Raw genomic sequence first — 55,671 nt, forward strand, 5'->3', positions numbered from 1 at the left:
AGGAAATGTTCCTCACCCTCCAGGGTGAGGGCGGCCAGGCTGGCCGTGTGGCGGTTTTTTGCCGTTTTGCAGGCTGCAACCTCTGGTCTGGCCGTGAGGAAGACCGGCAATCCGCAACCTGCCGCTTTTGTGACACTGACTTTGTCGGCACAAATGGGATAGATGGCGGACGCTTTGAAACCGCAGACGCCCTAGCTGACGCCGTAAGCCGTTTTTGGCCCAACAGCCCTCCCCAGCCCCATGAAGAACCTCTGGTTGTTTTTACAGGCGGGGAGCCCCTGCTTCAGCTTGATCCGCCCCTCATCGAGGCGATGCATGACCGAGGCTTCAGCATTGCGGTTGAAAGCAATGGTACACTCCCTGCCCCGCCCGGCATCGACTGGCTTTGTATCAGCCCTAAAGCCGGTGCTTCGCTACAGCAGACTCAAGGCATGGAGCTCAAGCTGGTGTTCCCCCAGCCTGATCTGGACCCAGCCGACCTGACGGGGCTGGATTTCCACCATTTCTGGCTACAGCCCATGGATGGCCCCGACCAGCAGGCCAACGTACAGGCTGCTATTGCCTATTGCCTGTCGCACCCGCAATGGGGCCTGTCCTTACAGACACATAAACTCACGGGTATTCCCTAACCATGGTTACTGCCCCCAAGCAGAGTGATGAAGCCGCCCTTGTCCTCTTTTCCGGCGGGCAGGATTCCGCAACCTGTCTGGCCTGGGCTCTTGCCCGCTTTGGCCGCGTGGAAACACTGGGCTTTGACTATGGCCAGCGCCATGCCGTGGAACTGGACTGTCGGGCAGCCCTGCGCAGCGGCCTTGCAGTCCTTGATCCGCTCTGGGACTCGCGCCTGGGGCCGGACCACACCCTGCCCCTGCAAGCCCTACATGCCATTTCCGACACTGCGTTGACGCGCGACGCCGAAATCATGATGAATGAGAACGGCCTGCCCAATACCTTTGTACCCGGCCGTAACCTCCTGTTTTTGACCTTTGCTGGGGCTCTGGCCGCCCGGCGCGGTATCCGCCATATTGTAACCGGCGTGTGTGAAACCGACTACTCCGGCTACCCGGACTGCCGGGACGACACGATCAAGGCCCTGCAGGTTGCCCTGAACCTGGGCATGGAAAGCCGATACGTCCTGCACACCCCCCTGATGTGGCGTGACAAGGCTGAAACATGGGCGCTGGCTGAAAAACTGGGCGGACTGCCTGCGGTTGAACTGATCAACCGTGAAAGCCATACATGCTACCTGGGTGACCGCGGTACTTTGCATGATTGGGGGTATGGGTGCGGCACCTGCCCGGCCTGCCAACTGCGCAAAACTGGCTGGGAAACCTACATGGCAAAGAAAGCCCCCAATGCCTGATCTTATTTTTACACGCCGCTTTTCCATGGGGCATCGCCTGATCCACGGTGCGAGTGAAAGCTGTGCCCTGCCCCATGGCCATAACGAATTCATCACCGTCAGGCTTAAACCTTCTGCTCTGACCCGGCTGGATGGCGCAGGCAACATGCCCGTCTCATTCCAGAAAGCTAAAAGCACCTGGCACCGTTTTGTCGATGAACGACTGGACCACGCCCTGCAACTTGCGGCAGATGACCCGCTTCTGGGATGGTTTCAGACGCACGAACCTGCCAGAGCAGCCCGGATTGTCGTCACCCCTGGGGATCCGACAACGGAACTCATGGTCTGCCTGCTGATGTCAAAGCTGAACGCTTTTCTGAGTGCAGAAGGCGGTGTGCTTTACTGTTCCGAACTCAGCATAGAAGAAACGCCGACCAACACGGTCAGCTTTCAGGGTGACCCAACCATGATCATCCCGGTGCAGGCCGAACCCGGCAGTCGCTGGTGGACCAGACCGGACATGAGCATCTCAGACCCAGCCTGACTCACCACAGGGGGCTATGACACACCCCCTGCCGTTGCTGGCCCTTAAAAAATCAGGCGGGCAGGCCCAGAACACTGGCGGTTCTATCCGTAACTTTTTCACACAGTTCCAGATTGGAAGACAGCCGCTGTCCGTAGGACGGCACGATTTCACGCAGCTTGCTCTCCCACTCCGGCAACATATCACCAAAGCATTTGCGCAGGACTGTCAGCATGATCGGCGCCGCCGTGGATGCCCCAGGAGATGCCCCGAGCAGAGCAGCAACAGAACCATCGGCACTGCTAATGACTTCTGTCCCGAACTGCAAAACGCCACCCTTGTCAGGATCAGCCTTGATGATCTGAACCCTCTGGCCAGCCACCACCAGTTCCCAGTCCTTGGACTCTGCATCGGGGATAAAGTCCTGCAGGGCTTTGATCCTGTCTTTTTCAGACTGCAACACCTGCTGAACCAGATATTTGGTCAACGGCCAGTTGTCGCGGGCCACGGCCAGCATAGCCCCAAGATTGCTCTTGCGGACTGAGCGTGGCAGATCCATCAGTGAGCCGTGCTTGAGGAAGCGTGTTGAAAAACCAGCATACGGCCCAAAAAGCAGGGCTGGCTTGCCGTCGATCACGCGGGTGTCCAGATGCGGCACCGACATGGGGGGCGCACCGACAGAGGCCTTGCCATAAACCTTGGCCAGATGGCGGGCCACAATGTCCTTATTGGTGCAGCGTAGGAACTGCCCACTGACCGGGAAACCACCTACCCCTGCGGCTTCAGGAATACCGGTTTTCTGCAACAGGGACAGCGCGGCCCCACCTGCCCCGATAAAGACAAAACGCGCGTTGACAGTACGGACCTCGTTCTGTCGCAGGTCACGCACGGTCAACTGCCAGCCGTCATCCACTTTCTTGATGTCGGTCACATCATGCTTGGTGTGCAGCGTGCAGGCCGGTGTGTTGGCCAGATAGGTGAACAGAAGGCGGGTCAGCACGCCAAAATTGACATCCGTACCCCGAAGGCTACGGGTAATCGCCAGTTTCTGCCCTTCTGGGCGGCCCTGCATGATCAACGGAACCCACTGGTTGATCTGGCCCTGATCCTCTGTGTATTCCATGCCCGAAAACAGCGGGTGGGCAGACAGAGCCTCATAGCGCTTCCGCAGGAAGGACACATTGTCCTCCCCCCACACAAAGCTCATATGCGGTACAGGGGTCAGAAAATCCCGTGCGGAAGCCAGAACACCTTTTTCCACCAGATAAGACCAGAACTGGCGCGAAATCTGGAACTGCTCGTTCACCACCACGGCCTTGGAAATATCCACCCGGCCATCAGCTGCCTGCGGCGTATAGTTCAGTTCGCAAAGCGCGGAATGCCCGGTACCTGCGTTGTTCCAGGCGTTGGAGCTTTCTTCCGCGACATTATCCAGCCGTTCAAAAATGCCGATACTCCACCCCGGCTGCAACTGGCGCAACAGCGTACCAAGGGTTGCGCTCATCACGCCGCCGCCAATCAAGGCGACATCAACAGTGGATGCAGTATCGTTTGAGGTGGAACTCATCATGGTCTCCGCATTATCAGACCCGGCAGAGCACTGCCGGGCTGGATCACAGTGGCGCAACAACAGGGTGTTACCAACCGCACAAGTGGGCCGAGTATAAGCCCATCTTGCCCGTCCGCCTTCTCACCTCTGCGAGATGACCCTCAGCCCGCCCTTCCCGCTTCTGTCATGCTGGCGGCACGATGTCCGCCAGACAACATCATTCAGCGGGTTTCAGCCCCCAACCTGCCCACGATGGCGCAGCAGGTGGTCTGCCAGAACACAGGCCAGCATGGCCTCGCCCACAGGTACGGCGCGAATACCAACACAGGGGTCATGCCGCCCTTTGGTCACAACGTCGATAGCTGTACCGTCCCGCGTAATGGAGGCAACGGGGGTCAGCATGGAACTGGTCGGCTTGACCGCAAAGCGCGCCACGACAGGCTGCCCGCTGGAAATGCCTCCCAGAATGCCGCCTGCATGGTTGGAGCCAAACACGACCTTACCGTCCTGCATGGCCAGCGTATCGGCGTTTTCCGGGCCGGTCAGGGCGGCGGAGGCAAATCCGTCACCAATCTCCACACCCTTCACGGCGTTAATGCTCATCAAAGCGGCTGCAAGGTCTGCATCCAGCTTGCCATAAATAGGCGCCCCCAGACCTGCGGGAACCCCTTCGGCCTGCACCTCGATAACAGCCCCGACAGACGACCCTGCCTTGCGGATACCGGCCAGGTAGCTCTCCCACTCGGCCACAACCGCAGCATCGGGGGAAAAGAAGGGGTTACGGTCCACCTCGTTCCAATCCCACCGGGTGCGGTCTATGTCATGTGGGCCAAGCTGTACCAGAGCACCACGGATCGTCACGTCAGGCCCGAGGATCTTGCGGGCAACGGCACCCGCAGCCACCCGGCAGGCCGTCTCCCGCGCGGAGGAACGACCACCGCCCCGATAGTCACGGATACCGTATTTGAGATCATACGTCAGATCAGCGTGACCGGGACGGTAGGTGCTGGCAATGTCACCATAATCCCGCGAGCGCTGGTCCGTGTTCTCAATCATGAGGGAAATGGGGGTGCCGGTTGTCTTGCCCTCAAACACGCCCGACAGAATACGCACCCGGTCGGCTTCCTGCCGCTGGGTGGTAAAGGCAGACTGGCCCGGCCGACGACGGTCAAGGCAAGGCTGGATATCCTCTTCCGTCAGGGAAAGCAGCGGGGGGCAGCCGTCGATCACACACCCAATGGCCGGGCCGTGGCTTTCCCCCCATGTGGTAACACGAAACAGATGGCCAAAGGTGTTGTAGGACACGGCGCCTTAGTCTCCGGCAACGGCAATATCGGGGGCAGTCGGGTTTTTCATGCCAACGACATGGTACCCGCTGTCCACATGGTGCACTTCGCCCGTCACGCCACCGGACAGGTCGGAGAGCATATACAGCCCTGCCCCGCCCACTTCCTCCAGCGAGACATTGCGTTCCAGCGGAGCATTATACTGGTTCCATTTAAGGATGTAACGGAAATCACCGATCCCGCTGGCTGCCAGTGTCTTGATCGGCCCGGCAGAAATGGCATTGACCCGGATACCATCGTGCCCGAGGTCTGCCGCCATATAACGCACCGAGGCCTCAAGCGCTGCCTTGGCAACACCCATGACATTGTAATGCGGCATGACACGCTCGGCCCCAAGGTAGCTGAGGGTCAACAGCGAGCCACCCGGCTTCATCAACCGTGCGGCGCGCTGTGCGACGGCCGAAAAGGAATAGCAGGAAATATTCATGGCGGTGAGAAAGGCATCACGCGGCGTATCAAGGTACCGGCCACGCAGATACTGTTTATCGGCCCAGCCAATGGCGTGAACTACAAAATCCAGCTCGCCCCATTCTTTTTCCAAGGCAGCAAAGGTTTCATCAATCGCAGCGTCGTCCGACACATCGCACGGCAGCACCAGGTTGGACCCTATGCTCTGGGCCAGCGGCGTTACCCGCTTGCCAAGGGCTTCCCCCTGATAGGTGAAGGCGACTTCCCCACCCTGCGCGGCAACGGCTGATGCAATAGCCCAGGCAATCGAGCGTTCATTGGCGACGCCCATCACCAGGCCTTTTTTGCCCTTCATCAAGGTTCCCTGTGCGGGCAATGTGGAGCTGGGTGCGGACATGCAAAAACCTCAACCTGTTCTGTTACGCGACCACTCAAGGCCTGTCGAAGCGGTTTGGTCGCATACCCGCCACAGTGAAACAAGCCTGAAAGCAGTTCATATACTTCAAACCGTCAGGCAGCAGGAGTATGAAAGTCATGCAAAGAGTGGAAGGTTCACTTTCCTTCCCATAGCTTGACGAGTCAGGAGCATGATGGACACGCCCCCCTCCACACCGGCCCTTCCGCTGGCTGACCTTCCCCTGATCGACGTGACGGCCGATCCGTTCGTGCTCTTCGACACCTGGTTTCAGGATGCTGAAAAAACCGAGCTGAACGACCCCAACGCCATGGTGCTGGCCACGGCAACTCCGGATGGCCGTCCTTCAGCCCGCATCGTTCTGCTCAAGGGGGCGGACCGTCGCGGGTTTGTTTTTTACACCAACCTGCATAGCCGCAAGGGGCAGGAACTGGCCGTAAACCGCCATGTCGCCCTGCTGTTCCACTGGAAGAGCCTGCGCCGCCAGATCCGAATCGAGGGCAGCATTACCCCTGTCAGCACGGAAGAGGCCGACGCCTACTTTGCCAGCCGCAGCCGTATCTCTCGCCTGGGGGCTATCGCGTCTGACCAGTCCCGCCCCCTGTCCGAGCGCTCGGTTTTTGAAGAACGCCTGCATGCGGTTGAAGAGCAATATGCCACCGGCCCCATCCCGCGGCCCGAAAACTGGTCAGGCTACCGGGTCGCTCCGGATCATTTTGAGTTCTGGCAGGAACGCCCCTACCGCCTGCACGACCGTGCCGTATGGGACAGGCAGGGCGACACACCATGGAACGTCACGCGTCTCTATCCGTAAAGTACGTGGCACCTTTGCAACACATGCTCCCTGTGGGCCATCAGAAAGATAATCAGCCATGAAGGACGTTCGTAAGATTCTGCTGCCGCTCCCCAGCACCCTGAATGGGGAGGCCGCCCTGGCCCAGGGATGCAATTTTGCCCGCCGCTTTGGGGCGCATCTGGCTGTCCTGCATGTCCGCTCAGACGGGCGGGATATTGCACCACTTGCGGGTGAAGGTCTTTCCGGCGCCATGGTAGAGGACCTCATGCGCTCGGCCGACCATGAAAGCTCCCGCCATGCCCATGACGTGCATGTGCTGTTTGAGCGCTTTGTGGCCAGCCAGCCTGATATTGAAGTTGTCTCTCCCAACACCCTGCCCCCCATGGACCGGCCGAGCATCAGCTTCCATATCCTGCGCGGGGCCGAGAATGAGATTGTCCCGGCACATGCCCGGCTGTCCGACTTTACCTTGGTCCCTCACCCCGATGCCGGAACTGAATTTTCAGCCTCGGAAACCCTGCACGCCGTTCTGTTTGATAGCGGTCGTCCCGTTGTCATGGCCCCCCGCATGGCTCCCGGCGGGTTTATCAAGCAGGTCTGCATTGGCTGGAACGGTACAGCAGAATCGGCCGCAGCCCTGCGTGGCGCCCTGCCCTGGGCCAGCACGGCAGACGCCGTACGCATTCTGCACTGCGAGGACTACCAGCGCCGCGGCCCTGCCGCGCAGGACGTTGTGACCTATCTGGCAATCCACGGCATCAAGGCTGATATTGTCGAGTTCCCCCCCATTGAGCGCGATGTCGGCAAGGGGCTTCTTGCTGCCTGTAACGAATTTGGGGCTGATCTTCTGGCCATGGGGGCATACTCCCACTCCCGCCTGCGGCAGTTGATCCTGGGTGGTGTCACCCGGCATGTTCTGGAAGCTGCGGAACTGACCGTATTGATGAGCCGATGAACTCTGCTTTCAGCCCCCGTTCAACATAGCGACTGGGGCTAACAATGCTCGGCAATGGCGTTGCAGGACACCGTTGTGAGTTTTTTGCTTGATAAGTCGTTTTTTCAGGGCTCCGCCCTGAAACCCGGAAGGGGCCTCTCGGCCCCTTCACCCCATTCTACAGAAACAACCTCTAGTTAGTTTTTAGGCGCTCGGCTGTGCAGGCTCAGGTATTTCCAGCACCATGCCATCGTAGGCGGCTTCCACACCCTGCGGCAGGTTCTCCTGCAACCAGCGCCAGTCCATATCTGCCCCCATATGGGTCAAAATCATGCGGCGTGGCCGAATATACTCACGCCATTCCAGCACTTTTTCCAGCCAAGCATGAGCACTGTGCGGGGCACGCTGGAAGCAATCCACCATCCAAGTATCCACCCCCTGCAACAACGCCATGGAGCTGTCAGAAAAGGCGACAACATCCGTGCTGTAGGCAAATGCACCGCACCGTATGCCAGTCGACAGAATACGCCCGTGCTCCTGCTCAAACAGGTGGAAGGGATACCCCCCGATACTAACCTGCTGCCCCATGCTGACAGGCACGGCCTCCAGCACAGCCCTGAAAAACTCCGGGGGTGTCCATGGCTTGAACACATACGCAAAACGCTGCTGGATTTCCGCCAGAACATCATGCGCACCATAGGCCTGTATGGGTTGACCGATCAGCCGGTTGATACCCCGGACATCATCTATCCCCCCAATATGGTCAGCATGAGCGTGGGTATAGATGATCGACTGGAAAGCCGACACACCATTGGCCAGAAGCTGGCTACGCAGGTCAGGCGTTGTATCCACGAGAATGGAATGACCATTGTCCATCTGAAAAATGATGGAGGCCCGGCTACGGATATTGCGCTTTTCAGCCGGGTCACACAAGCCCCACTGTCCGCGACCATCTGCACCACCCAGCATAGGCACACCTGCGGAGCCCCCACAGCCAAGAACCGTAATTTTCATAATGTCGCCACCCGTATCAGACTGCCTTGCGGAACAGACGGAAGAAGTTTTCCGTACTCAGTCCAGCAAATGCTGCCTCGTCCATGCCCAGTTCCTGCGCCAGTCTGGCGGCTGTAAAGGCGACAAAAGCAGGCTGGTTCTTTTTACCCCGCCGGGGTACTGGCGCCAGATAGGGTGAATCGGTTTCCACCACCAGCCGGTCAGAGGGAATAGCCCGCGCGACACTGCGGATTTCCTCACATTTCGGGAAAGTCGCTATCCCCGAAAAGCTGACATACCCCCCCATGTCCACAACCCGCCGCGCCAGATCCGGGCCGGAGGCAAAGCAGTGCAGCAACATAGCAAAGGGAGCCTGTGCGTATTCTGCTTCCAGCAGGTCAGCCACATCCTCATCCGCCTCACGGGCATGGATAATCACGGGCATATCCAGTTGACGGGCCGCGCGGATATGACGGCGGAAACTTTCCTGCTGTAAGGGCCGCACATGCTCCGCCCCGTGGAAGTAATCCAGCCCCGTCTCCCCAATCCCGATCACTCCCGGAGCATCAGCCGTGGCGATAATCTGCTCCACTTCCGGCAAGGGCTCTTCTTCCACATGGTCCGGGTGTGTGCCGACAGTGCACCACACACGTAGGTTTAGCTGGTCATGCCGTGTCAGGGCTTTCTGTTCCGCTGCACGGGCAAGCCGGGTGCCAATGGTCACCAGCCCGCCCAACCCGGCCTGGCTGGCATTGGCCAGCAGGTCGGGCAGTTCTTCCTGCGAAAAATGATCGAGGTGACAGTGGGAATCAATCAGCACCGGCATAAGCGCCTCCCTCAAACCGGTTCCGGATCAGCATAACGCGGGAAGATACCCTGCGGCGCGGGAAGCTGGCGCCCGGCTGGCAAGGGCTGCGACAGGGCTGCAAAAACGCGCTCCCCCTCCGTCACACCGAGCTGATCGAGCATCTGTGCCATGCTACGCGGCATAAAGGGCTGCAACAGTGTGGCAATACCCCGCAGGGCATCCAGCAGTACCCTCAGAACATCGGCCATACGGTCTGGATCTGTCTTGCGCAGCGCCCAGGGGGCCTGGTGGTCGATATAGGCATTGCAGGCGCGGATAACCTTCCACACCTCCTCCAACGCATCTGTCAGAGCGCAGCGATCAAGCTGGAGGGCAAGCAGGTCGGGCAGCAGGCTGACCTGACCAAGCAGCTTGGCATCTTCCTCCGTCCGTGCACCCTGCTCTGGCACAATGCCACCACAGTTCCGTGCCACCAGAGACAGTGTGCGCTGGGCCAAGTTGCCCAGGTCATTCGCCAGTTCAACATTGTTGCGTGTCATCAGCGCCTTGCGGGAAAGGTCGCTGTCCCCTCCGAAGGGCACTTCACGCAGCAGGAAGAAGCGCACCGTATCCAGACTGAACTCCTGCACCAGGTCACGCGGGTCCACCACATTGCCCAGAGACTTGCTCATCTTCTGGCCTTCGATAGTCCACCAGCCATTGGCAAAGACCTTGCGCGGCAGCTCGATACCCGCTGCCATCAGGAAGGCAGGCCAGTACACCGCATGAAAGCGCGCAATATCCTTGCCAACCAGATGGAGGCTGGCAGGCCAGTACGCCATACGGGGGCTTGAGGCATCGGGGTAGCCAAGCGCGCTGAGGTAATTGGCCAGCGCGTCGAACCACACATACATAACGTGCTGCTCATCCCCCGGAACGGGGATACCCCAGCGGAAACTGGTCCGGCTGATGGACAGGTCACGCAGGCCCTGTTTGACAAAGCTGATAATCTCATTCCGCGCGCCATGTGGCCCCAGGAAATCAGGGTTCTGCTCATAAAGCTCAAGCAGCCTGTCCTGAAAGGCGGAAAGACGGAAGAAGTAGGATGGTTCCTTAACCCATTCCACCGGTGCCCCTGTAGGCGCCAGCTTTTGGCCGTCAGGCCCCGCGATCAGCTCGTCCTCACCATAAAAACATTCATCACGCAGGGCGTACCAGCCCTCGTACGCACCCAGGTAGATGGCGTCATTCTCAGCCACTTTTTTCCACAACGCCTGAGCGCTGGCGATGTGGTGTGGCTCCGTGGTGCGGATAAAGGCATCGTACGAAATGTCCATGGCATCAGCCATGTTGCGAAAATCCGCGGCAACCTTGTCGGCAAATGCCTTGGGTTCCACACCGGCGTTCTGTGCCGCTTGCTCAACCTTCTGCCCGTGTTCGTCCGTTCCGGTCAGGAAAAAGACATCATGCCCGCTCAGACGATGAAACCGCGCCATGACATCTGCGGCGATCGAGGTGTAGGCATGGCCAATATGCGGCGCTCCATTCACGTAGTAGATCGGGGTGGTGACATAAAAACGACGGGTCATACTCGGCTCGCAATTGTCAGGGCTTCAAGGAGGGCTTCCTGCTTATCCAGGTTGAAACGCTCGGTTTCGGCCTGCAGGCGCAAGATATCTTCCCAAGCGCGCGCAAGACCGGAACAGGCGGCATCCCCCTTCAGGGCCGCCTGTCGGGCGTTATCCTGAAGATGACCTGATAACAGGGTAAAAAACAGCGTAAAACCATAGTCACGCCGTAAAATGGTTTCAACAAGCTCATATCCACGGAGCGCGCTGACACCAGCCATGGCGGCGTCAACACACTGCGCGATCTCTCCACCGGTATCTGCCAGCAGAGCAAGCGCACGACCAGGGGCTCCCTGCGCTCCGGGCAGGATACGCGCCAGTTCAAACGCCGACACACCCGGGCACTGCGCGCGCACCACCGCCTGCATGGCCTCTGGGCCAAGTGGTGCCAGTTCCAGCTTGCGGCAACGACTGCGGATGGTTGGCAACAACCGCCCGGGAGCAGAGCTTGTCAGCAAGAGCACGGCAGCCGGAGGGGGTTCTTCCAGTATCTTCAAGAGCGCATTGGCGGCGCTGCGGTTCATCCACTCCGCACCGTCCACCAGCACAACCCGCCAGCCCCCCTCCGCCGCTGTACGGCGCAGGAACGCGTTAACCGGACGGATGTCATCGGCAACAATTTCACTTCTATAACGCTGCCGTTTTTCATCGTAGCCACGCTCGACAACCAGCAGGTCAGCATGCGTGGCGGCGGATATCCGTCGGCCAGCGGGACTGCCTTCTGCCTCCCCTCCGAGCAGGATACGTGCCAGAGCAAACGCAAACGTGGCCTTACCTATGCCTGCAGGGCCGGTAATCAGCCACGCATGGGGTAAACGCCCGCTGGCAAGTGCCGTGCGGAACAGGGCTACCGCGCCCTCATGCCCCTGCAATGCCACGGAGGCCAGACGGGGCTCCGTGGCCTGCTGGTCAGACATGAGCCCGAATGGCCAGAATATCCCGCACGATCAGGCTATTCACATCCTCAACAGACAGGCTGGAGGTATCAACCCGCCTGATCCGCCCTGCGTTCTGCCCGGCAATGGTTTGAAACCCGGCAATCACACGGGCATGAAACGCCTCATCCGCCTGTTCATACCTGTCAGTAGGGGCCTTACGGGCCACCAACCGCTGACGAGCAATCTCTCTGGGGGTTTCCAGCAGGAATGTTCTGTCGGGCTGGAGACCAAGGTTACCATCCAGCATACGGATCAACGAGAGAATGCTCTCATCCCCCATGCTGCGACCATAACCTTGGTAGGCCAGGGTCGAATCTGTAAAGCGGTCACACAGCACAATCTGTCCGGCCGCCAGTGCGGGTTTGATGACTTGATCAACATGGTCAAAGCGGGCGGCAAAATGCGCCAGTATCTCCGCCCGGGTGGACAAGGGAGCCTCCCCGAACAGCATCAGGTTCCGCAGAGCCTCCGCTGCGGGCGAGCCACCGGGTTCACGCGTGGCATGAACGTCATACCCATGCGAGCGCAAGGCATCGACCAGCAGGCGGGCCTGGGTTGATTTACCCACGCCCTCCCCGCCTTCAAGCGTTATGAACAGTCCTGATGCCATGACTTAGAGGTGCAACCTGCGGGCTGCACGCCCAAGAAAGCCCAGTTCCTGCACACTCTGCCCGGCAACAACCGGCACGCGGGCCGAACGCCCACCCGGCAGGGTGATGGTCAGTTGACCGACTTCCTGCCCTTCCTGCACCGGAGCCCGCAACGGGGCATCGTAATCGAGCGCAATATGGGTGCCGTTACGCCAGCCATGTGGCAGCAGCAGTTTGAAATCCTGCCCGGCAACCAGCGGGACGGAGGGCGCAGTCCCCATCCACACAGGCACCTGGTCGAGCACCTCACCCTTGCGGACAATCTGTGCTGTTTCAAAATTGGCAAAGGCCCAGCCCATCAACCGCTCACCCTCGCGGCCACGCGCAGCGGCTGTGGGCAGGCCATTGATACCAAGGATAACACGTCGGCCATCCCGCGCGGAGGATGCGCACAGCCCGAAACCACCTGCGTCCGTGTGGCCAGTCTTAAGCCCGTCAGCCAGACCTTTGACAACCAGAGAGTTCCGGTTTTCCTGACGGATCTTGTTGAACACAAACTCTTTCTCGGAGAAAAAGTGATAGTATTCCGGGAAATCATGGATAAGGCGCAAAGCCAGATAGGCGACATCGCGCGCGGACATGTAGTGGTCTTCCGCAGGCCAGCCGGTCGCATTCATGAAATGCGATGACTTAAGCCCCAGCTTGGCGGCCGTATCGTTCATCAAAGCCACAAACTGTTCTTCAGACCCGGCAATGCCTTCGGCCAGAACAATACAGGCATCATTCCCCGACTGAATGACCATGCCCTGGATGAGGTCCTGCACAGGCACGCTCTGCCCCAGCGGCACAAACATCTTGGAGCCCTGCATACGCCAGGCGCGCTCGCTGACAGGCAAGGCCTGATCCAGCTTGAGCCGCCCTGCCCGCAGCATGCCAAAGGTGACATAGGCCGTCATCATCTTGGTCAGGGATGACGGCGGCATGCGCTCATCAGCCCTTTTATCCAGCAGGACAGCGCCACTATCGTAATCAAGCACACAGGCCCAGCGGGCGACCGTATCCAGCGGGCCAAGCGGAGTCATGCCCGGTGTTTCGGCTACACCCCCTGCCTGTGCAGCATCCGCCACAGGTGTTTTTGCGGATGCCGCATGCGCGTGTGAACGGGCCTGAGCGCCCGTTACCAAACCACCAGAGAAAAGGGCTGCGCCCCCAGCGAGTAAGAACCGTCGAGTCTGCAACTTTTTTCCCTATTCGACGACAAGGTGAGATCCGTTAAAGCCACTGGCCAGCGCCCTATGCAGGGCTGCGTCGGCCTCCTGTATTGTCACAAATGGTCCGTATCGGACAGCCCACATCATGCCATGGCCAGCCAGAACAGGCCGAATACCCGCCCCCTGACGGGCCGCCTGGGTCATGGCGGCGGTGCGGCTGGTGAAATCCATGGTTTCAACCCACAGCATGCCGGGGGCTGGCTGCCCCTGCCTGACTTCGACCGGCAGGTCGGCAACCAGCGCGCGCCTGTCAATCTGGGTCACTGGCGTTGAGCCAGCCACGGCTGCACCGACATGCCCGGCCTGTCCACCGGCCAGGTCAGCCTGCTGCACGGCCTCCAGCGGAGCCATGCTGATCTGGAGCATCGGCCCACCGGGCAGGTTTTCCGCCAGTTTACGGCTGGCCATTTCATCCTCGACAATACGCACCTGCACGGGGGCATCCCCAACACCAAGTAGCGTGGCCGCCTGCCGGGAAAGACCGATCAGACGCCCCGCCTGCCCCGGTCCTCTGTCGTTCAGGCGGATTGTAATTTCCCGCCCGTTTTCCAGGTTTGTTACCCGCACAATGGCTGGCAGTTGGAGGGTCGGGTGGCTACCGGTCATGGTGATGTCGCTCGACACCTCACCATCGGCAGTCAGTTCCCCTTTCTTCGCTTCCTGCCTGATCGCAACGCCTGTGCCTTGCCAGGAAAAATCCTCACGGGGGTAAAACCACTGCCCTCCGGCCTGCCATGCCTGCCCGACAACATAATGGGGGTCAGGCTGAACCTGCGGGGCCGGGGTGCAGGCCGCCACAGTCAGGCACCCCCATAAAACGGTCTTCTTCACGTTATTGCATCACCCAGCAGGCCGACGGCCAGCGCATAAAAATCCGATGGATTGTAGCGCCGTATCACATTGAAATTATGGTAAACAAGAAAAGCCTCGCCACCCGGACCATCTGGCCGGATTACGGCACCGTCCTGCTGCATGCTGGCAAAATGACCAGCCCGCGGCCGCACCCCCAACTGAGCCCACCACGACACGGGCTTTACTCGGCTCCGGCCAAGCTGATCCTGCGTCACACTGGCAGGCAGCACGACTTCCTCCCCCCAAGGTTGCCCCTGCTGCCAGCCACAGCGCGCCAGATAATTGGCGATGGAGGCAAAAACATCACCTTCATTATGCCAGATATCACTACGCCCACCCGCCGGGTAACTGGCTGCATAACGCAGGTAAGCACTGGGCATAAACTGGGGTTGGCCCATGGCCCCTGCATAGCTACCCAGCATCTGCACCGGCGCTATTGCCCCCTGATCAAGAATAACCAGCGATTTAAGCAGTTCCGAACGGAAAAAAGAGGATCGGCGACCATCATACGCCAGTGTCGCCAAGGCATCGATGACATGGAACGTACCCATATGCACGCCATACGCCGATTCCAGCCCCCATATCCCTGCTATCGCCCCTTTGCTGACACCATAGGTCGCGCTGATCGGGTCTAGCAGTTGGGTTCTGCCCGCCACGGCATCCAGACCATTGGCAATTTTTGTCTCGGTCAGGACCCTATCTTTGTATTGCGCCCAGGTCAGGGTAAATTCCGGCTGGTGCCTATCAGCTTTAAGCACCTTCGGGTTTGGCTCCACTGCCAGCGCAAGAGCGCTGCTCAGGGTTGCAGCCGACACACCCTGCGCCAGGGCTTCGCGCCGCACCCCGGCCAGAAACGCAGCATAGCTGCTGCCTCCCGCTCCGGGGCTACGGGCTGCAAGAGCCGGGGTTACAAAGGCGGCCAACCCGCCAGCAAGCAGTGTTCTTCGCAGCATGGGAATACGCCTGTCAGTCCGCCTGAATGAAGGCGACAGAATAGCGCGGAATATGTGTTCCGTCAGGCTACCGGGCATTTTATTTCCCGCAGCGTGTTCCCTTGACACACCCCGGACAAAAGAGCCTGCTTGCAGCCACACCCGCGCCACGGCCCGGGCCTGACGCGAAAGTACAGACCACGCCTTGCCTGACCTTTTTCTTGCACTGACCACCGCCAGCCCCGCGCTGCAGATGCTGCTGGTGATTGCCGCCACCTTTATACTCGAAGATGCCGCCACCATCATGACCGCCATACAGGTCAAGCTGCATGTTCTGGCCCCCATGACGGCTCTGGCCGCCCTGTATATTGGCATTGTCGTGGGGGATGTCGGGCTGTACGGCCTGGGCTATCTGGCCTCCCGCTGGCCCCCGGCACGCCGCTGGGTCAACATGCCAGCCGTGCATGAACAGCAGCAATGGCTATCACACAACCTGTTCCGTGTTGTTTTCATCAGCAGGTTCATTCCGGGCACCCGCCTGCCCCTTTATACGGCCTGCGGCTTTTTTAATGCCGGGCTGACGGCATTCACACTCGCGACCATTGCGGCCACACTCTTGTGGACAACCGCACTGTTTGCGCTGTCCCTCCATATTGGCATGTTCCTGCTCAACCACCTCGGCCCCTGGCGCTGGGTTGGCATCGGGGGCTTTATTCTGGCTATTTTCCTTATCGGGCGCGTACTGGCCCGCACCATGAAGCGTTGATAATGACACCCAGCAACACTCCCACAGCCCCTACCGATAGCGCACACCCTCTGTCCCTGTTTGAATTCTGGCCCGGCTGGATTTTCTATACACCCGTGGTGATCTACTGGATCCTGCTGGGCATTCGGTATGGGGATGTCACACTGCCCACGGCTGCCAACCCGCGCGTTGTCACCGGCGGACTGTGCGGGGAAAGCAAAAGCAGTATCCTGGACATGGCGGGAAGCTACGCATCACGCTGGATTGCCCCCTACACCACCTTTACTACCGGCCCGCAGGATGCCACCCAAGCACTGCAAGCCATACGGGAGCACGACCTGCACTTCCCCATCGTGCTCAAACCCGATGTTGGCTGCAATGGCACCGGGGTCAAACTTGTCCATTCAGAGCAGGAACTGACCCAGACGATCGCCACCTTTCCCCGTGGGGTCACGCTGATGCTGCAAAGGCTGATCCCATGGAAGGCAGAGGCCGGACTTTTCTACATTCGTGAAGCCGATGCTCCGCATGGATATCTGTCCTCCCTCACCTACAAGGACATTCCCACCCTGACCGGCAATGGGCACGACACTCTGCTCAGCCTTCTGCAGCAGGACACACGGACGGCCAAGGTCCTGCACATCTACACCCCCCGGCTTGCAAAACGCCTGAATGACATCCCGGCCAAAGGTGAAGAGATTGAGCTGGTTTTTACAGGCAACCACTGCAAAGGCGCCATTTTCCGCAATGGCATTGCTGACATCACGCCAGAGCTGACAGCCCGGATTGATGCGATCATGCAGGATATACCGGATTTTCACTTCGGGCGGATCGACGTCAAATTCCGCTCGGTTGAAGCCCTCCGCCGTGGCGAGGATTTTGAAATTATTGAAATCAACGGCGCAGGATCAGAGGCCACGCATATATGGGATGCTCGAACAACCCTGCGGGAAGCCTATGCCGCCCAGTTCCACCATTATGCCGCAAGCTTTCGCATCGGCGCGGCCAAGAAAGCCGCAGGCTGGAAACCGACAAGCCTGTGGCGGGGCATACGGCTGTGGCGGTGGCAGAAACGCCTGCTGGCCTCTTACCCGCTGAATGACTGACAAGGGCGGGCCAGAACCCGCCATATTTTTCAGGCCGCCAGATGCAGGGCCACAAAAGCTGCGGCACCAGCCACCATGCAATACCAGCCAAAGGGGGACAGTGCCCATTTGTCGTGGTTGCGGAAATAACGCATCAGAAACGCCGTGCTGGCCAACGCAGTCAGGCCGGACACCACGGCGGCAACCATGGCAATATGCATCTGCCCGGCATCCAGCGGCACGTGTCGCATTTTAAAGGCTTCTCTTACGGTTGCCGCAATAATGACCGGCTGCGCCATAAGGAAGGAAAAACGTGCCGCCGTATCATGGTGCAGGCCGCGCAGCAGACCACCGCAGATAGTCGCACCCGAGCGTGAAAAACCCGGGAAAAATGCAAGGCACTGGAACAGACCAACCACCACAGCATCCCGCAGGCTCAACCCGGCGATGCACCGTATCCCGGCCTCTCCCGCAAAGCCACGCAGGCGTTCGACAAGCAGCAGCAGCACACCGTTGAGGAACAGAAACACCGCGGCAGACGATGCCGATCCGAACATGGAACGTAGCAGATGCTCGAACAAACCACCCACCACAACTGCCGGAATGGTAGCCACAATCAGCAGTTTGAAAATATGGAAGCTTTCCGCCTGAATGCGCGCACCGAGCTTGCCGGAAGCCCCTTTGACCAATGAGGACCAGTCCTGCCAGAAAAAAATCAGCAGTGCGACAGAGGTGCCAAGGTGCAGCATGACCAGAAATGGCAGGAATGACGCATCATGCGGGTCGTACGACCAGTGCAGAATGGCTGGCAGGATAACGGCATGCCCCAGACTGCTAACCGGGAAAAGCTCTGTCGCCCCTTGCAGAAGCGCCATGACGAGTGCCTGAAAAAAAGACATATCCGCTATGATCCACACTAACCAAGACCCGCTGTAGTCCTTGCACCATGCATCCGTCAGCCGCAAGGATTTCATCCCTCCCGCTGGCATGATAGCGTGCCGCCAGACAGGGAGTAGACAGCGGATATGAGCAAACAAGGTCGGACAGGGGCATGTATTTTCAGCGGGCTGGTGCTGTTGGGCACAGCCGCCTTCGCCACATATGCCCTGGGCACACAAAAAGCCCCAGGCACAGCCAGTCAGGAACTGGCAGCCCGCTTTGTTTCAGCCAACGGCCTGTCCCGTGGGGCGGATGTTGATCTGGCCGGGGTGCGTGTTGGCCGGGTTACGTCTGTAAGCCTCGATCCGCAAAGCCAGATGGCTATTGTCCACTTTCGGCTCAATGCCAGCCTGCACATCCCGCAGGACAGCCTGTTGACCATTGGCAGCAGCACGCTGACAGCCGATAGCGCGCTGATGATTGAACCCGGACCCGGCGGCACCCCCGCCACACCAGGCACAGTCATGACCCATACGCTGGAGCCCACCAGTCTGGAGCAGCAGATCAGCAACTATATTTTTGGGGCAGGAAATCTGGGGCAATAACGCCAAGTCCCACCAGCCACTGAAAATTTTTGAAAAAATATCACTTAACGGATTGACGCCCCAGCCGGGAAAAGCTAAATCAGCGCCAACGACAGATGGCGGCGTAGCTCAGTGGTAGAGCAGGGGAATCATAATCCCTTGGTCGGAGGTTCAAATCCTTCCGCCGCTACCAGTTTTTCCCTGAAAAACTTGGATATCAGAAAAACTCCGAAAAGAAATTTTCGGAGCGTTTTTGTGTTTATAGCACTAGAAAAACAATACATGACCAGAAAACGCCTGCCTCATAACAAGGCAGGCGCTGACCGCTGACAGACTTACCCTTCAGACAGTTCCGGCTGAGGCTCGGCCCCGAGGTCACGGACTTCGATCTGATCGTCCTCCACATCCCCTTCCTGCTGACGATCATCCTCGTCCTCTGCCATCGTGGACGATGTGCGCTGCTGGCGCGCAGCTTGCCGCTCAGCCCGCTCCATCTGGCTTTGCTGGGCCGCCTGGGCCATCGCGTTCATAATGCGGAAATAATGCTCGGCATGCTGGAAGTAGGCTTCCGCTGCCACCCTGTCACCGCTGCCTGTCGCATCGCGACCGAGTTGGAGATATTTTTCAAAAAGCTGCTGGGCTGTCCCGCGGACACGCACATCCGGACCATGACTGTCAAAAACATGATTCCGGTTCATGGGAATCTGGCCGTTCAACTGGCGGGATGTTCCATTCCCGCCACCAGAACGATGATGTCTGGTCCGCATCCGTTTTACGTTCATGGGTTTACCACAGCGCTTTCCTGTTCATGGCACTTTGCATGAGGAAACAGTCCAAAATGAAAGGCATGTTCCTGAATGAAGGCCGAATTGTCTTTCGGAATGGGCTTTTTGAAAGACGGCTCCAAACAGCCATCAGATGAAAGGCCCTTACCGCTTGCCTTGGCGTGGCAGAAGTCGACGCTTTTGCCGCCAAAGGTATCAAGCCCGGTCACCCTACCAACAGAATCCAGCAAAGCCAACCAATTTTTTACACCACCCGGCGCAACACAACGACCCGTGAAATACCAGCAAGGTCTGGCACAACCGCCACAACCTGCAATCCGCCCGCCTGGGCGAGTGCCGTCAGGGCTTCGGCCTGCCCTATCCCGATTTCAAAAAAGGCCAGCCCGTCCTCATTCAACAGCGCAGGCAAACGGGAGCATAGGTCCCGATATGCATCCAACCCATCAGGCCCACCATCCAATGCTGTGCAGGGTTCATGCTCGCGCACCTCCGGCATCAAGTCCGCCAGATCTCTGGTCGGAATATAGGGGGGGTTGCTCAAGACAATATCGAACCTGACATTGGCCGCCAGTGCGTCAGACCAACGCCCCGCCAGGATATGAGCACGATCCCCCAGCGCACACTGCACGGCGTTTCCACGGGCCAGCACAGCCGCCTGAGGGTTGATATCAATACCAACCCCCCAGGCGTTGATATATTCAGCCAGCACAGCCAACAGAATACAGCCGGTGCCGGTGCCCAGATCCAGCACAGAAAGTGCTTTCTGCCTGTCAGGAACATGCTCCAGCACCGTGGCAATCAGAGTTTCCGTATCAGCCCTGGGCACAAGGCTGGCGGGAGAAACCTCCAGCTCCAATGTCCAGAAACCCTTGCGGCCTGTAATATAGGCAAATGGCTCATGACGGGCGCGGCGGGCCAGCAGCGTCAGGTAGCGCCCTGCCTCGACCTTATCCTGCCTGGACAAGGACAACATCTGCTCTGCCGAACGGCCCAACGCATGTTGCAGCAACAAACGTGCCTCCCGCCGAGGGGCTTCAATACCCGCCTGCTGAAGGACCTGCCCACCCAGTTGTAAAAGCTGTTCTATTGACTGACAGTCTTGAGTATCATCCGCCGCCATAACCCCTCCAACACTGCAACTATGTCTGTAATCCCATGCGTGCACCCTGGCATATCTTTTCGGCTCTGGCGTTGGCCCCCCTGCTTTTACTGGGGGTGGCCCCTTATGCCATGGCGGGACAATTTTCGGTCGTGGACGAAAAGGCCGATAGCGAAATTTCAGAAAATGCCCGGATCTACCTCGATGGCAGGCTGGTCGCCACATTCCGGCTGGATGACACAAAACGCAGCAAGGTTATCAAGGTGACAACACCTGTGGGCCGTATCGACCATTCCTATACTCTCTGCGGTGAAATCACCATTCGCACGCCTGAAGGCCGGGTCGAAACCCATGAGGTCAGCAGTGATGGCCTGCTGCACAATCCTGACGGGCACCGCCTCTACGCCATGGGAGCCGACGGCTTTACCGACTTTTTCCTGACCGACCCGGACTCACCCACAACAGCCGAGCATACGCCCGGCCATTCCGATGTCTGCGCTGCCCCCATCAGCTAGGCTACCCTGACCAACCCGGCCATTGCGGCCTGATGGCAAAATGGCCTGCCCTTCTGTCAGAACCCGGCCTCGGCCAGCAGGGCCGCCTGCTCTTCCTGCGTCAGGGCTTCCACAAAGTCATCAATCTCACCCAACATGACGCGGTCGATTTTATACAGGGTCAGGTTGATACGATGGTCCGTCACCCGCCCTTGCGGGAAATTATAGGTTCTGATGCGCTCGGAGCGATCACCCGTCCCCACCTGTGAGCGACGATGAGCCGCGCGGGAGGCATGAGCCTGCTCACGCTCACGCTCGTACAAGCGCGCACGCAGAATTTTCATGGCCTTGGCGCGGTTCTTATGCTGGCTTTTTTCTTCCTGCATGGACACGACAATGCCTGACGGCATGTGCGTAATCCGCACGGCACTTTCGGTCTTGTTCACGTGCTGACCGCCCGCGCCTGATGCCCTGAAGACATCAATCCTGAGGTCGGAGTCATCGATTGTGACATCAACCTCCTCCGCCTCTGGCAGCACGGCGACTGTCACCGTTGAGGTGTGAATACGGCCCTGACTTTCCGTTGCTGGCACACGCTGCACCCGGTGCACGCCCGATTCATACTTCAGGCAGGCAAACACCCCCCGCCCGTTGACTTCAGCAATGCCGCAGCGCAGGCCGCCTAGCTCGCTCTCGTCATAATCCATCAGCGAAAAGCGCCAGCCCTTGATTTCGGCATAGCGACGATACGCATCAAACAATTCAGCCGCAAAAAGAGCGGCCTCATCCCCACCCGCAGCAGGCCGCACTTCCAGGATTGCGCTGCGTTCATCCGCTGCATCCTTGGGTAGCATCGCCAGGCGAACGTCTTTCTGCAACTGTGGCAGACGCTCTTGCAGTTCTTCCAGCTCACTACTGGCCAGTTCCTGCATTTCCGGGTCGGACAGAAGCTGCTGGGCCTGAATTATGCCCTGCTCGGTCTCACGCAGGGCGTTAATACGGGCGACAACAGCTTCAAGCTCCGCGTATTCGCGCGAAGCCTGAATAAAGGCATCTCCACCCAGCCCACCGGCCAGCAGAGCCTCCAGTTCCAGCGCCCGGCTGACAATTTTATCCAGCCGTTCATCCAACGTCATGGCGCAAAAACAGTCCCGGCGTTGGACATCAGCGTGTCATGAGCAATTTCAGCTTCCTGCCCGCTTTCCATGCTTTTGACACGCACAACGCCCCGGGCCAGTTCATCCTCACCGACAAACACGACATGGCTGGCATTCTGCTTGCCTGCACGCTCCATCCGCTTCCGCAGGGAGCCTTTATAACCGATTTCCGTGCGGATACCCTGGCCACGCAGCCCCTGCAACAGCCCATACACAGCCGCATCTGCCGGGGCACCAACAGGCACCAGCACAACAGAACGGGGGGCGGCTGGCGCAGCCTCCAGCAGCATGGCCAGCCGTTCGACCCCTGCGGCCCAGCCAATAGCAGGCACATCAGGCCCGCCCATCTGGCTGACAAGCCCGTCATAACGGCCACCAGCCAGCACCGTACCCTGCGAGCCCAGGCGGTTGGTCACAAATTCAAACGTGGTGTGGTTGTAATAGTCCAGCCCACGCACAATGCTCGGGTTGACGACATAGTTGACCCCAAACACATCCAGCGTCCGGCGCAGTTCGGCCCAGAATGTGCGGGAGTGTTCTGTCAGATACGCATCCATCTTTGGGGCATCGGGCAACAGGGTTTTGTCGCCCGCATCCTTGCTGTCCAAAATCCGCAGCGGGTTTTTTTCAAGCCGTGTCAGGCTGTCCTGCGACAGAACAGATTTATGGGCAGAGAAATACTCCACCAGCGCCTGCCGCCACGCATCACGGCTTTCCGCATCGCCCAGCGTATTCAGCTCAAGCGTGACATGCTCGGCCACACCAAGAGCCTCCAGCACGGCAAAGCCCATGGCAATGGCTTCGGCATCCGCCAAAGGTTCGGCGGCCCCCAGAAGCTCTGCACCAATCTGGTGGAACTGGCGGTAACGCCCTTTCTGCGGGCGTTCATGCCGGAACATGGGGCCAGTATAAAACACCTTCTGCGGCAGGGACTGTGTGAGCGCATTTGTCACCAGCGCGCGGCAGATGGCCGCCGTCCCTTCGGGGCGCAGTGTCAGGCTTTCACCATCCCTGTCGCTGAAGGAATACATTTCCTTGGACACAACATCCGACGTATCACCCAGCGAGCGGGAAAAAACGCGTGTGTCTTCAAAAATCGGCGTTGACCATTCTTCAAAACCGTAAAGCCCGGCCACATGCCGTGCGGTATTCACCACCCGCGTATGGCGGCGCTGCTCCTCACCAATAAGATCGTGCGTTCCTCTTACGGGCTGAATACTGCTCACGGCCTGTCCTGTTCTGGTCGGCATTCTCCCTCATCACAGAAGGAAAACTGCCCTGTTTTTCTAAAATGAGGGGATGATGCCTGCTTCTGCCCCAACCACTACTCTGGTCGAGGCAGAACGTCAGACATTCAGTTGGCGGATGCCATGTCAGGCAGCGCCTGGGCTTCGCCCTGCAGCTTGGCTGCGGCTTCTTCCGCCTCAATGGCGGCTACGCGCTGTTCAACCAGATCCACGACGTGGCTGATCATGTCACCAGCGGCAATGGTGTGGTCCTGCTTGCCTGCGGCATACACCATGTGGCGGCCAGAGCCACCACCCGTCACACCCAAGTCTGTCAGCAGGGCCTCACCCGGACCGTTCACCACGCAGCCGATGATCGACAGGGTCAGCGGGGTCTTGATATGGGCCAGGCGATCTTCCAGCGTCTGCACGGTTTCGATCACGTTAAAGCCCTGTCGCGCACAGGACGGGCAGGAAATGATCTTGACCCCACGATGGCGCAGCCCCAGGGATTTTAGGATATCCCAGCCAACCAGCACTTCTTCTTCCGGCGCGGCGGAAAGGGAGACACGCATGGTATCACCAATCCCAGCCCACAGCAGGTTGCCAAGCCCAATGGATGACTTGACCGTGCCTGCGCGCTTGCTGCCAGCCTCGGTAATGCCAATGTGCAGCGGGTAATCGCAGGCATCAGCCAACTGCTGGTATGCCGCAACAGCCATGAACACGTCCGACGCCTTCACGCTGATCTTGAATTCACGGAAGTCATGATCTTCAAGAATTTTTGCGTGTTCCAGAGCACTTTCAACCAGTGCTTCGGGGTTAGGTTCGCCGTATTTTTCAAGCAGATGCTTTTCAAGCGACCCGGCATTCACACCAATACGGATGGAACAGCCATAATCCTTGGCGGCTTTCACCACCTCGCGCACACGCTCCGGGCTACCGATGTTGCCGGGGTTGATACGCAGGCACGCCGCACCAGCCTGTGCAGCCTCAATCGCGCGCTTGTAGTGGAAGTGGATATCCGCAACGATTGGCACGTTCACTTCGCGAACGATCTCGGCCAGCGCTGCCGTGCTTTCTTCATCCGGACAGGAAACGCGGACGATATCGACCCCGGCCACCTCTGCACGGCGGATCTGCTCGATTGTCGCCTTGGCGTCGCTCGTCAGAGTGTTGGTCATGGTCTGGATGGAAATAGGGGCATCCCCACCGACGGCGACCTTGCCGACATGGATCTGCCGGGATTTCCGACGCTCAATATACTGGTAAGGCCGGTAGCCGCTCATCTTGCATCCTTTTGTCGAAACGACAGTTGCCGGGCACAACCGTTTTCGGCGGCACGGCATGCCCTTGAGGTTGAAAGTTGTCCTGCCAAAGCCAGAGCGACCTGACTACCCGCAAAGGATGGAACAAGCCATGTCACTGTGCGCCCATCCCCCTAAGCTGGCGGGCATTCAGGTCATCTGCGCTGGGCTCTGGCTGTTTTGGCGCTTTGTCCGCTCGCGCGGGCTGGCGCGGCTTAACAGAACCAGACTGCCCGTTGGCAGAAGGCACAACTGCCGCCACATCAGGGACCGAGGCATCGGCTTTTGTCTTCACTAGCACAGGTGCGTCCTGCCCACCACCCACGGAACCATCACGCACGGTCTGGGCAGTCAGCGCGATGTTCCTGCGTACGGCACCATTGCGGCCCAGTGGCTGGGTTGTCAGACCATCGGCCACAAGCACCACGCCCCCGGCATTGCCGACGGTCAGGCTATATGGCCCATTATCCGCAGGGACCGACCAGTCATCACCCGCATGCAGGACGTGGTCATACACCACTTTCCCCTGCCCGTCCTTGACCTGCACCCAGCTTGTCCCCTGCGCCTTGAGCACAATCTGGGCATCCTGCCCGACTGGCGCTGGAGGAGGTACATCCGCACTTGGGGTCACCTCTGCCGGGACTGGACCGGGTTGGACAAATGACGGTGCCGCCGGACCTGCCCCTGCGACAGCAGGCGCTTCAGCCTCAGTTGCAACCAGAGGTGCGGGTATTTCAGGCTTCGGCAACGGCTGCGGCCCTGCCTTTTCAGGCAGGATGGAAGCCACCTGTGGTGATGGCGCGTTATGCCCCGTCTCACCAGGCATCAGGCTGGCCACAGAGGGCACATGCTCTGGCACGGGTGGGGTATGCCCGACAAAATAATACCAGCCCACATAGCTGGCCACGACGACTGCCAGCCCCAGTGAAATAGACACCGCAGGGGTCAGGCGGCGGTCGGGCGGTGGGTCTGGAAAGTCCAGAACCGGCTTGTGTATGGTGTTGCGGCTTTCCTGCCGGTAACGCCCCACAAGCACGGAAGCATCAAAACCCAGCGCCTGCGCGTATGTACGCAGGAAGCCCAGGGTATAGACCTCGGCTGGAAGTACGCTGGATTTACCTGTTTCCAGCGCATCAATATACAAGTCACGGATACGCAGCCATGTGGCTACATCGTGCACTGACCAGCCAAGCTGTTCGCGGCGCCTACGCAAAGCCTCACCCACACCCAGCGCCGCCACGTCGGGTAAAGGCAACTGCGGGGCGTTCTGCCCCGGCTCGGCTCCGTGGGCGTTTTCAGCCATCAGCATCCATACGTCGTTGTTGACGGACCAGAGCTACCACGGCCTGATCAATCAGGTCAGCAATAATCTGCGCCACAGGCTGAACCGAACCAACCATGCCCACGGACTGACCCGCCATGACGGAGCCGCGCTCGACATCGCCATCAATCACGGCGCGGCGCAATGCCCCGGCCCAGAAATGTTCGATATCAAGCTGGGCTTCCTCACGCGTGAGTTCCCCGCCCTGAAAGCGACGGATAACCTCGGCCTGATGGGCCACAAACTCGCGCCCCCCGGCATTGCTCAGTGCCCGAACGGGAATAACGGGAAAACGCTCGTCCAACTGCACCGATGTGACGGCATCGCGGGCGGCGGCCCGGACAAATGCCTTCTTGAAATTCTCGTGTGCAATGCTTTCTGCCGCTGCGGCAAAGCGCGTCCCGAACTGACCGCCTGCTGCCCCCTGCTCCAGATAGGACAGCAGGGCATCCCCACGACCAAGCCCACCAGCCACAAATACGGGCACATTCTGGATATGGGGCAGAATTTCCTGCGCCAGCACCGTCAGAGAGACCGGACCAATATGACCACCAGCTTCGGCCCCCTCGATCACAAGGGCATCCACCCCCATGCGAACGAGCCGTTTGGCCAGCACAAAGGCCGGAGCAAAGGCGATAACCTTGGCCCCACCGTCCTTGATGCGCTTGATGGCGGCACCGGGGGGGATACCCCCTGCCAGCACGATATGCCCAACACCAGCCTGAAGGCAGACCTCAACCAGTTCATCAAGCTGCGGGTGCATCGTGATCAGGTTGACGCCAAAGGGGCGGTCCGTCATGGCGCGGGTCGCGGCGATTTCTTCCGCCAGACGCGCAGGCTCCATGGCCCCACAGGCGATAACACCAAACCCACCCGCGTTGGAGATGGCCGACACAAGGTGCCGCTCACTCAGCCAGGACATGGCTCCGCCCAGAATGGCGTAAGGTGTGCCAAGAAATTCAGCCCCCTTCTGCCACAGCCGGTCGAGCGCACGCCGGGCGCGCTGGCGTTCAGCCTCTGTCGGGGCTTCGGTTTGCTCGGGTGCCAGAACCTCAGACATCATCCAGCCCATATGCTGTATGCAGCGCCCGGACAGCAAGTTCCGCATAGTCAGCCGCAACCAGCACCGACACCTTGATCTCGCTGGTGGAAATCGCCTGGATGTTGATGGAACGCTCGGACAGTGTGCGGAACATCGTGCTGGCAACACCTGCGTGCGAGCGCATGCCTGTGCCAACAACACTGACCTTAACAATATCCGGGTCTGTCGCCACTTCTTCGTACTGCACGGCTTGCCGCACGCTTTCCAGCACGCTGATAGCCCGCGGTAGGTCGGTCTTGCTGGTGGTGAAGGTCATATTGGTGGTGCCGTCAGCACCCGTGCTCTGGACAATCATGTCCACATTCACGTTGGCTTCGCTCAGCGGGCCAAAAATGGCGGCGGCAATGCCCGGCCGGTCAGGGATACGCCGGATCGACACCTTGGCTTCGTCACGGGAATAGGCGATGCCGGTAACCAGTTTTTTTTCCACGATTTCGTCCTCATCCACCACCAGAGATCCGGGCAACTGCCCTTCCATCACCGCCGGGCCATCCATAAAGCTGGACAGCACCTGCACACGCACACCCGCGCGCATGGCCAGCCCCACGCTCCGTGTCTGCAAGACCTTGGCACCGACCGATGCCAGTTCCAGCATTTCCTCGTACGTTACCTTGTCGAGCTTGCGGGCCTTGGAAACAATCCGGGGGTCTGTCGTGTATATGCCGTCCACATCCGTGTAGATGTCGCAGCGGTCGGCCTTGATGGCCGCAGCCAGCGCAACCGCCGACGTATCAGACCCACCCCGCCCCAAGGTCGAAACCCGCTCGTCCGGCGCAACACCCTGAAAGCCTGCAACCACGGGCACAATGCCTTCGGCCATGCAGCCCAGCAGACGGGTGCCGTCGATTGTGTCCAGACTGGCTTTGCCATGCAGCGAATCCGTGCGGATCGGCACCTGCCACCCGGCGAATGAGCGCGAAGGCACACCCAGCGCCTGCAAGGCAATGGCCAGCAGCCCACTGGTAACCTGCTCACCCGTGGCAACAATCGAATCGTATTCCATCGGATCATGCAGAGGGGACAGCGCCTGACAGTACCCCACCAGGCGGTTGGTTTCCCCCGCCATGGCCGAAACCACCACCAGCACATCGCAGCCCGCGTCTTTCTGTTTCTTGACGCGTTGGGCAACCGCCCTGATACGGTCGAGATCCCCCACGGATGTCCCGCCGAATTTCATGACAATCCGGGGTGTGGAACCGGACATAGCTTTATTCTCCACCAGACACGCCGCAAAAAATACTGTCCGCTCTGCTTTCTTCCTGATGTGACGGGGAAGAAAAGGCACATCGGAACAGTTGCACAGCTTTACAAGGCGCGTCACATAACCTTCCCGGCCCCCTTTCGTCCAGCGGGGAGACCAGCAGGAAAGGAATTTGTTGCATGAACGCCACCAACAGCCAGCCAGTCTCATCGGTCTCGGACGAGGAAATCACCCGTTTCAGTGCACTGGCGGAGCAATGGTGGGACCCCAGCGGCCCCATGCGCCCACTGCATGCCATGAATACGCTGCGTATTGCCTGGGCAGCACGCCACCTGCCTTTGCGCGGCGCGACCGCACGCAGGGCCAGAGTGCTCGATATCGGCTGCGGCGCGGGCATTGCGAGCGAGGCTCTGGCCAAGGAAGGATACGATGTGCTGGGGCTTGATGCCTCAGCCAACGGTATTGCTGCCGCACGCGCCCATCTGGACAGCACGCCCCTGCCCGCCACCGCAGGCCCGCTGGAATACCGCTGTGGCAGTGCCGAAACCCTTGTGGAAGAGCGGCAGACTTTTGATGCTGTCGTGGCGTTTGAGATTATCGAACATGTGACCGACCCCGCGCAGTTCACCCACATGCTGGCCCAACTGGTGCGCCCAGGCGGCACGGTTGTGATTTCCACCATGAACCGCACGCTGCGATCCTTCGCGGTTGGCAAAGTCGGAGCCGAATATCTGCTGAGGCTTCTGCCTGTTGGCACGCATGACTGGCGCAAGTTCATCCGCCCGTCGGAACTGGCCCAGTATGCGCGGGCTGCCGGACTACACACAACCGCCATCGCGGGCATGGCCCCAAGCCCCAGTGGCTGGAAGGAAAGCCGCGACATGGGGATCAATTACATCGCGGCTTTTCGGAAAGACTGACACGCAGGCACCCGGCTACAGCCGGGTTTGCCGCGGGCTCTGTCAGGGCATTTTGCACATCGGCCCCATGGGGCCACCGGTATAGCGGGTCCATGTCTGGGTTTCCCCAAAAATGGGCAGGCCGAGATAGCCCCGCAGTTTGAGAACATCAGGCTTGGGCGACCAGATCTGGGCATTGTAAACATGCCCGCTGTCCGGGTCGAGAATATGCCCACCCAGACGCCCGCTATCGCCCGACAGAGGCCTAAAATCCGTCAACATGCGGATATTACATTCCGGACGGCCATCATACCCATGGGGAATATCGGTGCCATCGTAACGCATGCCTACCAGCGTGCCGCAGACCGTATCTCCACAGCGCTCAACCTTGAACACACCATCGTGGTCCTGACTGAGCCAATAGCCCATCAGGGCCTCACCCGCCGCCGCACGCGCCTGCCCTGCCCCGGTCAACCCCGCAGCCAGGCAAAGCCCCAACACACCAACACGGACAAAACTGGTCAAACCCGCCATACGTCCATTCTCCCTTGGGATTATGTTCATGCGTATTTCCGCTCACAGGGCACGGTAGCTGGTTTAAAAGGCCTTAGCCATCCGCCTTGCGTACCCAGGGCACGGTATGGAATTCAACACCTTCATCTTCCAGAAGTTCACGGTCACTGCTGGTCATATCACCATATATGCCGCGCTGGGGAGCTTCGCCATGGTGCATGCGCAATGCCTCATCCGCAAAATTGCGCCCGACATTTTCGCAATTTTCTTCAATAGCCTCACGCACACGGCGCATGGCCCCCAACATAGCATCGGGCACCACAGTCTGAGCTTGCGGTGCAACTCCTGCCGCAGCAACTGGCACGGAGGCCTCTGGCTGCTGGGGGGCCGAGGCGGGTGGCTTGCGTCCACCTTTGACAATGGCCGGAGCCATCGGAGCCTGCTCGACCCTGGCTGACCCGCAATCGGGGCAGGACAGCAGCCCCCCTTCACGCAGGCGCGCAAAGGTGGCGCTATCCCTGTACCAGCCCTCAAACTCATGCCCGGCAGCACAGTGCAGGCGATAACAGATCATTCCTTTCCGCCCTTTCGCTGGCTGTCAGGCATTGTGTCAGCCAAGGCCAAGTTTGGCATCAAGCTGCCCCTGACGCTCCAGAGCCATCAGGTCATCACACCCACCAATAAGCTGGCCGTCGACAAAAACCTGCGGAACTGTTGTCCGCCCCCCTGAACGCTCGATAGATTCCTCTCGTTCCTTGGTACCTCTGGGAGCATTGATTTCCTTGAAATCAACCTTCTTGCTTTCCAGCAGGCCAACAGCCCGAATGCAGTATGGGCAACCCGGCTGCGTATAAATTTCGATCTGCGGCATTCCATGTCTCCTGTTGGTTTGTTCTGGCGTAAAATAAGCTCTCAGCCCGGCAGGCCATACCCACCTGAGCAGCCTTTATGACTTTCTGAAACAGCCTCTTACATATGGGAAGCAGGCTTTGGCATATCCAGCAGGCTTATATCAACTTCCTCCCGCGCGGGAACAACTGCCGCGACGAGAAGGTCAACGCGGGCAGCCCCTGCCTGCTGCAAGGCCGCCACACAGGCCGTCGCGGTCGCCCCTGTGGTCAGCAGGTCATCAACAAGCACCACATGCCTGCCTGCAATCTGGTTGCGGCGGGTTGCCCGCACAGTCATGGCATGCTCAACCTCCACCCAGCGCGCCTCGCGCGAGAAACGGGCGAGGCTGGCTGTCGCCCGCTGCCTGACCAGGGCATCTGGCACATGCTCAAATCCGCCACGACGCGCTATGTGCGCGGCCAGCAAGGCCGCCTGATTATACCCACGCCGCAACAGCCGCCACCTATGCACGGGCACCGGTACCAGCAGCACACCGGGCCTGAGCATATCCGCCCCTGCATGCACCATGCGCTGCCCCAGAAAGGCAGCGTTTTCCAGCCGGTCAGCATATTTGAGCTGCAAGACCAGACTGCGGATAACCGGCGTGTAAACAAAAGCCGCCCGTGCCTGCCCCCAGAGCGGAGGATGGCGCTCGCACGCAGGGCAACACCCCCCATCCCCCAACATCGCCTGCGACACTTGTGGCGTTGCACACGTGCGGCAAAAAGGCTGTACCACAGGCTGTGACTGCACCAGACACGGCCCACACAGCAGGCCCGCCTGTGTGACATCTGCCCCGCAGGACAGGCAGGACGGTGGGTAGAGTAAATCCAGCAGGGCGTGCCAGACCCGCCTGAACATGGCGGGTCTGGTCATACCCTTCCCACCCATCCAGCGCTTGGCAAACCTCGTAGAAACGCGCACATCATGACCTCATGACTGTACCGGATATCTTCGATTTCAAAGCTGTACGCCGCCATCGTAATCGTGCCGCACGGCTCCAGCATACCGTAACGCCGATTCTGGATGCAGCCGCTGGCATTCTGCTTGATCGACTGGATGATGTTGCCCGGCAATTTACCTCTGCGCTGGATATTGGCGGGCGCGGCCTGATTGCCACTGCACTGGCAGAGCGAAACATTCCTGTTGTGTCCCTTGATAGCGCACCCGATCAGGCAAGGCAGGCTCCGCCACCCGCCCTCTGCGCTGACATGGATACACTCCCCTTTGCACCCCATAGCTTTGATCTGGTCATTGCCAATCTGGCCCTGCACTGGGTGAACGACTTACCGGGAATTTTCAGCCAGATCCGCCATGCTCTACGGCCCGATGGGCTGTTTCTGGCCAGCATGCCCATACTGCCCACCTTGCGGCCCCTGCGGAACGCACTGGACAATGCTGAACTGGCTTTGTGTGATGGGGTTTCCCCCCGCGTTTCACCCCTCCCGACCCAGCAGAGCTGTGTGACCCTGCTCCAACGGGCGGGCTTCGCGCTCCCTGTGGTTGACCACGAAAGCCTGGACCTGCGCTACCGCTCACTCCGGGCCCTGATGGCGGACCTGCGGGCTGCGGGTGAAAACAACGCCCTGACCCTGCGTACACGCACGACAGCGCCCCGCATGCTGTTTGCTGCTGCCGCAGCAGAGCTGGAAAGCAACGCAGAAGGCCACTTTGCCATGCCCCTGCATATGGCCATTCTGTCAGGCTGGGCCCCTGACCCATCACAGCCCAAAGCGGCCACACCGGGGCAGTTTGACACAAACCTGAACGATGTTTTTACCCCAACGTCACCGAAGGGATAAAAACGCTCCGCCCCGTCATGGCTGACAGGGCGAAGCCTTGGACTTAGTGGCCTGCGTTATTGCCTGAAAAGTCAGGCTTTTCCAGACCGGACTGCTCCAGCTGGGCCACCAGCGCAGCCTTCAAGCGGTCAAGCCCGGCAGCATCGCGGCCTTCCGCACGGGCCACCAGCACGGCCTGCGTGTTGGACGCACGCAGCAGCCACCAGCCATCGGCTGTGTTGACGCGCACACCATCAATACCGGAGACATCCGCCCCCTCCGCCTTGAGGCGGGCCGCCACTTCCTCGATCACTTCAAACTTGCGGCGGTCATCGCAATTAAAGCGGACCTCCGGGGTGGAAATGGTCAACGGCAGGGCCTCGCGGAACACCGACAGAGGTTCATCCATCCGTGCGACAATACCCAGGGCGCGAACGCCTGCGTACAGGGCATCATCAAACCCGTACCACTTGTCAGCGAAGAAGATGTGGCCGGACATTTCGCCCGCAAGAGGAGAGCCCGTTTCCGCCATCTTGGATTTGATGAGGGAGTGGCCGGTACGCCACATCAGCGGCTTGCCGCCTGCGCGTGCCACTTCATCAAACAGCACCTGGCTGGCTTTGACGTCGGCAATAATGGTGGCACCAGGGTGGGTCTTGAGCACATCACGCGCAAGAAGGACCAGAATCTGATCCCCCCACAGGATCTCGCCCTGATTGTCCACAATACCGATACGGTCGGCATCACCATCAAAGGCAATACCAAGATCAGCACCGTTATCACGCACAACGCTGATAAGCTGCTCGAGGTTCTTGGCAACCGTGGGGTCGGGGTGGTGGGCCGGGAATGTGCCGTCAATCTTGGCATTGAGCACAATATGCTCGCCCGGCAGCAGTGCCACCAGATCTTCCAGCACCTCACCAGCCGAGCTATTGCCGTTGTCCCAGACGATCTTGAGCTTGCGCTCGCCGCCGTCATAGTCACGGACCAGACGCTGAACATACTCTTCGCGCAGGTCAACTTCCCGCACGCTGCCTTTTTCCAGCGTGACAACGTCACCCTTGGCAGCAAGCTCACCCAGTTCGCGAATCTGCTCACCAAAGAAGGGCTTGCCCGCCAGCATCATCTTGAAGCCGTTATAGTCCGGCGGGTTATGGCTGCCCGTGACCATAATGGCCCCATCGGCCTTCAGCGCGGATGAGGCGTAATACAGCATGGGCGTGGGGCCACGGCCAACCCGCACAACCTCCAGCCCACACTCAGCAACACCCTGAACCAGAGCTTCTTCCAGCATGGGGGAAGACAGGCGACCATCATAGCCGACCACAACAAGCTTGCCGTTGTTGCGACGCACTAGACTGCCAAACGTACGCCCGATGGCAAAGGCATCCTCAGCGCTGAGGGTTTTGCCAACAATCCCGCGGATATCATATTCACGCAGGCTGGTCGGATCGAAATTATGAGAAAACGACATTTATATTACCCAACGTAACGCTTGAGGAATTCCCGGACGCCATCAGCCAGTTCGGGGCGTTCGAGGGCAAAGGCGATCTGGGCTTCAAGGAAGCCAAGCTTGTCGCCGCAGTCATACCGTGTGCCTTCGTAGCGCACGCCGTGGAAGGGCACATGCCCGATCATCTTGGCCATGGCATCGGTCAGCTGCACTTCACCACCCGCGCCGCGTTCAAGCTTGCCCAGATGGGGCATGATGTCGGCTGTCAGGATATAGCGGCCAATGATCGACAGGTTGGAGGGGGCGTCTTCCGGCTTGGGTTTTTCAACCAGCCCCTTGACCTCAACCAGGTGGCCGTTGTCCGACCCGACATCCAGAATACCGTAACGGCTGGTATGCTCACGCGGCACTTCCGAGACCGCCACAACGTTGCCGCCCGTCTCGTTATAAGCATCCACCAACTGCTTGAGGCAGCCAACGGGGGCGCGCACCATGTCGTCAGGCAGCAGGATGGCAAAGGGATCGTTGCCGATAAATGTACGCGCGCACCAGATCGCATGGCCAAGGCCCAGCGGCTCCTGCTGCCGCACGGCAATGAGCGACCCGGCCTTGATGGCGCTGGGGGCCAGCGCGTTCAGGCAGTCGGTCTTGTTCCGTTCCTTGAGGGTGCTTTCCAGTTCATAGGCAATATCAAAATAGTCGATCAGGGAATCCTTGCCACGGCCTGTAATCAGGCAGAATTCCTCAATCCCCGCGGCGCGCGCCTCGTCAATGGCATACTGGATCAGCGGCTTGTCAACGACAGGCAGCATTTCCTTGGGCATGGCCTTGGTCGCCGGCAAAAAGCGCGTTCCCAATCCGGCGACAGGGAGGACTGCTTTACGTAAAGGCTTGGGGCTAGACACGAATGCAACACCTTAAAAAATCAAGTTGAACATATTTCCGAACCGGCCCGCAGCTTATGCAATCCGATTCATCGTCATGGGCAGGGGCGTAGCCGGTGCCTCTGGCAACAGTAACGCCATACCCCACCCCCATGACGCCTTGGGGCTTTTCAAAAATCATCAAACCTGGCGCGGTGGTGGTGTGTGCCTATGGTTTTTCCATCCGGCACACCCTCTACCCGTTCCTGCCTGCGAATGCCTGAATCAGCCCTGTAACTTTCTGACACATCTCCCGCCGTGAAGACATTTCCAATTACCGGGAAAGATTTGTCATGATTGTGACAACAGCAGCACAAAAATGGGAAAAGGCCAACAGGGGCCAAAAAAACACCAAAAGCGGCATGGTCCCATGGGTTTCCATGGGGCTATACCGTTTATGGCAATACTATTTTTAGAAAAAATGGTGCGGTCGAGAAGACTCGAACTTCCACGAGGTTTCCCCCACAAGCACCTCAAGCTTGCGCGTCTACCATTCCGCCACGACCGCACGTGACAACAGGTACCAAAAAGGCGATACCGTGTGGTGAGAAGCCTATAACCGAACAACAGACAGGCGGCAATGACCAAAGACCAAATTTTGTGGGAAATAAGCAAAAAAGAAGTTTCCTACCCACAAGCCCTCGCCCGGATGGAGCAGATCGCGCGCGATATTCGCGCCCAGACTGCTCAGGAACGGATATGGCTGCTGGAACACCCGCCACTCTACACATCTGGCACATCATCGCGGGAGGAAGACCTGTTCAACCCCGCAGGATACCCAACGTATCATGCAGGCCGGGGTGGGCAGTGGACGTACCATGGACCGGGGCAGCGCACGGCCTATGCCATGCTTGACCTCAACCAACCCCATGGAGACCTGCCCGCCAAGGACCTGCGTGCCTATGTGCAGGCGCTGGAACGCTGGATCATAACGGCACTGGCGCAGTTTGGCGTGACGGGGGAAGTGCGCGAGGGCCGTGTCGGCGTGTGGGTTGCAAACCCCACAACCGGTCAGGAAGAAAAAATCGCCGCCATTGGTGTGCGGGTTTCCCGCTGGGTCAGTTGGCATGGGGTAGCGATCAATGTGAACCCACGCCTGTCCGACTTTGAAGGAATCGTCCCCTGCGGCATCAGGGACTACGGCGTGACCAGCCTGCACAAGCTGGGCCTGCGCACCACCATGGCGGAACTGGACGCCGCACTTGTGGCGTCATGGCGCACTGTTTTTGGCAGCACGCCCTCAGCCTTGCAGGAAGTGGCCGTTACGGCGCTTCAAGATCAATCAGCGTAACTCTGCGACGCTCATCCACAATGCGGGCCTCATAAAGGCTCAGATGGCCCGCCACCGTTCTGAAACGCAACGTCACCAACCCTTGGGAAGGATTGTCGGTGCGGGTCAGCGACAGTTGCAGCAGGCCATCCGCCCCATGCTGGACGTCCGTCACCGTTACAGGCCCCGACAGCCGCATGGGGTTGTCCAGCAGGAGCCCAAGCGGGTTGTGCGCCAACCCCAGATGGGTCTCCGCCCCGGTCTGGCTGTCGGTAAAGACAGCATGCCGCCCCTGCGCTGTCAGGTCCATCACATGGGGCTGGGTAAAGTGCATGGACAATGCGCCGGGGTGATAGCTCAGCGTGCCCGCCCCGCGTGCGCCATCTGGCCATGCCTGCACAAAAGGCACCGATTCCAGGTCAACAGTCTGGAAATATCCTTCCACCTGATGAACCGCCGCCCTGTCGGACGGGCTCTGCCCCCCCTCCGGCGTGGCACAGGCTGCCAGCACGAAGGGCAGGACAAACGCCAGTGCCCGCATAACCGGGACTCGGGCTGTCATGCCAGTTGCCCTTCCTCGTCCGGGGTGCGCAGTGTCAGCGCCAGAGCGTGCAGGCCGCTGGCCAGTTCATCTGCCAGAGCGTCATGCACCATGCGCGAGCGGGCAACGCGGTTCACCCCTGCAAACGCCTGGGACACCACATGCACACGCAAATGGGTTTCCGTCGCGCCAGCCTCCGGGCCGCGCACCATGGCCTTGTGGTGGGCGTGTCGGTGGCTGTCGTCTTGGATGTCGAGCCTTTGCGGATGAAGCAGCGCCACGAGCGTTGCCCTGACCCGCGCAACACGCGGCCCCTCGTTACCAGAGGGGGATACTGACTCAGGAAGAGCGGTCATGCAGTGTTAACCTCTTGCGACTGACGCGTTTGCAACGCAAATAACAGGAAATGACGAAGCGAAGGAACACCCGCCCCCGCGCATTCGATCCGGACCCAAACGCGCCGGAACGCTGCTGCGACATGCCTGGCTGTGAAAAAGCGGCCGGATACCGCGCGCCCCGCTCCCGCGATACGCTGAACCAGTATTACTGGTTCTGTCTGGAGCACGTACGCGACTATAATGCACGGTGGGATTACTACAAAGGCATGAGCCCCGGCCAGATTGAGGCGCATCTGCGCGCCGACACAAGCTGGGACCGGCCAACATGGACATTCGGGCAGGCAGGCACGACCTCCACCCGCCGCGCCACCCCGCAGGAAGAGGATATCCTTGACCCGCTGGACATTCTTGGCACCCACCGCCGCGCGCGGGCCGAGCGCGCGCGTGCACAGGCGCAGGACACCCCCAGCGCCCCCATGGCCCTGCGCGAACCTTTGGCCGTACTGGGGCTGGCGTGGCCTGTTTCTCTGGAAGATGCAAAAACGCAGTACCGCGTCCTGGCCCGCAAGCACCACCCTGACACCAACAACGGTGACCGGCAGGCGGAAGAGCGCCTCAAACGCATCAACGTCGCTTTCACGATCGTGAAAACCCATCTTCTTGCGGAAGACCTCGAAAAAACCGCCTGAGCATGTATCATCATGGCTGAGACCATGATGGATAACGCGGCTTTCCCGACCACCCAGAACAGACGGACGACCATGACTGACACCACATCCGAGGCACCCGCCAGCAACCTGCCCCCCATTGCAGCCATTGCGGCCCCAGACCTGCAGGTTTCGGCCCGCGAGGTGTTTGGCATCGACTCCGACATGGTGGTTCCGGCTTTTTCCACCCGCACCGACCATGTGCCCGTAATCGATCCGACCTATCTGTTCGACCACGACACCACACTGGCCATTCTGGCAGGCTTTACGTACAACCGCCGCGTGATGGTGCAGGGCTTTCACGGCACGGGCAAATCCTCCCACGTGGAGCAGATTGCCGCACGGCTGAACTGGCCGTGTATCCGCATCAATCTGGACAGCCACGTGTCACGCATAGACCTGATCGGCAAGGACGCCATTGTCGTGCAGGATGGCCAGCAGGTGACCGAATTTCAGGAAGGGCTGCTGCCCTGGTGCCTGCAACGCCCCTGCGCCCTGGTGTTTGATGAGTACGATGCCGGTCGCCCGGATGTCATGTTCGTCATCCAGCGTATTCTGGAAGTGGAAGGCAAGCTGACCCTGCTGGACCAGAACCGGGTTATTACCCCTCACCCGTGGTTCCGCCTGTTTGCCACCGCCAACACCGTGGGCCTGGGTGACACGACCGGCCTGTACCACGGCACACAGCAGATCAACCAGGGCCAGATGGACCGCTGGAGCATTGTCACGTCGCTCAACTACCTGCCCCATCAGCAGGAAGTCGGCATTGTCTGTTCGCGCCTTGGCATCAGCCCCCAGGACAAGGCTGAATACGAAAAAATCAACAACATGGTGGCACTGGCAGCCCTGACCCGGACCGGGTTCATGGCGGGTGATCTGTCCACGGTCATGTCTCCGCGTTCGGTCATCGCCTGGGCGGAAAACGACCGTATCTTCAAGGATACGGCTTTTGCGTTCCGCCTGACCTTCCTCAACAAATGTGACGAGGCAGAACGCGGCATGGTGGCGGAATATTATCAACGCTGCTTCAACACCAGCCCATTGCCAGGCCGCACTGCCTGAACACCAGCACAGCGGAGGCCCCATGGCTGAGCAGACAAAAGGACCAGCCGATACCGGCCCCCGCCTGTCGCGGGAGGAGGCTGAAAAGAGGGCTGACACCTTCCGGCAGGCCACCGCCGCCACACTCCGGGCCATGGGGGGGCAGCGGGAAGCTGATGTGTCCTTTCACAGCGGCAACATGCCGCTGGCCCCGCTCAGCCTAGGCGGCAAGATACGGCTGCAAACCCCGACCCTTGCGCTCAATGATGAGGAACGGCAACGCCTGCGCGGTGATGCCGACGCTCAGGCCCTGCGCCTGAAACACCACGACTTTGCCCTGCATGCCGCCCGCCAGCCTGCCGAAACAACCGCGCGTGAGGTCTATGACGCGCTGGAGCAGGCCAGAATTGAAGCTCTGGGCGCACGCCATATGAAAGGTGTGGAAGCCAACCTGCGCCACCGGCTGGAGCAGGAAGTCCGGTCCTACGGGCTGGACCGCATGACCGACCTTGAGCAGTTTTCGCCCGTGATCGGGCTGGAACTGCTAGCGCGGGAAATGCTGACAGGCACCCCTATGCCGCCCGAAGCACGCGACATCGTCACCCGCTGGAAGGCCACCCTGCCCGAACAGGCGCTGGATGCGCTGACAGGCCTGAGCACCAATCAGGAAAACCAGGCCGCCTATGCCCGTGCCTCTCGCCGGTTGCTGGCCGCCTGCGCACTTGCCGAGGACGACGCCCCCACCGACGAGGAAACCCTCGACGACTCCGCGACAGACGACACGGAGCAGCCGGAAGAAACAGCCGACCAGCCCCCTGCCCCGCAGGATGACGACAGCCAGGACGACGAGCCTGATATGTCAGAAACCATCACCCAGCCACAGTTGATGGCGGGCGGTGGCGACAGTGCCGATGACGGCACGGAGGATGACGAGCAGGATTCCGACTCAGCACAGGAAAACGGTGAGGCCGCAGGCCCCGGCCAGAAACCCGAGGCCGAGCCGGGTGAAACCGCCAAGGGCTATCACCCCTATACAACTCGCTTTGATGAGGAAATTCCGGCCGAGGAACTCTGCGACCCGGAGGAGCTGACCCGTCTGCGCCAGCAACTCGATCTGCAACTGGCAACCCTGCATGGCGTAGTCTCACGACTGGCAAACCGGCTGCAACGCAGGCTGATGGCCCAGCAGACACGGTCATGGCTGTTCGATCAGGAAGATGGGCTGCTGGATGCGGGCAGGCTGTCACGCATTGTGGTCAACCCCATGATGCCGCTGTCCTGCAAGCGCGAACGCGATACCGAATTCCGCGATACCGCTGTCACGCTCCTGATCGACAACTCGGGCTCCATGCGTGGGCGGCCTATTTCCGTCGCCGCAGCCTGTGGGGACATTCTGGCCCGCACCCTCGAGCGCTGCGGCGTGAAGGTGGAAATTCTGGGCTTTACCACCCGTGCCTGGAAAGGCGGTCAAAGCCGTGAACTCTGGCTACAGGACGGCAAGCCCCCCACCCCTGGCCGCCTGAACGACCTGCGCCACATCATCTACAAATCCGCCGACACACCGTGGCGGCGGGCGCGGGCCAACCTTGGCCTGATGCTGCGCGAAGGGTTGCTGAAAGAAAACATTGATGGCGAAGCCCTGCTCTGGGCCTGGCAACGCCTGAAAGTGCGGCCTGAGGCCCGACGTATTCTGATGGTGATTTCCGACGGTGCCCCGGTGGATGACAGCACCCTGTCCGTCAACCCGGCATCCTATCTGGAAGACCATCTGCGCGAGGTCATCCGCATGATTGAGAGCAAAAGCGCGGTGGAACTAACAGCCATCGGCATCGGGCATGATGTCACCCGCTACTACCAGCGGGCTGTCACCATTACCGATGCAGAGGAACTGGGCGGGACCATGCTGCAATCCCTCTCCGCCCTGTTTGATGACAAGCCTTTAGGCCGCAAAAAGCGCTGACAGGCTCGGCTTCAGTGAGGGGCAGACAGATGTGCCTCACTGAATTCTCTCCCGCATATAGGCAGCGACTCAGTGTTGGACGCAGCGCTCCGCATGCGCAGAGCATGGCGGGGCCAAAGGCAGCAAACTTTTATATGCCGCCTTGGGTTACAGAACGCTGCATGCCCATAAGTGCGGAAGAGCCCAGCTACTACTCGGTAGATAACGAACTTCTTTGCTAGGCCATAAAAAGCCTCGCTAGAAGCCCGATATCCGTGACGGCACTTCCCAACGGAGATTCCATGGATGGGCAGCCCCCATCCGTCAACACGGGGGCCTTCCTAAGGAGAGCCTCTGCACCCAGCCATCCGTTTGTAACGCAGAAGCAGAGTTGGCGTGCCAGCTATCGCACGCCCCTTAACACAGACTATGCCCCATTCCAGCGCAACCGCTGCCCGCATAGCCTTTTAGCCCGGCCCTGCCTGCCCCTCACTCTGTCGCGCAGTAGCTAAGCTGTGCAGCATATCAAGCATAATATCGACATCATGCTCCGTTGTGCGATGGTTGACCAAGGCCGCCCGTATCACAACCTGCCCGTTCACTTTGGTGGTCGAGGGCGCTGCCACACCACTTTCGTGCAGGTCTTTCACCAGTTCAGCATTCAGCCAATCCGGGTCATATGCCTGTAGAGCAACCACCCGAAAGCAGACCACATTCAATACAACCGGGGCCATGAGCTCCAGCCACGGCAGGGCATTGACCCGCATTGCCAGATAGCGCGCCACTGCGCAGGACCGCGTAACCACCGCCCCCAGCCCATCCGTGCCGAACCCGGCGATGGCAAACCAGACCTTAAGCGCCCGAAACCCACGTGACAGGTCCGGCCCAAAGTCACAGAACCACGGGGCCTGCGCTGCCAGCCCCCTGTCCTCGCGCGACAGATAGTCTAGCGACTGGGCAAAGGCTGCGGCCTGTCGCCCCGGCTCGCGCACGAGCACACACCCGGCATCGTAAGGAACCTGCGCCCATTTGTGGAAGTCAAACGCCAGACTATCCGCCCGCTCCATGCCATGCAGCAACGGAGCATACGCCTCCGACAGGCGGGCCATGGCTCCAAAAGCTCCATCAACATGGAACCAGAGCTTCTCCCGCGCAGCCAGATCTGCCAGTGCGTCCAGCGGGTCCACAGCCCCGACATCAACCGTGCCTGCTGTCCCGATCACCACAAAAGGTTCAAGCCCCTGCGCCCGATCTGCTGCAATCATGCATTCAAGTGCCCGCACATCCATGCGGAAATCAGCATCCATAGGCACACGCCGCAGGGCCTGTGTGCCCAATCCTGCCATGTCAAAAGCGCGGGCAATACAGCCATGGGCACTGGCACAGGCATACCCAACCAGCGGCCGCCCCGACAGTCCGGCCTGCCGGATTGCTCCACCCTCTGCCACGGCACGGCTGGCTGTCAGAATGGCGATGAAGTTGGCCATGGAAGACCCGGTAACAAGCAGCCCCGTGGCCTCCTGCGGAAAACCGAACATACTGGCTGCCCAACGGATAACCATACGCTCCACATCCACAGGAATATGGTTGCGGCCACCCAGATTGGCATTAAGCCCCGCAGCCAGCATCTCGGCCAGCATACCCTGCGCGGTCCCACCGCCATGCACCCAGCCCATAAAACGCGGGTGCCTGTTGCCCACAGCATAAGGCACCACATCACGCATGAACTGCTGGTAAAGCTGGGCTAAATCAGTGCCCGCCTGAGGGAGAGGCGCTGTCTGGAACATGCCACGCACCGCCTCTGGCGGAGGCTGCCAGACAGGCCCCTGCGCCACAGAGCGGATATTATCCAGCATGCCATCCAGCATGCTGTGGCCAATAGCCCGCAGGCTTTCCCAGTCTTCCGGGTCCAGGTTGGACATAGGGCCGCCTTTATTCCGCAGCCTGTGCAGCACCATGCTTGCGGGCAAAATGCCGGGCCAGCACAGCACAGAGGAAAAGCTGGATCTGATGATAAACCATCAGCGGCAGCACAATGATCCCAACAGAGGCGGGCGGGAACAGGACATTGGCCATAGGCACGCCCGATGCCAGCGTTTTCTTGGACCCACAGAAAACAATGGCAATTTCGTCCCTGTAAGGAACACGCAGGATGCGGCTGCACACAATGGTTATGGCCAGCACAAGCAGCAGCAGGGCGGTATCAGCCACAACAATCATGCCCAACTGCTCCAATGGCAGCCTGTGCCACAACCCTTCCACCACAGCACTGCTGAACGCCACATACACCACCACCAGAACAGAGCCCCGGTCCGTCAAGGACAGCAGCTTTTTCTTCCGATGTGCCCATGCCCCCAGGAAAGGCTGGCAGATCTGCCCTAGAACAAAGGGGACCAGAAGCTGGTAGACAATATCCAGCGGGTTGCCCATGGCCGCCCCATCCTGCCGCAGCACAAGGCTGACCAGCACTGGCGTAATGAAAATACCAAACACATTGGACGCCGTTGCCGCACACACCGCGGCAGGCACATTGCCCCCCGCAATGGACGTAAAGGCAATGGATGACTGCACAGTGGACGGCAGGCAGCACAGGAACAGCATGCCCAGCCAGACCTCTGGCGCCAGCACATGCGGGAACAGCTTATAAGCCAGCAGCCCTATGAGCGGAAACAGCACAAACGTGCAGGCCAGTATGACAGCATGCAACCGCCAGGCCACCACGCCTTCGAGCACCGCCTTACGCGACAGCCGCGCCCCTTGCAGAAAGAACATTAGCGCAATCAATGCCACGGACAGGCCATGGAACAGCGGTACCGCCACCCCCTGACAGGGCAAGACAGTCGCCAGCAGGATAGCCACCAGCAAACCCAGCAAAAAAGGATCCATTTTCAGAAACCGCATGGTGCCCGTTCCCGCCCTGAAGGATTGCGATATTGCATGCCGCTTTTACTTGCGGCACCCTGCCGACGCAATGAAGCAGAATTTTATACATCCCGCTCTGGCCTATGTGCTGCCTGCTCTGGCAGGTCTCGCACTGCCTCTGACCGCCCATGCGGCCCCTCCGGCGGCGTGCGCCCATATCAGTCACGATAGCGCGCAGGGGGCCAGCTATACCGGCCTTGTCGTGAGGACAGGCGACGGCCGCAGCACTTTGCATGCGGCCCACATGCAGTTTGCGGCCCCCGCTGGCAGCAGCCCGGACAGCGTGCATGCCATGGCCGAGGCGGCGTCCCTCCTGCTTCTGTCCTCTGTCACGGGGCAGCATAATGCTGCCTGCTCCTCCTGGCTGTCCGAGCAGGGAACGGCTGCTCAGGCCATACTGGCCAGTGGCAAAAGCCTGGGCATGAGCTGGAAAAGTGCATCCATCGTCGTGGGAACGGCACAGGTCAGTGTCGGAACGGCGCAGTTGCAGCTTCAGGGCCGCACAGGCACAGGGCGTTCCGCCGCAACATTAAACCTTGGTGGCCTGCATTATCACAATGTCGCCAACCAGGGTCTGCTACCGACACAGGCCCACGCCGCCTTCTCGATCCCTGTGAATGAACTCCCCGCCCTGCTGGCCGCCATTGGCGGACGCAGCACAGCAGCCCCTGCGGTGCATGTTGATATTGCCGAACTCCGTGCCGCGCAAAAAGACAGCGTGCTGAGCGGGCACGGACAGGCGACGCTGACGGGCGATGTGTCGGCAACATCAGCCTCCGGCCATCTGGAAATCAGCAATCTGGAAGGCCTGATCAGCACTGCCCGAGCGGAAGGGCAGATCAAACTGGCCACCGCCCTGGTCCTGGCCCGACTGGTCAGCCACCGTAGCGGCAATGCCAACACCTGGGACACAAGCTGGAGCAGTGGCGTGCTGACCGTAAACGGCTTTCCCCTGCCTATACAATAGCCTGCCTCATCAGGCAGGACATTTTTCACACAGGGCTGCCAGTTCTTTCAGCACTTTGCGGGCCAGCCCCATGCGCTGGACGTTGGTGAGTTCACGCACCACCGCCAGCTTATGGTCAGGCCGCAGACGCACTGCGCCATCTTTCCACCGGCCCATCCACTGCACCAACCCTGCGGGATTGCGGAAACTGTTCTGGCGGAACTGGATGACCATGCCCTTGGGGCCTGCCTCCACTTTTTCCACCCCTGCCAGACGGCAGAATCTTTTCAGGTCAACGGTATCCAGCAGGTTTTTCAGCTCCTGCGGGACCGCACCAAAGCGGTCCACCAGTTCTGCCTCCATGGCCTCCATTTCCGCATCGGAGGACAGGCCGCCAATACGGCGGTACAGGCCAAGCCGCACCGGCAGATCAGGCACATAGCTGTCCGGGATAAGCACAGGCAGACCCATGACAATAATGGGAACCCAGTCCCTTTCCTCCTGCCTGCTCCGCCCCTGTTCGGAGCGTAGATCGGCCACGGCATCCTCCAGCATCTGCTGGTAGAGTTCGATCCCGACCTCCCTGACATGGCCGGACTGCTGGTCACCCAGCAGGTTACCTGCCCCACGCAGGTCCAGATCATGCGAGGCCAGGGTAAAGCCCGCCCCCAGCGTATCCAACGTCTGCATGATTTCCAGCCGCTTGTCGGCCGATGCGGACAGAACATGTGTCTGCGGCCAGGTCAGGTACGCATAGCCACGCTGTTTGCCACGCCCGACACGCCCACGGAGCTGGTACAACTGGCCAAGGCCGAACATGTCCGCCCGATGGATGATCAGGGTATTAACCGCAGGCATATCCAACCCGCTTTCCACAATATTGGTGGAGAGCAGGATGTCGTATTTCCCGTCGGAGAACTCGGTCATCACTCGTTCAAGCTCTGTGGCGGCCAGACGCCCGTGGGCCTGCACCACCCGTGCATCGGGCACAATGGTGGCCAGCCTTTCCGCCAGCCGGTCCAGATCCTCGATCCGGGGGGCGACACAGAAAACCTGCCCACCACGGAACCGCTCGCGCTGGATGGCCTCGCGGATCACCACACTGTCAAACGGCATGATAAATGTACGCACCGCCAGTCTGTCTGTCGGCGGGGTGGCAATCAGGCTCATTTCCCGCACACCCGACAGGGCAAGCTGCAAGGTACGGGGCAGCGGCGTGGCGGACAGGGTCAGGACATGCACGTCCTCACGCAGGGCTTTGAGTTTTTCCTTATGGCTGACCCCAAAATGCTGTTCTTCATCAATAATCAGCAGTTCAAGGGCGGAAAACTGAACAGTCTTGGCCAGCAGAGCATGGGTGCCGATAACAATGTTAACGGTGCCATCCGCCAAGCCCTTGCGTACGGCTGTGGCCTCCTTGCCCGTTACCATCCGCGACAACTGCGCCACCTTGATGGGAAAGCCCTCAAACCGGGCGGCGAAGGTTCTGTAATGCTGGCGGGCCAGCAAGGTTGTGGGCACCACAACCGCCACCTGACCACCAGACATTGCGGCCACAAACGCCGCGCGCAGTGCAACCTCGGTCTTGCCAAAGCCTACATCGCCACAGACAAGCCGGTCCATGGGCCTGCCCGATGCCATGTCGCCCAGCACATCGGCAATGGCGTGGGCCTGATCGTCTGTTTCAACAAACGGAAAACGGGCGCAGAACTCGTCCCACATGCCTTCTGGCGGGGTCAGTTCCGGCGCTTCCCTGAGCGCTCGGGCTGCGGCTGTACGAATAAGGTCACCCGCCATATCGCGGATGCGCTTTTTCATCTGCGCCTTGCGGTTCTGCCAGGCAACACCACCCAGCTTGTCCAGGGCTACCCCGGCCTGATCGGAACCAAAACGGCTGAGCAGTTCGATATTCTCGACAGGTAGATACAGCTTCTGCCCGCCATCATACAACAGCCGCAGGCAGTCATGCGGGGCTACGCCAACACTGACCGTTTCCAACCCGTCGTAACGGCCAATGCCGTAGTCCTGATGCACGACCAGATCACCCGACGACAGTTCACTGGCTTCCGCAATCAGTTCGTCTGCACGGCGGCGGCGGCGTGGGGGGCGACCAATACGCTCGCCCAGCAGGTCCTGCTCGGACACCAGCGCCAGATCATCCGCGACAAAACCACGTTCCAGCCCCAGGGTCAGCAGACCCACCGGGCCGGGGCGGGCCTTGCTGGCCTGCTGCCATGTCTCGAATGTTTCCGTGGCAACGCCATGTTCATGCAGCAGTGTGGCAATACGCTCGCGCGAGCCACGGCTCCATGCCGCCACAAACGCCCGGCGGCCAACCTGCGACCATTCACGCACCTGGTCCCCCAGCAGGCCGAACACCTGCTCACGCTGGGCGCCGGGGACAATTTTGGCATACATTTTGCCCGGTCTGCCGCCCATATCGACCCCGGCAGCACCGTCTGGCTGGGCATAGGGGCTAAACGCCACCACCGCCATGCGGTCCAGCACGGCGTCCCACCCTTTGCGATCAAGATAGAGCAAGTGCGGCGGTAGAGGCCGATAAGGTGTTTCCCCCTCACGCACGGGCTGACGCCGGGCCTGATAATGGTCGGCTATCATATCCAGCCGGGCAGCAAGCCCCTCTTCCACCTGATGTTCCAGCGTAATGGCAGCACCGGGCAGGTAATCAAACAGGGTTTCCAGATGCTCATGGAACAGGGGCAGCCAATGTTCCAGCCCCGGGTGCCTGCGCCCATCGGACACATGCTCATACAACGGGTCCGACGCTGCCGCCGGGCCAAAGGCATCACGCCAGCCTGTGCGGAAACGCGCAATACTGTCGGCATCGAGCGAGAATTCGGACACAGGACACAGCACAAGGCTGTCCCGCTTTTCTGTCGAGCGCTGGGTGCCTGGGTCAAAGGCGCGAATATTTTCCACCTCTTCCCCAAACAGGTCGAGCCTGACAGGTTCGGGCGCGCCTGCGGGGTAAAGGTCAAAAATACCCCCGCGCGTTGCAAACTCCCCGGCTTCCATCACCGTATCGGTGCGGGTGTAGCCATTGGCCACCAGCAGATCGATCAGCAACGCCTGATCCAGACTTTCCCCTGTTTTGATGGTCAGGGACTGCCCCTCAAACGTCCGGCGGGGGGCAACACGCTGCACGGCGGCGTTAATCGTGGTCAGCACCAGTCGAGGCTTGCCAGATGCAGGCTCCAAAAGCCGTGTCAGCGTTGCCACACGCTCCGCCACCAACGTGGGATTGGGGGACACGCGATCATACGGCAGGCAGTCCCACGCAGGAAAACGCAGGATTTCAATATCGGCCGCGACAAAGGCCAGAAGCTCGGCCAGACGGACCATGGCGGCGTCGCTCCGGGCCACATGCAGCACCGGGCCTTTGTGTTCACGCGCTCGCCGCGCCAGCAGCAGGGCATCGTAACCCTCTGGCACGCCCCAAAGAGTGGCAATACGAGTATGCGTGCCTGTATCTGCTGTCATCTGGCCTTTGTCTCTTATCCTGTCATCTGCTGGCATTCGGTACGGCGCTTAATGGCCGCATCTGGCGCGGCAGGACGCCACCATACGGCGCAGCATGGGGGTTGCCTTTTCTTCCGGCAAGGGCAGACGGCCAAAAAGCCAGTCTGTCAGGTCCGGGTCGGGCATTTCAAGAATGGCCTCCATGTCGGTCAGTTCCTGCTCGTTCAGGCTATCAACCTGTTCATCCACAAACCCGCCGATGAGAATATCCGTCTCGAAAGTGCCACGGTGCTGGGCCCGAAAGCGCAGCCGACGCCGCCGTGGGGCCAGAGTGTCCTCGCCCGCTGTGGTTTCGGGCGTGGGCTGGAGGGGGGATGTCTGTGTAAAATTGTCCTGCATGGCGCAGCTGTCCTATACCGTTGCTGTTCGTTTCTGTCAGCCAGCCAAACAGAGGCCTGTGTTCTTGCCGGTGTCCAGCCCCCTTTCCTTCACATCCTCTTCGGTTCGGACACAAGAGGCACTTTGTGCACTGGCTCCGTTACTGGCCCCGCTTGAAAGCCTGCGCGGGGTTAACACCGCACGCGCGCGGCTTCTGGCGCGTATTACGGGTGGCTCACGGGTCATGGACCTGCTGTTCCGCCCGCCTGAAACCGTGACTGACCGCAGGCTACGCCCTGCCCTGCGTGACATCAAACCCGGTATGATCGCCACAATCTGCGGTGTGGTGTGTGATGTCCGCCCCCCCACGCCACACAGCCGCCAACCTTGGCGGGCCACCCTATCGGATGGCACAGGCACGCTGGATATTGCGGTTTTTTCCCCATGGCAGGGGAAGCAATTGGTGAAAGACGCCCCGCTCGCTCTCTCGGGCATGGTGGAACAGTTCCATGACCGGCTGGGCATGACCACACCGGACTACCTTCTGCCTGCCGCCACGACCGAACGGATTCCCATACTGGACCCTGTCTGGCCGCTGACAGCGGGGCTGTTTAGCGGGCAGGTTCGTCAGGCCATGACAGCGGCTCTGGCCCTGCTGCCCCCCGACCTGCCAGAATGGCTCGACCCCGCTTTACTGCACCACAATAGCTGGCCGGATTTTGCAACAGCCCTGCACTGGTTGCAGTCCCCCGCCTCCATCCCTGACAGCCAGTCCGGCAGTGCATGGCAGAAATGCTATGCACGCGCCCAGGCCCGCCTGGCGTGTGACGAGCTGCTGGCCGACCAGTTAGCCATGCGGATTGCCCAACGTGCCTCCCGCGCACGGCCCGGTCGCACCATGACGGGGGATGGCGCACTGCAACAGCAAAGCCTGAAAACCTTCGGCCACGCCCCTACCCCCGGCCAGCGACATGTGCTGCAGGAAATTGAGGCCGATATGGCCCAGCCCCGTCGCATGCGCCGCCTGCTGCAAGGGGATGTCGGAGCAGGTAAGACACTTGTCGCCCTTATGGCCATGCTCCGCGCCGCAGAATCGGGCGCACAGGCTGCACTGATGGCCCCGACGGAAATTCTGGCCCGCCAGCATGCCGCCACGCTCACGCGGCTTTCCCCCGTGCCGGTGGTGTTTCTGTCAGGCAGTGTCAAAGGCAAGGCGCGTAAAACAGCCCTTGCAAGCATTGCGGATGGCACTGCCCAACTGGTCGTGGGTACGCACGCACTGGTGCAAGACGGTGTGCAGTTTGCCGACCTCGGGCTGGTTGTGATTGATGAACAGCACCGCTTTGGAGTGGAGCAGCGACTGACCCTGCTGGAAAAGGGCCAGAACGCGGACATGCTGCTCATGACCGCAACCCCTATCCCCCGCACCCTGCTGCTCACCCGCTTTGGTGACATGCAGATCAGCCGCCTGGACGGCAAGCCTGCGGGCCGCAAACCCGTCCATACCTCCCTGCACGCTCTGGCAGCGATGGAGGATATTCTGGCCGCGCTGGAGCGGGCCTTACGCAACGGGGCGCAGATTTTCTGGGTCTGCCCGCTGGTGTCGGAAAGTGAGGCCCTGGACATTGCTGCGGCCGAAGCCCGCTACGCGGAGCTCATGGAACGCTTTGGGGCTGTGGTCGGGCTGGCACATGGCCAGCAGGATGCCACCCTGCGGGAACAGGCGTTGCAGGATTTTGCAACCGGGCAGACCCGCATTCTCGTCGCCACCACTGTTATTGAGGTGGGGGTGGATATTCCCTCGGCCACGGTCATGGTGATCGAACATGCCGAGCGCTTTGGGCTGGCGCAGTTGCACCAGTTGCGTGGCCGCGTGGGGCGCGGGGCTGATGCCTCCTACTGCCTGATGCTGCATGATGCCGCACTGGGCCAGACAGCCCGCAACCGCCTGACATGCCTGCGCGACACAGAAGATGGCTTTCTGATCGCGGATGAAGACTTCCGCCTGCGTGGTGGGGGCGATGCCACAGGCCGCCGCCAGTCCGGCCTGCCAGAATACCGACTGGCCCCGGAAGAACTTGTCGATAAAATTCTGGCAATCGCCTACGCTCAGGCAGAGGTTATTCTGCCCTCGACTGCGCCTGAAACAGCGCAGCCACTGGATACCGCACCGACTGTCCTGCTGACACTCTTTGACAAGGCCGATGCCGCCCGTATTTTCAACGGCGGCTGAACAGCCCTGTTACCATCAACCCGGCGGTTATCCGTGCTGGGGCTGCACCCCGGCACTCCGGGTTGCGGCCAGCCAAGCCTCAACCTGCGCTTGTGGGTCAGCATGCAGGATAAAGTCTGATACGGCTGAGACACAATCCGCCCCGGCCTCCAGGCATGGTTTGACACGGGCCAGGGTAATACCCCCGATAGCCACCAGCGGCAGACTGCCTATGCGGGCTTTCCAGTCGGTCAGTTTAGCTGTCCCCTGCGGGCCGAACGCCATTTTTTTGAGCCGGGTTTCCCATATCGGGCCAAGCGCCACGTAATCAGGCTTGCAGGCCAAGGCCCTATCCAGTTCCTCATGGCTATGCGTGCTGATCCCCAGCCTGATCCCTCCGGCACGAATGGCCGCAAGGTCTGCCGTGTCCAGATCTTCCTGCCCGAGGTGGATGTAGTCGATCCCCTCGTCCAGTGCGATCTGCCAGTAATCATTCAGCACAAGGCAGACACCCCACTGCTGGGCAAACTGGCGTGCCTGGCGGACTTCCGCCACCACAGCCGCTGCTGGCTTATCCTTCAGCCGCAACTGTATGAAGCGGGCTCCTGCACGCCCCAGCCTGTCCACCCATTGGGCGACATCAACAACCGGATATATGGCCTGGGGGAGTGTGCTCATGCTAAAAATGCCTTTCCTGCAACAGGGGTGGACGGGGCTGCCATGTCCCGTGCTTCCATCGGGTCAGCCTCACGCGCCAGCACGCCAGCCTGCACCGCAAGCCCAAAAGCGCGGGCCATTTGTGCCGGGTCCCCTGCATGGGCCACGGCCGTATTGATCAGCACGGCGTCATACCCCAGTTCCAGCGCCTGTGCTGCATGGGATGGCACCCCGATACCCGCATCGACCACCAGCGGCACATCGGGAAAATGCGCACGCATGGCGCGCAGGCCGAACACGTTGTTCAACCCCCGCCCCGACCCGATGGGTGCCCCCCAGGGCATAAGCACCTCGCACCCGACAGCAAGCAGCCTTTCCGCCACCACAAGGTCTTCCGTGGTGTAGGGAAAGACCTTAAACCCGTCCTCCGACAAAATACGGGCGGCTTCGACCAGACCGAAAACATCGGGTTGCAGGGTATCCTGCTCACCAATGACCTCGAGCTTGATCCAGTCCGTGCCAAACACCTCACGCGCCATGTGGGCGGTTGTCACCGCCTCGCGCACGGTGTGGCACCCGGCGGTATTGGGCAGCACTGGCACAGCCAGCCCCTGAATCAGCGACCAAAAGGCCTGCCCAGCGCGCTCCCGCGCGGCCTCTCGCCGCAAGGACACGGTTACAACCCCCGGCTGCGCCGCCAGTACGGCCTCCTTAAGGATTTCGGGCGAAGGATACTGCGCCGTACCCAGCATAAGGGGGGACGTAAGGCTCTGCCCGTAAAACTGACGTGCCATACCCTTCAGCCCCCCTGCATGGGGGCTACGACCTCCACCCTGGCACCTGCGCCAAGGCTGGCGGCTGCTCGCCCTGGTGCCGGAATGAAAACACCATCCAGCGCCGTAGCAACACGCGCGCCGCCGTAGCCCAGTTCGTCCAGCAGGTCAGCCAGTGTCGTTGCCGACACGGCATGCTCTTCATTATTGACCAGAACAGTGATCATTGGTCGTTACCTTCCCGGTTTTCCGGCCCGAAAATCAGATCGGCGGCTTCCCGCGCCCGTGCGGGAGACAGCAGAAAACCATGTCTGTACATACCATTAACCGAGACATACCGCCCATGGCGGACCACACGCGGCACATTGTCGGGGTATGAGGGGCGCACCCCCACCCCCATTTCGACAATTTCCGCCTCGGCAAAACCGGGGTGCAATGTCCAGACGGAATTAAGCAATTCCATCATCGAACGCACGGTCATGCCCCCGGCATCCTCACTTTCTATCATGGTTGCACCGACCATGAAGAGATGGTTTGCCCGGGGCACGATATAAACAGGAATGCGCGGGTGCAGCATGCGTACCGACCGATGCAGTTGCACATCGGGGCAGCGCAGCAGCAGCATTTCGCCCCTGACGCCACGCAGGGTGTCGCACCTGTCACGATCGTTCAGGCCGGTGCAATCCACCACCCAGTCAAACGTGGCCTCATCCGGGGGTGTTGCCTCATCAAAACAGGCCTGTCCGCCCAGGCTGACAAGCCGGTCCAGGAGCGCATGCAGGGCGTCACGCGGGTTAACGTGTGCCTCATCAGGAAAAAACAATCCTTTATGGAAACGCCCGGCCAGATCAGGCTCCATAGCCGCAATGGCGTCCGCCCCCACCTGCTCAAAATGTGATGTCCGGCGGCCAAAGCGCGCCAGCTCCCCCACATCCCGCGCAGGGGCCAGCACCAGACTGCCGTTGCAGGTTACACCCGGCACATGGGCCTTCCACCACGCCACCGAATCGGCGGACTGGGCTGTGACTTCAGCCGGGGCCGACTCTGCCTCGCACCAAGGGGCCAGCATGCCCCCCGCCATCCATGAGGCACCCGCCCCCACCCGTCCACCGCGGTCGTAAAGGGTTACTGCCCCCCCACGCTCCGCCAGTGTCACAGCAGCCGTCAGCCCGGCCACACCAGCGCCCTTGACCAGAATGCGTGGTTTGCTTTTGCCGTCCATCACTTCTGCCTCTTGTCCATTCCCACAGTGCCGCCCGTGGCGGTCTGTTGTGTTCCTGTCATAACACCGGGGCTGGCAGACACCAGTACAGGCAGCCCCCACATGCACGCACCCCTGATGGGTTAAAATGCACGGGCCAGCAGGACCATCAGCAGGCAGCACTCGGTCACCGCCGTCATAATCCAGCGTACGCCCATATACCCGGCAGGCAACCAGCCACGCCGCCAGGCCTGCCTTTCACCCAATGCGGTTATGGCAAATGCTGCGGCAAACAGGGCAAGCCCCGGCAACGCCCCCCAAGCATACGCCACGCTGGCGCAAAACCACCCCATAAGGGCAGGCACCACGCCCAGAGCCAGCCGCAGGGTGTCGACCCGCCCGGCATTAGCCACCAGAACGACCCGACCCCCTTCCAGCGCCTGCCCCCAGTGCACGGCCCCCAGAAAGGACAAGGAGATTGCGGCATAAAGCTCCAGCCCCGCCATGAGGTTAGGGGTTGGCACGCCAGAATCGAAAAACAGGATGCCGCAGGCACACCCCACAAAGGGCAGCACGCTGGCAAGCATCAGAACTACGGCAAGAAAGGGAAGTTTCGTCATGCGATGCGCGTCCGCGCCCTCCGAATGTTCATGTTTTCATGCTTTACGGTGTTGACAGGAAAGCCCAACCCAAGGCCACTAGCAACCACACTGGAGCCGGTCTTCCTGCCCGCCCCGCCTGTGGGGCCAGCGGAATTGAAGACCCCGCGCCTTCGGGCGCCGAGGAACAACAGGAGCAGAGACAGCCATGAGTGCGATTGTTGACATTGTAGCGCGGGAAATTCTCGATAGCCGCGGCAACCCCACAGTTGAAGTTGATGTTGAACTGGCATCGGGCGCTCAGGGCCGTGCGGCAGTACCGTCAGGCGCTTCCACCGGCGCGCATGAAGCCGTTGAACTGCGTGATGGCGACCCCAAGCGCTACGCTGGCAAGGGCGTGCTGAAGGCCGTCGAGAACATCGAAACAGAAATCTTCCCCACCCTTGAAGGTGCGGAATCCTCTGACCAGATCGACATCGACAACGCCATGATCGACCTGGACGGTACGCCCAACAAGGCGCGTCTGGGTGCCAACGCCATTCTTGGTGTTTCGCTGGCGATTGCCAAAGCCACGGCGGCTGAGCTGGAAATCCCGCTGTACCGTTATGTTGGCGGTGCGTTTGCCCATATCCTGCCCGTGCCGATGATGAACATCGTCAACGGCGGCCAACATGCCGACAACCCCATCGACATTCAGGAATTCATGATCCAGCCGGTCGGCGCACCCTGCGTTGCCGATGCCATCCGCTGGGGTTCTGAAATTTTCCTCCAGCTCAAAAAAGCCCTCAGCGCTGCTGGCCACAACACCAACGTTGGTGACGAAGGGGGTTTTGCCCCGGCCCTGAAGTCGGCTGACGAAGCCCTGGGCTTTATCACCCGCGCAGTGGAAGCCGCAGGCTACCGCCCCGGTGAGGACGTGACATTCGCTCTGGATTGCGCCAGCACCGAATTTTACAAAAACGGCAAATACGCCATGGAAGGCGAAGGCAAGAGCTTCGATTCCGCTGGCATGGCCGCTTACCTGGCCGACCTTGTCAGCCGTTACCCCATTGTTTCCATCGAAGACGGCATGGCCGAAGACGACTGGGAAGGCTGGGCCCTGCTGACCCAGACACTGGGCCAGAAAGTGCAGCTGGTAGGTGACGATCTGTTTGTGACCAACCCCGAGCGCCTGCGCCGTGGCATCAAGGCTGGTGTTGGTAACTCCCTGCTGGTCAAGGTCAACCAGATTGGCACGCTGACCGAAACCCTGCAGGCTGTGGAAATGGCACACCGCGCGGGCTACACCGCCGTGATGAGCCATCGCTCGGGCGAGACCGAAGACTCCACCATTGCCGACCTGGCCGTGGCCACAAACTGTGGGCAGATCAAGACCGGTTCGCTCTCCCGCTCTGACCGGACTGCAAAATACAACCAGCTCATCCGCATCGAGCAGGAACTGGCAACAGCGGCCCAGTATGCTGGCTACAGCATTCTGAAGTCGGCCTGATACCAGCCAGTTTCCTAGACCGGGAAACACTGAAAGCCGCTTTCCTACGGGAAGGCGGCTTTTTTATTGTACAAAGCCTCTTTCCTGTCAGGAATATCATCGTCTAGACAGGAAGAAAGGGTACGTCATTTCCACGATGGGGCAGGCCGCACGTGCAGATTGTTCGTTTTATTCGCCGTATGATCCGGGCCATTGTGCCGCCCATGGTGTTTTTGGGCATTGCTGGCTATTTCGGCTGGAACGCAACCCAAGGCGACCATGGGATGCAGGCCTACCAGCAGCAGCTTGTTCTGCTGGAACAGGCTAAACAGGCCCGACAGGACTCACTGACCGAACAGGCCGCCTGGCGTAGGCGCGTGAACGCGCTGAAGGAAAAAGGGCTGGATACCGATATTCTGGATGAACGCGCCCGCGCCATGCTAAACATGG

The 55,671-nt window shown here is 60.2% G+C and carries 58 protein-coding genes and 2 tRNA genes (2 of these 60 running past the window's edge); 21 read left to right on the plus strand and 39 right to left on the minus strand.

The genetic code is table 11. The features are described 5' to 3' along the window. The 3 genes in view from queE to FLP30_RS12080 are tightly spaced (at most 2 nt apart) and all read left to right on the plus strand, a layout consistent with a single transcriptional unit that may run on beyond the window. A protein-coding gene (gene queE / locus FLP30_RS12070) for a 7-carboxy-7-deazaguanine synthase (protein WP_149280020.1) crosses the window boundary here: on the plus strand, nt 1–629 show its 3' portion. The gene continues 16 nt to the left of window position 1, outside the view; the window shows 629 of its 645 coding nt (coding positions 17–645); the start codon falls outside the window, past its left edge; it ends in the stop codon at nt 627–629. A 2-nt stretch (nt 630–631) separates the two neighbouring features. Next, nucleotides 632–1,363 carry a 7-cyano-7-deazaguanine synthase QueC gene (gene queC, locus FLP30_RS12075; protein WP_149280021.1) on the plus strand — a complete coding sequence of 244 codons (732 nt, stop codon included), beginning with the start codon at nt 632–634 and terminating at the stop codon, nt 1,361–1,363. Beyond that, a complete protein-coding gene (locus FLP30_RS12080) occupies nt 1,356–1,886 on the plus strand; it encodes a 6-pyruvoyl trahydropterin synthase family protein (RefSeq protein WP_149280022.1) in 531 nt (176 codons plus the stop codon). The genes queC and FLP30_RS12080 overlap by 8 nt, the downstream gene beginning before the upstream one ends. A 52-nt stretch (nt 1,887–1,938) precedes the next feature. On the opposite strand, the gene FLP30_RS12085 is transcribed toward FLP30_RS12080, so the two are convergent. The 3 genes from FLP30_RS12085 to fabI form a co-directional block, all read right to left on the minus strand. Continuing rightward, nucleotides 1,939–3,432, minus strand: a complete 1,494-nt coding sequence (locus FLP30_RS12085) for a malate:quinone oxidoreductase (protein ID WP_246856650.1) — start codon at nt 3,430–3,432, stop codon at nt 1,939–1,941. 213 nt (nt 3,433–3,645) lie between these two features. Then, the gene (aroC, locus tag FLP30_RS12090) at nt 3,646–4,719 is read right to left on the minus strand and encodes a chorismate synthase (protein ID WP_149280024.1); all 1,074 of its coding nucleotides are present in this window, start codon (nt 4,717–4,719) and stop codon (nt 3,646–3,648) included. A 6-nt stretch (nt 4,720–4,725) separates the two neighbouring features. Further along, a complete protein-coding gene (fabI, locus tag FLP30_RS12095; RefSeq protein ID WP_149280025.1) occupies nt 4,726–5,565 on the minus strand; it encodes an enoyl-ACP reductase FabI in 840 nt (279 codons plus the stop codon). Nucleotides 5,566–5,755: 190 nt separating this feature from the next. Between fabI and pdxH the strand changes: the two genes are divergently transcribed. Both pdxH and FLP30_RS12105 read left to right on the plus strand, forming a co-directional pair. Next, nucleotides 5,756–6,397 (plus strand): pyridoxamine 5'-phosphate oxidase, encoded by a 642-nt coding sequence (pdxH, locus tag FLP30_RS12100; RefSeq protein WP_149280026.1) that lies wholly within the window; start codon nt 5,756–5,758, stop codon nt 6,395–6,397. A 58-nt stretch (nt 6,398–6,455) separates the two neighbouring features. Further along, nucleotides 6,456–7,334 (plus strand): universal stress protein, encoded by an 879-nt coding sequence (locus FLP30_RS12105; protein WP_149280027.1) that lies wholly within the window; start codon nt 6,456–6,458, stop codon nt 7,332–7,334. A 183-nt stretch (nt 7,335–7,517) separates the two neighbouring features. Here the strand turns inward: FLP30_RS12105 and FLP30_RS12110 are convergent, their stop codons facing one another. Genes FLP30_RS12110 through FLP30_RS12145 form a run of 8 tightly spaced genes read right to left on the minus strand, consistent with a single transcriptional unit; the run spans nt 7,518 to nt 15,325 of the window. Next, nucleotides 7,518–8,327, minus strand: a complete 810-nt coding sequence (locus tag FLP30_RS12110) for an MBL fold metallo-hydrolase (protein WP_149280028.1) — start codon at nt 8,325–8,327, stop codon at nt 7,518–7,520. Between the two features lie 16 nt (nt 8,328–8,343). Beyond that, the gene (locus FLP30_RS12115) at nt 8,344–9,132 is read right to left on the minus strand and encodes a TatD family hydrolase (protein WP_149280029.1); all 789 of its coding nucleotides are present in this window, start codon (nt 9,130–9,132) and stop codon (nt 8,344–8,346) included. Between the two features lie 11 nt (nt 9,133–9,143). Further along, on the minus strand, nt 9,144–10,682 hold the full coding sequence (gene metG, locus FLP30_RS12120) for a methionine--tRNA ligase (RefSeq protein WP_149280030.1): 1,539 nt from the start codon (nt 10,680–10,682) through the stop codon (nt 9,144–9,146). Continuing rightward, on the minus strand, nt 10,679–11,638 hold the full coding sequence (locus FLP30_RS12125; RefSeq protein WP_149280031.1) for a DNA polymerase III subunit delta': 960 nt from the start codon (nt 11,636–11,638) through the stop codon (nt 10,679–10,681). Before FLP30_RS12125 ends, metG begins: the two co-directional genes overlap by 4 nt. Further along, the gene (tmk, locus tag FLP30_RS12130; protein WP_149280032.1) at nt 11,631–12,269 is read right to left on the minus strand and encodes a dTMP kinase; all 639 of its coding nucleotides are present in this window, start codon (nt 12,267–12,269) and stop codon (nt 11,631–11,633) included. Before tmk ends, FLP30_RS12125 begins: the two co-directional genes overlap by 8 nt. A 3-nt stretch (nt 12,270–12,272) precedes the next feature. Next, nucleotides 12,273–13,487 (minus strand): D-alanyl-D-alanine carboxypeptidase family protein, encoded by a 1,215-nt coding sequence (locus tag FLP30_RS12135; RefSeq protein ID WP_149280033.1) that lies wholly within the window; start codon nt 13,485–13,487, stop codon nt 12,273–12,275. 9 nt (nt 13,488–13,496) lie between these two features. Further along, entirely contained in the window at nt 13,497–14,351 is an 855-nt protein-coding gene (locus tag FLP30_RS12140; RefSeq protein ID WP_149280034.1) for a septal ring lytic transglycosylase RlpA family protein, read from the minus strand. Then, entirely contained in the window at nt 14,348–15,325 is a 978-nt protein-coding gene (locus tag FLP30_RS12145) for a lytic murein transglycosylase (RefSeq protein WP_149280035.1), read from the minus strand. Before FLP30_RS12145 ends, FLP30_RS12140 begins: the two co-directional genes overlap by 4 nt. A gap of 184 nt (nt 15,326–15,509) precedes the next feature. On the opposite strand from FLP30_RS12145, the gene FLP30_RS12150 reads away from it, so the two are divergent. After that, the gene (locus tag FLP30_RS12150; RefSeq protein WP_149280036.1) at nt 15,510–16,070 is read left to right on the plus strand and encodes a DedA family protein; all 561 of its coding nucleotides are present in this window, start codon (nt 15,510–15,512) and stop codon (nt 16,068–16,070) included. A gap of 2 nt (nt 16,071–16,072) precedes the next feature. Beyond that, nucleotides 16,073–17,155, plus strand: a complete 1,083-nt coding sequence (locus FLP30_RS12155) for an ATP-grasp domain-containing protein (RefSeq protein WP_149280037.1) — start codon at nt 16,073–16,075, stop codon at nt 17,153–17,155. A gap of 29 nt (nt 17,156–17,184) precedes the next feature. Here the strand turns inward: FLP30_RS12155 and FLP30_RS12160 are convergent, their stop codons facing one another. After that, nucleotides 17,185–18,033 carry an undecaprenyl-diphosphate phosphatase gene (locus FLP30_RS12160; protein WP_149280038.1) on the minus strand — a complete coding sequence of 283 codons (849 nt, stop codon included), beginning with the start codon at nt 18,031–18,033 and terminating at the stop codon, nt 17,185–17,187. A 126-nt stretch (nt 18,034–18,159) separates the two neighbouring features. On the opposite strand from FLP30_RS12160, the gene FLP30_RS12165 reads away from it, so the two are divergent. After that, a complete protein-coding gene (locus tag FLP30_RS12165) occupies nt 18,160–18,618 on the plus strand; it encodes an MlaD family protein (RefSeq protein WP_149280039.1) in 459 nt (152 codons plus the stop codon). Nucleotides 18,619–18,715: 97 nt separating this feature from the next. Next, a tRNA-Met gene (locus tag FLP30_RS12170) sits at nt 18,716–18,790 on the plus strand. 142 nt (nt 18,791–18,932) lie between these two features. Here FLP30_RS12170 and FLP30_RS12175 read toward each other — a convergent pair. Genes FLP30_RS12175 through prmC form a run of 3 tightly spaced genes read right to left on the minus strand, consistent with a single transcriptional unit; the run spans nt 18,933 to nt 20,502 of the window. After that, nucleotides 18,933–19,379 carry a DUF4167 domain-containing protein gene (locus FLP30_RS12175; RefSeq protein ID WP_149280040.1) on the minus strand — a complete coding sequence of 149 codons (447 nt, stop codon included), beginning with the start codon at nt 19,377–19,379 and terminating at the stop codon, nt 18,933–18,935. After that, nucleotides 19,376–19,591, minus strand: a complete 216-nt coding sequence (locus FLP30_RS14140) for a hypothetical protein (protein WP_168200106.1) — start codon at nt 19,589–19,591, stop codon at nt 19,376–19,378. Before FLP30_RS14140 ends, FLP30_RS12175 begins: the two co-directional genes overlap by 4 nt. A gap of 35 nt (nt 19,592–19,626) precedes the next feature. Continuing rightward, complete coding sequence (gene prmC, locus FLP30_RS12180; protein ID WP_149280041.1) at nt 19,627–20,502, minus strand: peptide chain release factor N(5)-glutamine methyltransferase; 876 nt, start codon at nt 20,500–20,502, stop codon at nt 19,627–19,629. 35 nt (nt 20,503–20,537) lie between these two features. Here prmC and FLP30_RS12185 point away from each other — a divergent pair, with 35 nt between their 5' ends. Beyond that, entirely contained in the window at nt 20,538–20,996 is a 459-nt protein-coding gene (locus tag FLP30_RS12185; RefSeq protein WP_149280042.1) for a hypothetical protein, read from the plus strand. A 56-nt stretch (nt 20,997–21,052) separates the two neighbouring features. Here FLP30_RS12185 and prfA read toward each other — a convergent pair whose 3' ends face one another. From prfA to FLP30_RS12215, 6 genes are all read right to left on the minus strand, one after another. Continuing rightward, on the minus strand, nt 21,053–22,111 hold the full coding sequence (gene prfA, locus FLP30_RS12190) for a peptide chain release factor 1 (RefSeq protein WP_149280043.1): 1,059 nt from the start codon (nt 22,109–22,111) through the stop codon (nt 21,053–21,055). Next, entirely contained in the window at nt 22,108–23,358 is a 1,251-nt protein-coding gene (gene hisS, locus FLP30_RS12195) for a histidine--tRNA ligase (RefSeq protein ID WP_149280044.1), read from the minus strand. The genes prfA and hisS overlap by 4 nt, the downstream gene beginning before the upstream one ends. Before the next feature lie 128 nt (nt 23,359–23,486). Further along, on the minus strand, nt 23,487–24,647 hold the full coding sequence (ispG, locus tag FLP30_RS12200; RefSeq protein WP_149280045.1) for a flavodoxin-dependent (E)-4-hydroxy-3-methylbut-2-enyl-diphosphate synthase: 1,161 nt from the start codon (nt 24,645–24,647) through the stop codon (nt 23,487–23,489). A 133-nt stretch (nt 24,648–24,780) separates the two neighbouring features. Continuing rightward, a complete protein-coding gene (locus FLP30_RS12205) occupies nt 24,781–25,968 on the minus strand; it encodes a helix-turn-helix domain-containing protein (RefSeq protein WP_210419287.1) in 1,188 nt (395 codons plus the stop codon). Beyond that, nucleotides 25,961–27,046: an NAD(P)H-dependent flavin oxidoreductase gene (locus FLP30_RS12210; RefSeq protein ID WP_408834568.1), complete on the minus strand. Its 1,086-nt coding sequence runs from the start codon at nt 27,044–27,046 to the stop codon at nt 25,961–25,963. The genes FLP30_RS12205 and FLP30_RS12210 overlap by 8 nt, the downstream gene beginning before the upstream one ends. After that, nucleotides 27,039–28,292 (minus strand): aspartate kinase, encoded by a 1,254-nt coding sequence (locus FLP30_RS12215; RefSeq protein WP_149280048.1) that lies wholly within the window; start codon nt 28,290–28,292, stop codon nt 27,039–27,041. The genes FLP30_RS12210 and FLP30_RS12215 overlap by 8 nt, the downstream gene beginning before the upstream one ends. Before the next feature lie 176 nt (nt 28,293–28,468). Here FLP30_RS12215 and ubiG point away from each other — a divergent pair, with 176 nt between their 5' ends. Continuing rightward, a complete protein-coding gene (gene ubiG / locus FLP30_RS12220) occupies nt 28,469–29,209 on the plus strand; it encodes a bifunctional 2-polyprenyl-6-hydroxyphenol methylase/3-demethylubiquinol 3-O-methyltransferase UbiG (RefSeq protein WP_149280049.1) in 741 nt (246 codons plus the stop codon). A 42-nt stretch (nt 29,210–29,251) separates the two neighbouring features. Here the strand turns inward: ubiG and FLP30_RS12225 are convergent, their stop codons facing one another. The 4 genes from FLP30_RS12225 to FLP30_RS12240 all read right to left on the minus strand — a co-directional run bounded on the left by FLP30_RS12225 (nt 29,252) and on the right by FLP30_RS12240 (nt 31,468). Continuing rightward, nucleotides 29,252–29,722, minus strand: a complete 471-nt coding sequence (locus FLP30_RS12225) for a DUF2147 domain-containing protein (RefSeq protein ID WP_246856529.1) — start codon at nt 29,720–29,722, stop codon at nt 29,252–29,254. A 73-nt stretch (nt 29,723–29,795) separates the two neighbouring features. After that, the gene (locus tag FLP30_RS12230; RefSeq protein ID WP_149280051.1) at nt 29,796–30,275 is read right to left on the minus strand and encodes a DUF1178 family protein; all 480 of its coding nucleotides are present in this window, start codon (nt 30,273–30,275) and stop codon (nt 29,796–29,798) included. A 36-nt stretch (nt 30,276–30,311) separates the two neighbouring features. Continuing rightward, nucleotides 30,312–30,572: a glutaredoxin 3 gene (gene grxC / locus FLP30_RS12235; RefSeq protein WP_149280052.1), complete on the minus strand. Its 261-nt coding sequence runs from the start codon at nt 30,570–30,572 to the stop codon at nt 30,312–30,314. A gap of 98 nt (nt 30,573–30,670) precedes the next feature. Next, complete coding sequence (locus FLP30_RS12240; protein WP_246856530.1) at nt 30,671–31,468, minus strand: ComF family protein; 798 nt, start codon at nt 31,466–31,468, stop codon at nt 30,671–30,673. Nucleotides 31,469–31,527: 59 nt separating this feature from the next. Here FLP30_RS12240 and FLP30_RS12245 point away from each other — a divergent pair, with 59 nt between their 5' ends. Beyond that, nucleotides 31,528–32,394 (plus strand): methyltransferase domain-containing protein, encoded by an 867-nt coding sequence (locus tag FLP30_RS12245; protein WP_149280053.1) that lies wholly within the window; start codon nt 31,528–31,530, stop codon nt 32,392–32,394. A 43-nt stretch (nt 32,395–32,437) separates the two neighbouring features. On the opposite strand, the gene pgmG is transcribed toward FLP30_RS12245, so the two are convergent. After that, a complete protein-coding gene (pgmG, locus tag FLP30_RS12250) occupies nt 32,438–33,847 on the minus strand; it encodes a phosphoglucomutase/phosphomannomutase PgmG (protein WP_149280054.1) in 1,410 nt (469 codons plus the stop codon). 5 nt (nt 33,848–33,852) lie between these two features. Next, a complete protein-coding gene (galU, locus tag FLP30_RS12255) occupies nt 33,853–34,731 on the minus strand; it encodes a UTP--glucose-1-phosphate uridylyltransferase GalU (RefSeq protein ID WP_149280055.1) in 879 nt (292 codons plus the stop codon). A 95-nt stretch (nt 34,732–34,826) separates the two neighbouring features. Between galU and FLP30_RS14145 the strand changes: the two genes are divergently transcribed. After that, nucleotides 34,827–34,973 (plus strand): hypothetical protein, encoded by a 147-nt coding sequence (locus tag FLP30_RS14145; RefSeq protein ID WP_168200107.1) that lies wholly within the window; start codon nt 34,827–34,829, stop codon nt 34,971–34,973. Nucleotides 34,974–35,171: 198 nt separating this feature from the next. On the opposite strand, the gene FLP30_RS12260 is transcribed toward FLP30_RS14145, so the two are convergent. Further along, nucleotides 35,172–35,257: transfer RNA gene (locus FLP30_RS12260), tRNA-Leu, on the minus strand. A 72-nt stretch (nt 35,258–35,329) separates the two neighbouring features. Between FLP30_RS12260 and lipB the strand changes: the two genes are divergently transcribed. Next, a complete protein-coding gene (lipB, locus tag FLP30_RS12265) occupies nt 35,330–36,040 on the plus strand; it encodes a lipoyl(octanoyl) transferase LipB (protein WP_149280056.1) in 711 nt (236 codons plus the stop codon). Here lipB and FLP30_RS12270 read toward each other — a convergent pair. Together FLP30_RS12270 and FLP30_RS12275 are read right to left on the minus strand one after the other, a co-directional pair. Beyond that, entirely contained in the window at nt 36,012–36,581 is a 570-nt protein-coding gene (locus FLP30_RS12270; protein ID WP_149280057.1) for a hypothetical protein, read from the minus strand. The genes lipB and FLP30_RS12270 overlap by 29 nt on opposite strands. Then, nucleotides 36,578–36,916: a BolA family protein gene (locus FLP30_RS12275; RefSeq protein ID WP_149280058.1), complete on the minus strand. Its 339-nt coding sequence runs from the start codon at nt 36,914–36,916 to the stop codon at nt 36,578–36,580. Before FLP30_RS12275 ends, FLP30_RS12270 begins: the two co-directional genes overlap by 4 nt. A gap of 50 nt (nt 36,917–36,966) precedes the next feature. Between FLP30_RS12275 and FLP30_RS12280 the strand changes: the two genes are divergently transcribed. The 3 genes from FLP30_RS12280 (at nt 36,967) to FLP30_RS12290 (ending at nt 40,606) form a co-directional block, all read left to right on the plus strand. Then, complete coding sequence (locus FLP30_RS12280) at nt 36,967–37,587, plus strand: J domain-containing protein (protein ID WP_149280059.1); 621 nt, start codon at nt 36,967–36,969, stop codon at nt 37,585–37,587. Nucleotides 37,588–37,659: 72 nt separating this feature from the next. Next, nucleotides 37,660–38,667 carry an AAA family ATPase gene (locus FLP30_RS12285; RefSeq protein WP_149280384.1) on the plus strand — a complete coding sequence of 336 codons (1,008 nt, stop codon included), beginning with the start codon at nt 37,660–37,662 and terminating at the stop codon, nt 38,665–38,667. A gap of 22 nt (nt 38,668–38,689) precedes the next feature. Beyond that, nucleotides 38,690–40,606 carry a cobaltochelatase CobT-related protein gene (locus tag FLP30_RS12290; RefSeq protein WP_149280060.1) on the plus strand — a complete coding sequence of 639 codons (1,917 nt, stop codon included), beginning with the start codon at nt 38,690–38,692 and terminating at the stop codon, nt 40,604–40,606. Between the two features lie 446 nt (nt 40,607–41,052). Here the strand turns inward: FLP30_RS12290 and FLP30_RS12295 are convergent, their stop codons facing one another. After that, nucleotides 41,053–42,507: a pyridoxal phosphate-dependent decarboxylase family protein gene (locus FLP30_RS12295; protein ID WP_149280061.1), complete on the minus strand. Its 1,455-nt coding sequence runs from the start codon at nt 42,505–42,507 to the stop codon at nt 41,053–41,055. A 10-nt stretch (nt 42,508–42,517) separates the two neighbouring features. Beyond that, nucleotides 42,518–43,486 (minus strand): bile acid:sodium symporter family protein, encoded by a 969-nt coding sequence (locus tag FLP30_RS12300; RefSeq protein WP_149280062.1) that lies wholly within the window; start codon nt 43,484–43,486, stop codon nt 42,518–42,520. A 70-nt stretch (nt 43,487–43,556) separates the two neighbouring features. On the opposite strand from FLP30_RS12300, the gene FLP30_RS12305 reads away from it, so the two are divergent. Further along, a complete protein-coding gene (locus FLP30_RS12305) occupies nt 43,557–44,474 on the plus strand; it encodes a hypothetical protein (protein ID WP_210419288.1) in 918 nt (305 codons plus the stop codon). Between the two features lie 9 nt (nt 44,475–44,483). On the opposite strand, the gene mfd is transcribed toward FLP30_RS12305, so the two are convergent. Next, on the minus strand, nt 44,484–47,954 hold the full coding sequence (mfd, locus tag FLP30_RS12310; protein ID WP_149280063.1) for a transcription-repair coupling factor: 3,471 nt from the start codon (nt 47,952–47,954) through the stop codon (nt 44,484–44,486). Between the two features lie 48 nt (nt 47,955–48,002). After that, nucleotides 48,003–48,332, minus strand: coding sequence for an FAD assembly factor SdhE (locus tag FLP30_RS12315; RefSeq protein WP_149280064.1), 330 nt, complete (start codon nt 48,330–48,332; stop codon nt 48,003–48,005). A gap of 70 nt (nt 48,333–48,402) precedes the next feature. On the opposite strand from FLP30_RS12315, the gene recG reads away from it, so the two are divergent. Further along, entirely contained in the window at nt 48,403–50,544 is a 2,142-nt protein-coding gene (gene recG / locus FLP30_RS12320; RefSeq protein WP_149280065.1) for an ATP-dependent DNA helicase RecG, read from the plus strand. Between the two features lie 27 nt (nt 50,545–50,571). Here recG and FLP30_RS12325 read toward each other — a convergent pair whose 3' ends face one another. From FLP30_RS12325 to FLP30_RS12345, 5 genes are all read right to left on the minus strand, one after another. Then, the gene (locus FLP30_RS12325; protein ID WP_149280066.1) at nt 50,572–51,201 is read right to left on the minus strand and encodes a thiamine phosphate synthase; all 630 of its coding nucleotides are present in this window, start codon (nt 51,199–51,201) and stop codon (nt 50,572–50,574) included. Then, nucleotides 51,198–51,974: a thiazole synthase gene (locus tag FLP30_RS12330; RefSeq protein ID WP_149280067.1), complete on the minus strand. Its 777-nt coding sequence runs from the start codon at nt 51,972–51,974 to the stop codon at nt 51,198–51,200. Before FLP30_RS12330 ends, FLP30_RS12325 begins: the two co-directional genes overlap by 4 nt. 5 nt (nt 51,975–51,979) lie before the next feature. After that, nucleotides 51,980–52,177: a sulfur carrier protein ThiS gene (gene thiS / locus FLP30_RS12335; RefSeq protein WP_149280386.1), complete on the minus strand. Its 198-nt coding sequence runs from the start codon at nt 52,175–52,177 to the stop codon at nt 51,980–51,982. Then, a complete protein-coding gene (gene thiO, locus FLP30_RS12340) occupies nt 52,177–53,175 on the minus strand; it encodes a glycine oxidase ThiO (protein WP_149280068.1) in 999 nt (332 codons plus the stop codon). Before thiO ends, thiS begins: the two co-directional genes overlap by 1 nt. A gap of 122 nt (nt 53,176–53,297) precedes the next feature. After that, on the minus strand, nt 53,298–53,774 hold the full coding sequence (locus FLP30_RS12345) for a DUF3429 domain-containing protein (protein WP_149280069.1): 477 nt from the start codon (nt 53,772–53,774) through the stop codon (nt 53,298–53,300). A 187-nt stretch (nt 53,775–53,961) separates the two neighbouring features. Here FLP30_RS12345 and eno point away from each other — a divergent pair, with 187 nt between their 5' ends. Together eno and FLP30_RS12355 are read left to right on the plus strand one after the other, a co-directional pair. Then, nucleotides 53,962–55,242 carry a phosphopyruvate hydratase gene (eno, locus tag FLP30_RS12350; protein WP_149280070.1) on the plus strand — a complete coding sequence of 427 codons (1,281 nt, stop codon included), beginning with the start codon at nt 53,962–53,964 and terminating at the stop codon, nt 55,240–55,242. Between the two features lie 152 nt (nt 55,243–55,394). Then, nucleotides 55,395–55,671, plus strand: partial view of an FtsB family cell division protein gene (locus FLP30_RS12355; protein ID WP_149280071.1) — the 5' portion only. Its footprint extends 53 nt past the window's final position; the window shows 277 of its 330 coding nt (coding positions 1–277); the start codon lies at nt 55,395–55,397; its stop codon lies beyond the right edge, outside the window.

Origin of the sequence: Acetobacter vaccinii (assembly GCF_008365315.1) — a bacterium.
Lineage (GTDB): Bacteria > Pseudomonadota > Alphaproteobacteria > Acetobacterales > Acetobacteraceae > Acetobacter > Acetobacter vaccinii.

What these genes read in the sequence shown, in the direction of transcription:
- queC (WP_149280021.1), top strand. Translation starts at nt 632, where the DNA reads ATGGTTACTGCCCCCAAGCAGAGTGATGAAGCCGCCCTTGTCCTCTTT.
- FLP30_RS12080 (WP_149280022.1), top strand. Translation starts at nt 1,356, where the DNA reads ATGCCTGATCTTATTTTTACACGCCGCTTTTCCATGGGGCATCGCCTG.
- FLP30_RS12085 (WP_246856650.1), bottom strand. Translation starts at nt 3,432, where the DNA reads ATGAGTTCCACCTCAAACGATACTGCATCCACTGTTGATGTCGCCTTG.
- fabI (WP_149280025.1), bottom strand. Translation starts at nt 5,565, where the DNA reads ATGTCCGCACCCAGCTCCACATTGCCCGCACAGGGAACCTTGATGAAG.
- pdxH (WP_149280026.1), top strand. Translation starts at nt 5,756, where the DNA reads ATGATGGACACGCCCCCCTCCACACCGGCCCTTCCGCTGGCTGACCTT.
- FLP30_RS12105 (WP_149280027.1), top strand. Translation starts at nt 6,456, where the DNA reads ATGAAGGACGTTCGTAAGATTCTGCTGCCGCTCCCCAGCACCCTGAAT.
- FLP30_RS12110 (WP_149280028.1), bottom strand. Translation starts at nt 8,327, where the DNA reads ATGAAAATTACGGTTCTTGGCTGTGGGGGCTCCGCAGGTGTGCCTATG.
- FLP30_RS12115 (WP_149280029.1), bottom strand. Translation starts at nt 9,132, where the DNA reads ATGCCGGTGCTGATTGATTCCCACTGTCACCTCGATCATTTTTCGCAG.
- metG (WP_149280030.1), bottom strand. Translation starts at nt 10,682, where the DNA reads ATGACCCGTCGTTTTTATGTCACCACCCCGATCTACTACGTGAATGGA.
- FLP30_RS12125 (WP_149280031.1), bottom strand. Translation starts at nt 11,638, where the DNA reads ATGTCTGACCAGCAGGCCACGGAGCCCCGTCTGGCCTCCGTGGCATTG.
- tmk (WP_149280032.1), bottom strand. Translation starts at nt 12,269, where the DNA reads ATGGCATCAGGACTGTTCATAACGCTTGAAGGCGGGGAGGGCGTGGGT.
- FLP30_RS12145 (WP_149280035.1), bottom strand. Translation starts at nt 15,325, where the DNA reads ATGCTGCGAAGAACACTGCTTGCTGGCGGGTTGGCCGCCTTTGTAACC.
- FLP30_RS12155 (WP_149280037.1), top strand. Translation starts at nt 16,073, where the DNA reads ATGACACCCAGCAACACTCCCACAGCCCCTACCGATAGCGCACACCCT.
- FLP30_RS12160 (WP_149280038.1), bottom strand. Translation starts at nt 18,033, where the DNA reads ATGTCTTTTTTTCAGGCACTCGTCATGGCGCTTCTGCAAGGGGCGACA.
- FLP30_RS12165 (WP_149280039.1), top strand. Translation starts at nt 18,160, where the DNA reads ATGAGCAAACAAGGTCGGACAGGGGCATGTATTTTCAGCGGGCTGGTG.
- FLP30_RS12175 (WP_149280040.1), bottom strand. Translation starts at nt 19,379, where the DNA reads ATGAACGTAAAACGGATGCGGACCAGACATCATCGTTCTGGTGGCGGG.
- prmC (WP_149280041.1), bottom strand. Translation starts at nt 20,502, where the DNA reads ATGGCGGCGGATGATACTCAAGACTGTCAGTCAATAGAACAGCTTTTA.
- FLP30_RS12185 (WP_149280042.1), top strand. Translation starts at nt 20,538, where the DNA reads ATGCGTGCACCCTGGCATATCTTTTCGGCTCTGGCGTTGGCCCCCCTG.
- prfA (WP_149280043.1), bottom strand. Translation starts at nt 22,111, where the DNA reads ATGACGTTGGATGAACGGCTGGATAAAATTGTCAGCCGGGCGCTGGAA.
- ispG (WP_149280045.1), bottom strand. Translation starts at nt 24,647, where the DNA reads ATGAGCGGCTACCGGCCTTACCAGTATATTGAGCGTCGGAAATCCCGG.
- FLP30_RS12205 (WP_210419287.1), bottom strand. Translation starts at nt 25,968, where the DNA reads ATGGCTGAAAACGCCCACGGAGCCGAGCCGGGGCAGAACGCCCCGCAG.
- FLP30_RS12210 (WP_408834568.1), bottom strand. Translation starts at nt 27,046, where the DNA reads ATGTCTGAGGTTCTGGCACCCGAGCAAACCGAAGCCCCGACAGAGGCT.
- FLP30_RS12215 (WP_149280048.1), bottom strand. Translation starts at nt 28,292, where the DNA reads ATGTCCGGTTCCACACCCCGGATTGTCATGAAATTCGGCGGGACATCC.
- ubiG (WP_149280049.1), top strand. Translation starts at nt 28,469, where the DNA reads ATGAACGCCACCAACAGCCAGCCAGTCTCATCGGTCTCGGACGAGGAA.
- FLP30_RS12225 (WP_246856529.1), bottom strand. Translation starts at nt 29,722, where the DNA reads ATGGCGGGTTTGACCAGTTTTGTCCGTGTTGGTGTGTTGGGGCTTTGC.
- FLP30_RS12230 (WP_149280051.1), bottom strand. Translation starts at nt 30,275, where the DNA reads ATGATCTGTTATCGCCTGCACTGTGCTGCCGGGCATGAGTTTGAGGGC.
- grxC (WP_149280052.1), bottom strand. Translation starts at nt 30,572, where the DNA reads ATGCCGCAGATCGAAATTTATACGCAGCCGGGTTGCCCATACTGCATT.
- FLP30_RS12240 (WP_246856530.1), bottom strand. Translation starts at nt 31,468, where the DNA reads ATGACCAGACCCGCCATGTTCAGGCGGGTCTGGCACGCCCTGCTGGAT.
- FLP30_RS12245 (WP_149280053.1), top strand. Translation starts at nt 31,528, where the DNA reads ATGACTGTACCGGATATCTTCGATTTCAAAGCTGTACGCCGCCATCGT.
- pgmG (WP_149280054.1), bottom strand. Translation starts at nt 33,847, where the DNA reads ATGTCGTTTTCTCATAATTTCGATCCGACCAGCCTGCGTGAATATGAT.
- lipB (WP_149280056.1), top strand. Translation starts at nt 35,330, where the DNA reads ATGACCAAAGACCAAATTTTGTGGGAAATAAGCAAAAAAGAAGTTTCC.
- FLP30_RS12270 (WP_149280057.1), bottom strand. Translation starts at nt 36,581, where the DNA reads ATGACAGCCCGAGTCCCGGTTATGCGGGCACTGGCGTTTGTCCTGCCC.
- FLP30_RS12275 (WP_149280058.1), bottom strand. Translation starts at nt 36,916, where the DNA reads ATGACCGCTCTTCCTGAGTCAGTATCCCCCTCTGGTAACGAGGGGCCG.
- FLP30_RS12280 (WP_149280059.1), top strand. Translation starts at nt 36,967, where the DNA reads ATGACGAAGCGAAGGAACACCCGCCCCCGCGCATTCGATCCGGACCCA.
- FLP30_RS12285 (WP_149280384.1), top strand. Translation starts at nt 37,660, where the DNA reads ATGACTGACACCACATCCGAGGCACCCGCCAGCAACCTGCCCCCCATT.
- FLP30_RS12290 (WP_149280060.1), top strand. Translation starts at nt 38,690, where the DNA reads ATGGCTGAGCAGACAAAAGGACCAGCCGATACCGGCCCCCGCCTGTCG.
- FLP30_RS12295 (WP_149280061.1), bottom strand. Translation starts at nt 42,507, where the DNA reads ATGTCCAACCTGGACCCGGAAGACTGGGAAAGCCTGCGGGCTATTGGC.
- FLP30_RS12300 (WP_149280062.1), bottom strand. Translation starts at nt 43,486, where the DNA reads ATGCGGTTTCTGAAAATGGATCCTTTTTTGCTGGGTTTGCTGGTGGCT.
- FLP30_RS12305 (WP_210419288.1), top strand. Translation starts at nt 43,557, where the DNA reads ATGAAGCAGAATTTTATACATCCCGCTCTGGCCTATGTGCTGCCTGCT.
- mfd (WP_149280063.1), bottom strand. Translation starts at nt 47,954, where the DNA reads ATGACAGCAGATACAGGCACGCATACTCGTATTGCCACTCTTTGGGGC.
- FLP30_RS12315 (WP_149280064.1), bottom strand. Translation starts at nt 48,332, where the DNA reads ATGCAGGACAATTTTACACAGACATCCCCCCTCCAGCCCACGCCCGAA.
- FLP30_RS12325 (WP_149280066.1), bottom strand. Translation starts at nt 51,201, where the DNA reads ATGAGCACACTCCCCCAGGCCATATATCCGGTTGTTGATGTCGCCCAA.
- FLP30_RS12330 (WP_149280067.1), bottom strand. Translation starts at nt 51,974, where the DNA reads ATGGCACGTCAGTTTTACGGGCAGAGCCTTACGTCCCCCCTTATGCTG.
- thiO (WP_149280068.1), bottom strand. Translation starts at nt 53,175, where the DNA reads ATGGACGGCAAAAGCAAACCACGCATTCTGGTCAAGGGCGCTGGTGTG.
- FLP30_RS12345 (WP_149280069.1), bottom strand. Translation starts at nt 53,774, where the DNA reads ATGACGAAACTTCCCTTTCTTGCCGTAGTTCTGATGCTTGCCAGCGTG.
- eno (WP_149280070.1), top strand. Translation starts at nt 53,962, where the DNA reads ATGAGTGCGATTGTTGACATTGTAGCGCGGGAAATTCTCGATAGCCGC.